Origin of the sequence: Mesorhizobium sp. B2-4-7 (assembly GCF_006442685.1) — a bacterium.
Lineage (GTDB): Bacteria > Pseudomonadota > Alphaproteobacteria > Rhizobiales > Rhizobiaceae > Mesorhizobium.
Genome location: NZ_VFVH01000010.1, coordinates 110,366 through 164,382, shown reverse-complemented (window position 1 = coordinate 164,382; position 54,017 = coordinate 110,366). Strand labels below are relative to the sequence as shown.

At 61.9% G+C, this 54,017-nt stretch carries 61 protein-coding genes, 1 tRNA gene and 1 pseudogene (1 of these 63 cut by a window edge); 31 read left to right on the top strand and 32 right to left on the bottom strand.

What is annotated here, in order from left to right; all coding sequences use genetic code 11:
* Positions 1-86 precede the first annotated feature (86 nt).
* The 7 genes from FJ946_RS24095 (at position 87) to FJ946_RS24065 (ending at position 6,166) form a co-directional block, all read left to right on the top strand.
* Positions 87-1,043, top strand: coding sequence for an alpha/beta hydrolase (locus tag FJ946_RS24095; protein ID WP_140564660.1), 957 nt, complete (start codon positions 87-89; stop codon positions 1,041-1,043).
* A 148-nt stretch (positions 1,044-1,191) separates the two neighbouring features.
* Positions 1,192-1,587, top strand: coding sequence for a GFA family protein (locus tag FJ946_RS24090; protein ID WP_140564659.1), 396 nt, complete (start codon positions 1,192-1,194; stop codon positions 1,585-1,587).
* 244 nt (positions 1,588-1,831) lie between these two features.
* Positions 1,832-2,029 carry a hypothetical protein gene (locus FJ946_RS24085; protein WP_140493757.1) on the top strand — a complete coding sequence of 66 codons (198 nt, stop codon included), beginning with the start codon at positions 1,832-1,834 and terminating at the stop codon, positions 2,027-2,029.
* A gap of 257 nt (positions 2,030-2,286) precedes the next feature.
* The gene (locus tag FJ946_RS24080; RefSeq protein WP_140564657.1) at positions 2,287-3,159 is read left to right on the top strand and encodes an undecaprenyl-diphosphate phosphatase; all 873 of its coding nucleotides are present in this window, start codon (positions 2,287-2,289) and stop codon (positions 3,157-3,159) included.
* A gap of 208 nt (positions 3,160-3,367) precedes the next feature.
* Positions 3,368-3,994, top strand: coding sequence for a transglutaminase-like cysteine peptidase (locus FJ946_RS24075; RefSeq protein WP_140547555.1), 627 nt, complete (start codon positions 3,368-3,370; stop codon positions 3,992-3,994).
* Positions 3,995-4,126: 132 nt separating this feature from the next.
* A complete protein-coding gene (locus FJ946_RS24070) occupies positions 4,127-4,912 on the top strand; it encodes a phosphodiester glycosidase family protein (protein ID WP_140564655.1) in 786 nt (261 codons plus the stop codon).
* A gap of 171 nt (positions 4,913-5,083) precedes the next feature.
* Positions 5,084-6,166: a GH25 family lysozyme gene (locus FJ946_RS24065; RefSeq protein ID WP_140564653.1), complete on the top strand. Its 1,083-nt coding sequence runs from the start codon at positions 5,084-5,086 to the stop codon at positions 6,164-6,166.
* A gap of 271 nt (positions 6,167-6,437) precedes the next feature.
* Here FJ946_RS24065 and FJ946_RS24060 read toward each other — a convergent pair whose 3' ends face one another.
* The 8 genes from FJ946_RS24060 to FJ946_RS24025 form a co-directional block, all read right to left on the bottom strand.
* Entirely contained in the window at positions 6,438-6,644 is a 207-nt protein-coding gene (locus tag FJ946_RS24060) for a type II toxin-antitoxin system HicB family antitoxin (protein WP_140493747.1), read from the bottom strand.
* A gap of 77 nt (positions 6,645-6,721) precedes the next feature.
* Positions 6,722-8,074, bottom strand: coding sequence for a DUF5677 domain-containing protein (locus FJ946_RS24055; RefSeq protein ID WP_140564652.1), 1,353 nt, complete (start codon positions 8,072-8,074; stop codon positions 6,722-6,724).
* A gap of 212 nt (positions 8,075-8,286) precedes the next feature.
* A complete protein-coding gene (locus tag FJ946_RS24050) occupies positions 8,287-12,054 on the bottom strand; it encodes a vitamin B12-dependent ribonucleotide reductase (RefSeq protein WP_140564650.1) in 3,768 nt (1,255 codons plus the stop codon).
* Between the two features lie 664 nt (positions 12,055-12,718).
* Complete coding sequence (locus tag FJ946_RS24045) at positions 12,719-13,030, bottom strand: PilZ domain-containing protein (RefSeq protein ID WP_140564649.1); 312 nt, start codon at positions 13,028-13,030, stop codon at positions 12,719-12,721.
* 107 nt (positions 13,031-13,137) lie between these two features.
* On the bottom strand, positions 13,138-13,626 hold the full coding sequence (locus FJ946_RS24040; RefSeq protein WP_140493739.1) for an NUDIX hydrolase: 489 nt from the start codon (positions 13,624-13,626) through the stop codon (positions 13,138-13,140).
* A 209-nt stretch (positions 13,627-13,835) separates the two neighbouring features.
* Complete coding sequence (gene gpt, locus FJ946_RS24035) at positions 13,836-14,336, bottom strand: xanthine phosphoribosyltransferase (protein WP_140493737.1); 501 nt, start codon at positions 14,334-14,336, stop codon at positions 13,836-13,838.
* Positions 14,337-14,449: 113 nt separating this feature from the next.
* A complete protein-coding gene (locus FJ946_RS24030) occupies positions 14,450-15,283 on the bottom strand; it encodes a universal stress protein (protein WP_140493736.1) in 834 nt (277 codons plus the stop codon).
* An 81-nt stretch (positions 15,284-15,364) separates the two neighbouring features.
* Positions 15,365-16,108: a competence/damage-inducible protein A gene (locus FJ946_RS24025; RefSeq protein WP_140564647.1), complete on the bottom strand. Its 744-nt coding sequence runs from the start codon at positions 16,106-16,108 to the stop codon at positions 15,365-15,367.
* Between the two features lie 153 nt (positions 16,109-16,261).
* Between FJ946_RS24025 and wrbA the strand changes: the two genes are divergently transcribed.
* Both wrbA and FJ946_RS24015 read left to right on the top strand, forming a co-directional pair.
* Entirely contained in the window at positions 16,262-16,861 is a 600-nt protein-coding gene (wrbA, locus tag FJ946_RS24020; RefSeq protein WP_140517663.1) for an NAD(P)H:quinone oxidoreductase type IV, read from the top strand.
* Between the two features lie 171 nt (positions 16,862-17,032).
* Positions 17,033-17,329, top strand: coding sequence for a hypothetical protein (locus FJ946_RS24015; RefSeq protein WP_140494988.1), 297 nt, complete (start codon positions 17,033-17,035; stop codon positions 17,327-17,329).
* A 108-nt stretch (positions 17,330-17,437) separates the two neighbouring features.
* Here the strand turns inward: FJ946_RS24015 and FJ946_RS24010 are convergent, their stop codons facing one another.
* The 3 genes from FJ946_RS24010 to FJ946_RS24000 all read right to left on the bottom strand — a co-directional run bounded on the left by FJ946_RS24010 (position 17,438) and on the right by FJ946_RS24000 (position 19,221).
* Positions 17,438-17,677: a DUF2188 domain-containing protein gene (locus FJ946_RS24010; RefSeq protein ID WP_140493732.1), complete on the bottom strand. Its 240-nt coding sequence runs from the start codon at positions 17,675-17,677 to the stop codon at positions 17,438-17,440.
* Between the two features lie 30 nt (positions 17,678-17,707).
* Complete coding sequence (locus FJ946_RS24005) at positions 17,708-17,986, bottom strand: DUF982 domain-containing protein (RefSeq protein ID WP_140517662.1); 279 nt, start codon at positions 17,984-17,986, stop codon at positions 17,708-17,710.
* 131 nt (positions 17,987-18,117) lie between these two features.
* The gene (locus FJ946_RS24000; protein ID WP_140517661.1) at positions 18,118-19,221 is read right to left on the bottom strand and encodes an NADH:flavin oxidoreductase/NADH oxidase; all 1,104 of its coding nucleotides are present in this window, start codon (positions 19,219-19,221) and stop codon (positions 18,118-18,120) included.
* 153 nt (positions 19,222-19,374) lie between these two features.
* On the opposite strand from FJ946_RS24000, the gene FJ946_RS23995 reads away from it, so the two are divergent.
* A complete protein-coding gene (locus FJ946_RS23995; RefSeq protein ID WP_140517660.1) occupies positions 19,375-19,953 on the top strand; it encodes an NUDIX domain-containing protein in 579 nt (192 codons plus the stop codon).
* Between the two features lie 134 nt (positions 19,954-20,087).
* Positions 20,088-20,173, top strand: a tRNA-Leu gene (locus FJ946_RS23990).
* Positions 20,174-20,346: 173 nt separating this feature from the next.
* On the opposite strand, the gene FJ946_RS23985 is transcribed toward FJ946_RS23990, so the two are convergent.
* On the bottom strand, positions 20,347-20,646 hold the full coding sequence (locus FJ946_RS23985) for a DUF1236 domain-containing protein (protein WP_140493726.1): 300 nt from the start codon (positions 20,644-20,646) through the stop codon (positions 20,347-20,349).
* A 346-nt stretch (positions 20,647-20,992) separates the two neighbouring features.
* On the opposite strand from FJ946_RS23985, the gene FJ946_RS23980 reads away from it, so the two are divergent.
* Positions 20,993-21,361 carry a hypothetical protein gene (locus tag FJ946_RS23980; protein WP_140564645.1) on the top strand — a complete coding sequence of 123 codons (369 nt, stop codon included), beginning with the start codon at positions 20,993-20,995 and terminating at the stop codon, positions 21,359-21,361.
* A 177-nt stretch (positions 21,362-21,538) separates the two neighbouring features.
* On the opposite strand, the gene FJ946_RS23975 is transcribed toward FJ946_RS23980, so the two are convergent.
* On the bottom strand, positions 21,539-21,829 hold the full coding sequence (locus FJ946_RS23975) for a hypothetical protein (RefSeq protein WP_140493723.1): 291 nt from the start codon (positions 21,827-21,829) through the stop codon (positions 21,539-21,541).
* A 659-nt stretch (positions 21,830-22,488) separates the two neighbouring features.
* A complete protein-coding gene (locus tag FJ946_RS23970) occupies positions 22,489-23,154 on the bottom strand; it encodes an outer membrane protein (protein ID WP_140564643.1) in 666 nt (221 codons plus the stop codon).
* Between the two features lie 185 nt (positions 23,155-23,339).
* Here FJ946_RS23970 and ade point away from each other — a divergent pair, with 185 nt between their 5' ends.
* On the top strand, positions 23,340-25,151 hold the full coding sequence (gene ade / locus FJ946_RS23965; RefSeq protein ID WP_140564641.1) for an adenine deaminase: 1,812 nt from the start codon (positions 23,340-23,342) through the stop codon (positions 25,149-25,151).
* A gap of 21 nt (positions 25,152-25,172) precedes the next feature.
* Here the strand turns inward: ade and FJ946_RS23960 are convergent, their stop codons facing one another.
* On the bottom strand, positions 25,173-26,333 hold the full coding sequence (locus FJ946_RS23960) for an alpha/beta hydrolase (protein WP_140564639.1): 1,161 nt from the start codon (positions 26,331-26,333) through the stop codon (positions 25,173-25,175).
* 142 nt (positions 26,334-26,475) lie between these two features.
* Positions 26,476-27,549, bottom strand: a complete 1,074-nt coding sequence (locus tag FJ946_RS23955) for an alpha/beta hydrolase (RefSeq protein WP_140493715.1) — start codon at positions 27,547-27,549, stop codon at positions 26,476-26,478.
* Positions 27,550-27,955: 406 nt separating this feature from the next.
* Between FJ946_RS23955 and ilvA the strand changes: the two genes are divergently transcribed.
* Both ilvA and FJ946_RS23945 read left to right on the top strand, forming a co-directional pair.
* Positions 27,956-29,212 carry a threonine ammonia-lyase IlvA gene (ilvA, locus tag FJ946_RS23950; protein ID WP_140493713.1) on the top strand — a complete coding sequence of 419 codons (1,257 nt, stop codon included), beginning with the start codon at positions 27,956-27,958 and terminating at the stop codon, positions 29,210-29,212.
* Complete coding sequence (locus FJ946_RS23945; RefSeq protein ID WP_140522097.1) at positions 29,209-29,763, top strand: DUF1697 domain-containing protein; 555 nt, start codon at positions 29,209-29,211, stop codon at positions 29,761-29,763. The genes ilvA and FJ946_RS23945 overlap by 4 nt, the downstream gene beginning before the upstream one ends.
* 31 nt (positions 29,764-29,794) lie before the next feature.
* On the opposite strand, the gene FJ946_RS23940 is transcribed toward FJ946_RS23945, so the two are convergent.
* Together FJ946_RS23940 and gloA are read right to left on the bottom strand one after the other, a co-directional pair.
* On the bottom strand, positions 29,795-30,088 hold the full coding sequence (locus tag FJ946_RS23940; protein ID WP_140522099.1) for a DUF2218 domain-containing protein: 294 nt from the start codon (positions 30,086-30,088) through the stop codon (positions 29,795-29,797).
* 129 nt (positions 30,089-30,217) lie between these two features.
* Positions 30,218-30,658, bottom strand: coding sequence for a lactoylglutathione lyase (gene gloA / locus FJ946_RS23935; protein ID WP_140558496.1), 441 nt, complete (start codon positions 30,656-30,658; stop codon positions 30,218-30,220).
* 268 nt (positions 30,659-30,926) lie between these two features.
* On the opposite strand from gloA, the gene FJ946_RS23930 reads away from it, so the two are divergent.
* From FJ946_RS23930 to FJ946_RS23920, 3 genes are read left to right on the top strand one after another with little or no spacing between them, the layout of a single operon-like run.
* Entirely contained in the window at positions 30,927-31,472 is a 546-nt protein-coding gene (locus FJ946_RS23930) for a cold-shock protein (protein WP_181165163.1), read from the top strand.
* Positions 31,473-31,494: 22 nt separating this feature from the next.
* Entirely contained in the window at positions 31,495-32,058 is a 564-nt protein-coding gene (locus tag FJ946_RS23925; protein WP_140522103.1) for a DUF192 domain-containing protein, read from the top strand.
* 20 nt (positions 32,059-32,078) lie between these two features.
* On the top strand, positions 32,079-32,846 hold the full coding sequence (locus FJ946_RS23920; RefSeq protein WP_140558495.1) for an alpha/beta hydrolase: 768 nt from the start codon (positions 32,079-32,081) through the stop codon (positions 32,844-32,846).
* A 43-nt stretch (positions 32,847-32,889) separates the two neighbouring features.
* On the opposite strand, the gene FJ946_RS23915 is transcribed toward FJ946_RS23920, so the two are convergent.
* The gene (locus FJ946_RS23915) at positions 32,890-33,495 is read right to left on the bottom strand and encodes a hypothetical protein (protein WP_140547372.1); all 606 of its coding nucleotides are present in this window, start codon (positions 33,493-33,495) and stop codon (positions 32,890-32,892) included.
* Between the two features lie 124 nt (positions 33,496-33,619).
* Between FJ946_RS23915 and cysE the strand changes: the two genes are divergently transcribed.
* Together cysE and FJ946_RS23905 are read left to right on the top strand one after the other, a co-directional pair.
* Complete coding sequence (gene cysE / locus FJ946_RS23910; protein ID WP_140564637.1) at positions 33,620-34,468, top strand: serine O-acetyltransferase; 849 nt, start codon at positions 33,620-33,622, stop codon at positions 34,466-34,468.
* Positions 34,469-34,616: 148 nt separating this feature from the next.
* Positions 34,617-34,820 carry a DUF3126 family protein gene (locus tag FJ946_RS23905; RefSeq protein ID WP_019857879.1) on the top strand — a complete coding sequence of 68 codons (204 nt, stop codon included), beginning with the start codon at positions 34,617-34,619 and terminating at the stop codon, positions 34,818-34,820.
* Between the two features lie 46 nt (positions 34,821-34,866).
* Here FJ946_RS23905 and FJ946_RS23900 read toward each other — a convergent pair whose 3' ends face one another.
* On the bottom strand, positions 34,867-35,598 hold the full coding sequence (locus FJ946_RS23900; RefSeq protein ID WP_140564635.1) for a hypothetical protein: 732 nt from the start codon (positions 35,596-35,598) through the stop codon (positions 34,867-34,869).
* 102 nt (positions 35,599-35,700) lie between these two features.
* Between FJ946_RS23900 and FJ946_RS23895 the strand changes: the two genes are divergently transcribed.
* Together FJ946_RS23895 and FJ946_RS23890 are read left to right on the top strand one after the other, a co-directional pair.
* Positions 35,701-36,021, top strand: a complete 321-nt coding sequence (locus FJ946_RS23895; RefSeq protein ID WP_140564634.1) for a hypothetical protein — start codon at positions 35,701-35,703, stop codon at positions 36,019-36,021.
* A gap of 43 nt (positions 36,022-36,064) precedes the next feature.
* On the top strand, positions 36,065-36,592 hold the full coding sequence (locus FJ946_RS23890; protein ID WP_140517648.1) for a gamma carbonic anhydrase family protein: 528 nt from the start codon (positions 36,065-36,067) through the stop codon (positions 36,590-36,592).
* A gap of 185 nt (positions 36,593-36,777) precedes the next feature.
* Here FJ946_RS23890 and FJ946_RS23885 read toward each other — a convergent pair whose 3' ends face one another.
* The 3 genes from FJ946_RS23885 to FJ946_RS23875 all read right to left on the bottom strand — a co-directional run bounded on the left by FJ946_RS23885 (position 36,778) and on the right by FJ946_RS23875 (position 38,949).
* Positions 36,778-37,386 (bottom strand): transglutaminase-like cysteine peptidase, encoded by a 609-nt coding sequence (locus tag FJ946_RS23885; protein ID WP_140517647.1) that lies wholly within the window; start codon positions 37,384-37,386, stop codon positions 36,778-36,780.
* A 193-nt stretch (positions 37,387-37,579) separates the two neighbouring features.
* Positions 37,580-38,197 carry a PilZ domain-containing protein gene (locus FJ946_RS23880; RefSeq protein WP_140493689.1) on the bottom strand — a complete coding sequence of 206 codons (618 nt, stop codon included), beginning with the start codon at positions 38,195-38,197 and terminating at the stop codon, positions 37,580-37,582.
* A gap of 119 nt (positions 38,198-38,316) precedes the next feature.
* The gene (locus FJ946_RS23875) at positions 38,317-38,949 is read right to left on the bottom strand and encodes a PAS domain-containing protein (protein ID WP_140493687.1); all 633 of its coding nucleotides are present in this window, start codon (positions 38,947-38,949) and stop codon (positions 38,317-38,319) included.
* 401 nt (positions 38,950-39,350) lie between these two features.
* On the opposite strand from FJ946_RS23875, the gene FJ946_RS23870 reads away from it, so the two are divergent.
* Together FJ946_RS23870 and FJ946_RS23865 are read left to right on the top strand one after the other, a co-directional pair.
* The gene (locus tag FJ946_RS23870; RefSeq protein WP_140522115.1) at positions 39,351-40,109 is read left to right on the top strand and encodes a rhomboid family intramembrane serine protease; all 759 of its coding nucleotides are present in this window, start codon (positions 39,351-39,353) and stop codon (positions 40,107-40,109) included.
* Positions 40,110-40,196: 87 nt separating this feature from the next.
* Positions 40,197-40,628, top strand: coding sequence for a CBS domain-containing protein (locus FJ946_RS23865; protein WP_140493682.1), 432 nt, complete (start codon positions 40,197-40,199; stop codon positions 40,626-40,628).
* Positions 40,629-40,673: 45 nt separating this feature from the next.
* Here FJ946_RS23865 and FJ946_RS23860 read toward each other — a convergent pair whose 3' ends face one another.
* Positions 40,674-40,931: a YjhX family toxin gene (locus FJ946_RS23860; protein WP_140564632.1), complete on the bottom strand. Its 258-nt coding sequence runs from the start codon at positions 40,929-40,931 to the stop codon at positions 40,674-40,676.
* 279 nt (positions 40,932-41,210) lie between these two features.
* Here FJ946_RS23860 and gatB point away from each other — a divergent pair, with 279 nt between their 5' ends.
* Together gatB and FJ946_RS23845 are read left to right on the top strand one after the other, a co-directional pair.
* Positions 41,211-42,710, top strand: a complete 1,500-nt coding sequence (gene gatB, locus FJ946_RS23850) for an Asp-tRNA(Asn)/Glu-tRNA(Gln) amidotransferase subunit GatB (protein ID WP_140493678.1) — start codon at positions 41,211-41,213, stop codon at positions 42,708-42,710.
* A 4-nt stretch (positions 42,711-42,714) separates the two neighbouring features.
* Complete coding sequence (locus tag FJ946_RS23845) at positions 42,715-43,209, top strand: GNAT family N-acetyltransferase (protein WP_140564630.1); 495 nt, start codon at positions 42,715-42,717, stop codon at positions 43,207-43,209.
* Between the two features lie 57 nt (positions 43,210-43,266).
* On the opposite strand, the gene panC is transcribed toward FJ946_RS23845, so the two are convergent.
* Entirely contained in the window at positions 43,267-44,118 is an 852-nt protein-coding gene (gene panC / locus FJ946_RS23840; RefSeq protein WP_140558685.1) for a pantoate--beta-alanine ligase, read from the bottom strand.
* On the bottom strand, positions 44,115-44,957 hold the full coding sequence (gene panB, locus FJ946_RS23835) for a 3-methyl-2-oxobutanoate hydroxymethyltransferase (RefSeq protein ID WP_140564629.1): 843 nt from the start codon (positions 44,955-44,957) through the stop codon (positions 44,115-44,117). The genes panC and panB overlap by 4 nt, the downstream gene beginning before the upstream one ends.
* Before the next feature lie 232 nt (positions 44,958-45,189).
* On the opposite strand from panB, the gene FJ946_RS23830 reads away from it, so the two are divergent.
* The 3 genes and pseudogenes from FJ946_RS23830 to FJ946_RS23820 all read left to right on the top strand — a co-directional run bounded on the left by FJ946_RS23830 (position 45,190) and on the right by FJ946_RS23820 (position 46,718).
* Entirely contained in the window at positions 45,190-45,588 is a 399-nt protein-coding gene (locus tag FJ946_RS23830; RefSeq protein ID WP_140493670.1) for an NADH:ubiquinone oxidoreductase subunit NDUFA12, read from the top strand.
* Between the two features lie 116 nt (positions 45,589-45,704).
* Entirely contained in the window at positions 45,705-46,262 is a 558-nt protein-coding gene (locus tag FJ946_RS23825) for a DUF2155 domain-containing protein (RefSeq protein WP_140564627.1), read from the top strand.
* Between the two features lie 73 nt (positions 46,263-46,335).
* Positions 46,336-46,718, top strand: a pseudogene (locus FJ946_RS23820) (hypothetical protein).
* 12 nt (positions 46,719-46,730) lie between these two features.
* Here FJ946_RS23820 and aat read toward each other — a convergent pair.
* From aat to FJ946_RS23790, 6 genes are all read right to left on the bottom strand, one after another.
* Positions 46,731-47,348: a leucyl/phenylalanyl-tRNA--protein transferase gene (gene aat / locus FJ946_RS23815; RefSeq protein WP_140517639.1), complete on the bottom strand. Its 618-nt coding sequence runs from the start codon at positions 47,346-47,348 to the stop codon at positions 46,731-46,733.
* Positions 47,349-47,375: 27 nt separating this feature from the next.
* Positions 47,376-48,719: an acetyl-CoA carboxylase biotin carboxylase subunit gene (gene accC / locus FJ946_RS23810; RefSeq protein WP_140564625.1), complete on the bottom strand. Its 1,344-nt coding sequence runs from the start codon at positions 48,717-48,719 to the stop codon at positions 47,376-47,378.
* A 10-nt stretch (positions 48,720-48,729) separates the two neighbouring features.
* Positions 48,730-49,191: an acetyl-CoA carboxylase biotin carboxyl carrier protein gene (accB, locus tag FJ946_RS23805; protein ID WP_140493661.1), complete on the bottom strand. Its 462-nt coding sequence runs from the start codon at positions 49,189-49,191 to the stop codon at positions 48,730-48,732.
* A gap of 26 nt (positions 49,192-49,217) precedes the next feature.
* A complete protein-coding gene (gene aroQ / locus FJ946_RS23800; protein WP_140493659.1) occupies positions 49,218-49,652 on the bottom strand; it encodes a type II 3-dehydroquinate dehydratase in 435 nt (144 codons plus the stop codon).
* A 145-nt stretch (positions 49,653-49,797) separates the two neighbouring features.
* Positions 49,798-50,601, bottom strand: a complete 804-nt coding sequence (locus FJ946_RS23795) for a DsbA family protein (RefSeq protein WP_140558690.1) — start codon at positions 50,599-50,601, stop codon at positions 49,798-49,800.
* Between the two features lie 62 nt (positions 50,602-50,663).
* Positions 50,664-52,055: a M48 family metalloprotease gene (locus FJ946_RS23790; RefSeq protein WP_140564624.1), complete on the bottom strand. Its 1,392-nt coding sequence runs from the start codon at positions 52,053-52,055 to the stop codon at positions 50,664-50,666.
* A 146-nt stretch (positions 52,056-52,201) separates the two neighbouring features.
* Between FJ946_RS23790 and FJ946_RS23785 the strand changes: the two genes are divergently transcribed.
* Positions 52,202-53,350 (top strand): aminotransferase class I/II-fold pyridoxal phosphate-dependent enzyme, encoded by a 1,149-nt coding sequence (locus FJ946_RS23785; protein ID WP_140517636.1) that lies wholly within the window; start codon positions 52,202-52,204, stop codon positions 53,348-53,350.
* 4 nt (positions 53,351-53,354) lie between these two features.
* A protein-coding gene (locus FJ946_RS23780) for a glutaminase (protein ID WP_140517635.1) crosses the window boundary here: on the top strand, positions 53,355-54,017 show its 5' portion. It continues 267 nt past the right edge of the window; only the first 663 of its 930 coding nucleotides appear in the window; the start codon lies at positions 53,355-53,357; its stop codon lies off the right edge, out of view.

The window sequence follows — 54,017 nt, the reverse complement described above, 5'->3', positions numbered from 1 at the left end:
CTCGATCGGTTTTCGCCCAGGTTGGGGCCGATGCACCAGCCAGCTCAAGAACGCACCGACACACGGACAGACTGGAGGAGATCGATATGTCCAAAGCCCTGCTTTTCGCCATTCTTGCTTCGGCCACGGCGCTTCTCGCCTGTCCGGGCATCGCCAACGCAAACGAGGTAAAATCTGCCATGATGACCGAAGCGAAGACACCGCCGAAGCCTGAAAAATCCGGCCTGCTGCCGATCAACGGCCTGAATTACTATTATGCCGTCTACGGCAAGGGTGAGCCGCTGCTTCTGCTGCATGGCGGTCTCGGCACAGCGGACATGTTCGCCCCCATCCTGCCGAAGCTTGCCGAGCATCGCACTGTCATCACCGTCGACCTGCAAGGCCATGGCCGCACCGCGCTTGGCGACCGGCCGTTCACGCTGGAGGCGATGGGCGACGACATGGCTGATATCGTCAAACGGCTTGGTTACGGCGAGGTCGACGTCATGGGTTATTCGCTGGGCGGCGGTGTCGCCTTCCGGATGGCCGTCCAGCACCCCGAAACGGTGCGCCGGCTTGTGCTGGTCTCGACCGGCTATGCCGCCGACGGTTTCTATGACGAGATGCGCCCGCAGCAGGCGCAAGTGAGCGCGGCAGCGGCCGATTTCATGAAGGACACGCCGATGTACAAATCCTACGTCGCCGTGGCGCCGCATCCCGAGGAGTTCCCGAAGCTGCTCGATACGCTCGGCAACTTCATGCGCCAGAACTACGACTACTCGGCCGATGTTCCCAAGCTGAAGATGCCGGTCATGCTGGCCTACGGCGACAGCGACATGTACAAGCCCGAGCACGAGATCAAGTTCTACCAGATGCTCGGCGGCGGTTTGAAGGACGCCGGCTGGATGCGTGAAAACCTGTCACGGAACCGCTTGGCGATCCTGCCCAACCGCACCCACTACGACGTCTTCTTCGCTCCAGAGCTGACGGCCGCCGCGCTGCCGTTCCTCAACGGCGAGACCAAGGTGAAGAGCTGGGACGAGGTGGTCGGCGAAACCGAATAGCTTGCCGGCATTGGCTGCCGGCGGTCTCCCTTGAGGCGGCCGGCAGTTTTATCGCTGCAGTCGATGGGATCGTATCAATGCTTTTGAATTGACCCGATATCCGGCCTCGATAGTCTCGCATCAAATCTTCTCGGGAATGGATACGGCAATGGCTAACTATCAGGGCGGATGCCTGTGCGGGGCGGTGCGTTATCGCGCCGACGTCGAGCCCGTCAACGAACGCATCTGCCATTGTCGGCTTTGTCAAAAGGCGATCGGCGCCGCCTTCAATGCGCGTGTGCTGTTTCGCATCGACGATGTGACGGTCGAAGGGCCGTTGGCGACCGCGAACAGCTCGCCGGATATTAAACGCGGGTTTTGCCCAAGCTGCGGTACGACGATGTTTTCGCGGCGCGATGCCGCCGGCATTATAGGCGTCACCACCGGGTCACTCGACGATCCGTCCGTCTTCAAGCCGCAGATGCACATCTGGACCGCCTCCAAGCAGCCCTGGGTGGTGCTCGATGACGGCTTGCCGCAGCACGAAGGCGCGCCGCCTGCCTGAGGCCTCCGGCCTCCCTTCCCGCCTTATGAAAGAAGGTGGATCGGCGCTTGAGCGCCGAAACCGATGAGCTGTGCCGGATGAAGCGGGCCAACAGAAGGGTGAAATTACGTGACCGTGACAAAAATTAATCGAAACAGTCACGAAATAACCGAAACAGTCACGCGAAAGCCGGCAAAGCGTCATTGGCGAGCCATCATTGTCTCCCTATTTAACCGGTGCGGGCCGGCATTCGAGGAGACGACGGATGAACGACAGCATCAGTACCCTGGACGAGCTTTTGAGCGATCCGATGGTCCTGCTTGTGATGGAGCGCGATCGTGTGCGCCCGGAACAGGTGCGCATGCTGCTCGAACGGGCGCGTCGGCCTTCCGTCGAGGAGCCGGTTGTGCCGCCGGCGCACGTGATCGCCAGGGCGTGCCAGAAACTCTGGCTGTGCCCCTGATCGCATCGTGATTTCCTCCAGTTTTTGCAGGCCGACCCGCCGGGCCGGTCTGGCCACTGCCTGGTGCTGCCAACGCGCCGAGGCGGCGCGGTGTTGATATTCGAACGCGCCTTCCGCACTCGCTGACGCCCATTCCCGGGTGCCAGTTCACAAATCCGTAAATTGATTTTCCGTCCCATGGCGGTATGGCTTGCCCAGGGGCCGATCGCCCCAGTCGTTCCCCGCGCAACTCCGATCTCTCTGACATGGAATTCGACATGGCCGACAGCTGCATGCAAGGCATGGACATGGGCTTTGTCGGCCTGGGCTACGCCAAGGTCGCATTTCTCGGCTTGGTGCAAGGCATCACCGAACTGCTGCCGATTTCCTCGACCGCCCACATGCGCGTCGTCCCGGCGATGCTGGGCTGGCAGGATCCCGGCTCCGCTTTCTCCGCCGCCATGCAGCTTGCGGCCCTCGCCGCGGTGATCAGCTACTTCTGGAACGATGTCAGGGACATCCTGTCCGGTTCGGTCAGTGCCTTGAAACGGCGCGATTTCGCCGACCGACATTTCCGGCTGGCGCTCTGGATCGTGCTGGCGACGATCCCGATCGCCATCGCCGGCGTGGCTCTGTCTGGCCTTCTCAACGCCTGCAATTCGCCGCTGCGCGGCCTCGGGGTCATCGGCTGGGCCTGCATCGTCATGGCACTCCTGCTGGCGCTGGCCGAACTCCGTGCCCGCCATGCGCGCACCATGGGCCAGGCATCCATGGCCGATGCGCTGCTCGTCGGCATCGCCCAAATCGGCGCATTGATCCCGGGCGTCTCGCGGTCCGGTTCGACCTTGACGGCAGCACTGGGGCTCGGCTTTAAGCGGGAAGAAGCGGCGCGCTTTTCATTCCTGCTGGGGCTGCCGGCCATCGCACTCGCCGGTCTCAAGGAGCTCTGGGAACTGCACAAGGCCCATCTCGATGCCCATGGCTGGTCGATCCTCGCGGTCGGCCTGGTCGTCGCCTCGCTATCCGCCTTCTTCGCCATATGGGGCCTGATGCGCGTGCTGGAACGCTTCTCAGCCTGGCCTTTCGTCATTTATCGCGGAGGGCTCGGCATCGCCTTGCTGCTAGGCCTGGCGATGGGATGGCTTGCCTGAAGCAATCCCGGAAAGCGCGCAGCGGTTTTCCGCCGGCGTCAAACAAGGGACTAAAAGGCAACTCCAGGAATGTGCGAGCCGGTGTTGCTTCGGCGCAACCCCGGTCGGGCATGCGTCGATCGCCAAAGATGTGATCGGCCGCCTTCATTGACTCCAGGCAAAATCCATCTTTAACGTTCTGTTAACAAAAATAGATGGGTGGGGCCGTATGGCATCCTCGGTGGGTTGGCGCCGCAAGGCGAGGGGTTTGGGGTTTGCGTTGGCGCTGACGGCTTTTTGTTCGGCCGCGGGTTTGGCGAATGCGGGACCGCTTTCCATGACCATCGGCGGGCAAACCTCCCAGCCGATCGGGCACTATGATTTTTGCAAGGTCCATTCTGCCGAATGCTCCATCCGCTCGCCCGCCAACGCTCCGGAGAGCATGACCGGCCAGCTGTTGCGGGAAATTTCCGCCGTAAATCTCTCGGTCAACACCCGCGTCAAGCCGATGAGCGACATGGACAACTACGGCAAGGATGAGTGGTGGGCCTACCCCGATAACGGGTTTGGCGACTGCGAAGACTACGCGCTTGAAAAGCAGCGCGAACTCCAGGCCGCCGGCATTGCCATTGCCAATCTGCTGATGACGGTGGTGCGCAAGCCCGACGGCGAAGGCCACGCCGTGCTTACGGTGCGCACCGACAAGGGCGATTTCATCCTCGACAATCTCAGCGACAAGGTTCGCCTCTGGAACCAGACAGGCTATCGCTACCTGAAGAGACAGGCGAGCGACAACAGCGGTCGCTGGGTTTCCATCCTTGGCGGCGACGAGCGGCTCGTCAGCTCTGTTCAATGATGTCGCCGATGTCTTGCGTCGGCAGCCGCATGTCGACCTTGGCCGTTTGATCCATTCCCGCTTGGGACCGTTCTTGCGTCGTGCCGGCGAATGCTGGCGGCGGCTCGTTGGAACCGGCAATCCGGTGCGCGCATGGATCTTTTGACTGTCCTCCAATCCGCGCCATTACTGCTCGCGCTGATCAAGACCGCGCTGCCGTCGGCGGCGGCGATCGGCATGGGGGTCGGCCAATGGTTCGCCTCGTTGCCGCCGTGCCGCGACCTCGTCTTCGAGGCCACCAGCTACCTGGTCTGCGAGGTCGATCCCAGGCAATATCGGATCGAATTGTTCTGGAAGGATCCGGCCGGCAAGCCCTATCAATCGCTGCACAATCTCGACGATGCCCAGCGGCGGGCCGGGCGCACGATGCTGTTCGCCATCAATGCCGGAATGTACCATCCAAACCTCGCGCCGGTCGGCCTGTATGTCGAGCGCGGGCAGGAACTGGCCTCGGCGAAGGTCGGGTCGGGAAGAGGCAATTTTTCGCTCCAGCCCAATGGTATTTTCTACATCAGCGACGGCAAGGCCGCGGTCCGCGCGACAAGGGATTTCCTAAAGAAGCGTCCGCCCACCGATTATGCCACGCAGTCCGGGCCGATGCTGGTGATCAACGGCAAATTGCACCAGAAATTCCGGGCCGACAGCACCTCGCGCAAAACGCGCGACGGTGTCGGGGTGCGAAAGGACGGTGTCGCCGTGTTCGCCATTTCGAATGGCACGGTGACATTCCATACATTCGCACGCCTGTTTCGCGACGGGCTCGGCTGCGACAATGCGCTGTTCCTCGACGGGTCGATATCGAGCCTGCTCGCGCCGGCCATCGGCCGCAATGACGACTACTGGAACCTGGGGCCGATGATCGGCGTCTTCAGGCGATAGGATGGGCAGGCGTAGATTGCGCTTGTCACCGCGCACGGCCGACACTCGGAACCGTGCCCAACATGCTTAAAAACTTGATTCAATCTTTATTGGTAATTTCTCGTTCATAACTAGACCTGGTTTGTCCGTCGGCCGTTGCCTTCGGTCTGTTGTGTTTGAGTACAGGTCCAGATGCGGTTACCAGGCGCCGTCAGTTTCGTGATCGCAACGCTGTGCCTTGCCGGCTGCTCGTCGACATCCGGCATGGACGCGCTGGACATCCAGAAGCCGTCGAACGAGATCACCAACTCGGTGGTGCGACCAAGCGCGCCGATCGCATCCGCCCCAGTGACCAAGGCCGAACGGAGAATGGCAGCCGAACGCAGGATGGCGGAAGCCATGCCGGTGGACGAGAATGTCCGACCTTACGGCCTGGCGGAGGAAGAGACGGTGGCGTTTCCGGCGCCCGACCTGCCGGACAGCGTCGAGCCGCCGGTCGTCGAGCCGGCGGCGCTTGTATCACCGCCGAAGCTCTTGTCACGGGCGGCACCGCCGATGCTGGCCGGGCCTGTCACGCGCTACGGCTTTCGCGATGCCAAGCCGATCAATTTCGGCCGCTCTTCGCCGCGACACCTTGCCGTGCATGGCGTCGACGTGTCGCGCTGGCAAGGCAACGTCAACTGGGAGAAGCTGCGCGCCCAGGGCGCCAATTTCGCCTATATTAAAGCGACCGACGGCGGCGACCATCTCGATCCGATGTTCACCAGGAATTGGCGCAACGCCGACGCCGCAGGGCTGAAGCGCGGCGCCTATCACTTCTTCTACTGGTGCCGCACCGCCGGCGAGCAGGCCGACTGGTTCATCCGCAACGTGCCCAGGGTCGAGGGCGCCTTGCCGCCGGTGATCGATGTCGAATGGAATGGCGAATCCAGCTGCAAGCGGCGGCCGTCGCGCGAAAAGGTGCTGGAGAAGATGCGGGTGTTCATGGACAAGCTTGAACGCCATTACGGCCAGCGGCCCATCATCTACACCGCGCCCGATTTCTACCGCGACAATCTTCGCGGCGAATTCCTCGATTATTCGTTCTGGCTGCGCGCCGTGGCGCAGCACCCCTCAAAGGTCTATCCCGGCCGCAAATGGCTGTTCTGGCAATATTCCGGCTCCGGCCTATCGCATGGCGTCACCGGCCGCATCGACCTCAACGTTTTTCACGGCGACGAACGGCAATGGCGCGCCTGGGCCGGCGGCCGGCAGATGGTGGCCGACGCGGATTAAACCGTCGGCTCCGTTTCAGTCGCTTTTGCGCCGCCTGATCGGCTGTCAGAGGCTATTTCAGGATTTCGCTAACCACCCGCTCACCCTTTCCCTTAGCGAAGAGGCTCGCCCCGCGCCTTCGTCCTCCTCGGGCTTGACCCGAGGATCCATTCCGTGCCCTCGACGAAGAGTGCAGTCGCTCACTTCGATGGTTATATGATCAATCATTCCGCACCACAGCGGGACTCCGGCACTTGCAGCGGCGCCCCGCTGCGAACCCATTTGCCGGGCTCTATGCCTCTACATATTCCGCCAGGCTCACACTTTCGGGCACATCCAGCCCATCGGCTCGCAAGCCCTCGATATGAAAGCGGATTGCGTCGCGAATCTCGGGTTCCACCTCAGGTACAGTGGCACCGGTCGCGATGCAGCCGGGCAAATCCGGAACGTAAGCAGAGAAATTGTTGCCTGCTTTTTCAATCACCACGGCGTAGCGCATGCCCTCACTCCGTGAAACCGAACCGTTTGAGGACGGCAACTTCATCTACGTTCCGGCTCACACGCCAGCCGATCTGGTCAGCCTGCGGTTTTTGATTTCGGCTTCTTAGATACTTTGTCGGTCGGCTTATTGGTTTTATGCCACTTAATTCTTGGTTTGAAGCTTGGATACAAATGATTAAGATCGTCCAATATTAAGTTTATTAGCTTGCTTACGTCTGGCAGGACCGACGGCTTCACGTGGCCAAAAATAGGAATTCTATGCAATCTGTGCATCGGATTTAGGCAGATCGTAAATGAGGTATCTCGAACTGCGCCCCAGTGCCCGTGAGAAAACCCTGACAACCAGTCGTAGTATTTGTCGTAAAGATCCTTTCTATCGCATTCAATTGCCATCTCCCTAAGCGATTTTTTGTCCCACGCTCCAATTAAAATATCCTGGGTTTCAAACCAAGCGTCTTCGTTAGCTAGCATTTCCAATGCTTCAAGATCAACGTACGAGGGCGCATCGTCTAGATCAATTGTCTTGAGAAAAGCTAACGCTGTTTGCCCACTTCCATAGTTTCTATATTGTTTCCATAGGCTTGCGTCGTCCTTCGCCGTCAAATATCGAAGTGTGATACAGGCCTCAACAATCGAGCGAAGCAAAATGCGCCCGCTTGATAAAAAATTAGATGGAAGCGCCGCAAGTTCGATAGCCAAGTGCAAATTGTAGAGACATAATCCAAAAGCACCATCTAATCGTGGATCTATACCGGTATTTTTGGAACATTGATAAAAATGACTCATTACGTCATTAGCAATTGAACTAAGTTCTTTCGTGAGGATAATATCTTCTGTAGTTGATTTCTTTGGAGAGGCTACGAAGCATTTAGTGCTTGTATATAGCTCGGACCAGAATGCTTCCACAGGAAAGAGTGGGGCTTCAGAAGGTCTTTCTGCCTCCATCTCCATCATTCTGATCGACATCTCCGTGGCTCGGATCATCGGTCGGACTTTTGTCATCTCGCCTTTGTCAGGATAAAGGCGTATCTCCTTAATAAGCTCTTCGTTTGGAAGCACCAATCGGCCGCATATGGCCAAATAAGCGACCTTAAGCCATCTCACGTCGGTGGATTGTTGAGATTGATGGTCTATACAGGCCATAATTCCGTGGGCAAGCGCTTCCCACGCTTTCTCGGTATCTGGTTCTATCGCATGAAACTTCTGCCAATGATCGCGGTCTGGCATCGATCCTATCGATGCGATGGCGTTAGAAATCTGCGACCCGCCCTTGATATTCCGCAGAGGGTCAAAAGCATATTCAAAATCGGCATAATCAGTCGACGACAGACCGGTATGAGTCAGAGAGACATATTTCGTATCTTTCCATCGGCTGCGGGCACGCACTCCGATTCTACGGAATAGATCGAGATAGACATCGCGGTCCATTACCCCGGTCGCAACGCACGCCCAGAGTACATTTGGTAGAAAGTCATCCTTCCACGACGACCAACTTACTTTGTTGCCGAGCGCGTGGAAAGGCGACCTAACCGTTTGACCGTGTTTGGAACGCTTTCCAAGCGCCGTGTGCCGTCTGCTTTTCTTCATGACGGCACTATTAGATCCCGATTTCCGGCGTTTTTACAGTAATCTCACAGGCCTCAGCTGCACCCACTCGTGCTTCCACACGTATCGCACTTCTCGCAGGTGCCGTTCCGCACCATGGTGAAGTTGTGGCATTCCGAGCATTCGTTGCCGGTATAGCCCTGCATCAGCGATTGCTGGCGCCGGGTGGCGGCAAGTGCCTTGGCCTCGGCGGCCTCGTGCGCGGCGGCGTCGGAGAATAGCCCCTCGACGCCGGAGGCTTCGGCTTCCTCCTCGGCGATGTCCTCGACCAGTTCCCTGGCGCGTTCCTCATAGTCGCGCTTGTAGGCGATGGCCTCGTCGCTCGCCGGCTTCAGCGCCAGTACGTTGGAGCCGGAGAAGGCCGTCGGCGCCACGCGGGCAGGGGCCGTGGCCGGGGCGGAACCGCCGAATCCCTTGGGTTCGGCGCCCGACACCAGCTTGACCGGCGAGGCACCGCGGTAGAGGCCCTTGGAGAAGGGCGTGGCCTTGCCTTCGGTGATGCCGCGCCCAAGTGCCGTCTTGTCGAAATCCGACTGGTCGACATGGGCGAGATCGTGGCGGTTGAGATAGGACACGGCAAGTTCGCGGAACACGTAATCGAGGATCGACGTCGCGTTCTTGATCGCGTCATTGCCCTGCACCATGCCGGCCGGCTCGAACTTGGTGAAGGTGAAGGCTTCGACAAATTCCTCGAGCGGCACGCCATATTGCAGGCCGAGCGAGATGGCGATGGCAAAATTGTTCATCATCGCCCGGAAGGCAGCGCCTTCCTTGTGCATGTCGATGAAGATCTCGCCGAGACGCCCGTCGTCGAACTCGCCGGTGCGCAGGTAGACCTTGTGGCCGCCGACGACCGCCTTCTGCGTATACCCCTTGCGGCGGTTCGGGAGTTTTTCGCGGTCGCGGTAGAGACGCTCGACGACGCGCTCGACGATCTTTTCGGTGACCTGCACCGCACGCTGCGCGGCAGGCGCGGCGACCAGCTGTTCGATCGCCTCGTCCTCGTCCTCCTCGCCATCGGCGAGCAGCGAGGCATTGAGCGGCTGCGAGAGCTTCGAGCCGTCGCGGTAGAGCGCGTTGGCCTTCAGCGCCAGCTTCCACGACAGCATGTAGGCGTTCTTGGCGTCCTCCACCGTGGCGTCATTCGGCATGTTGATGGTCTTGGAAATGGCGCCGGAAATGAAGGGCTGTGCCGCCGCCATCATCTGGATGTGGCTGTTGATCGACAGCGAGCGCTTGCCGATCTTGCCGCAGGGGCTGGCGCAATCGAACACGGGGAGGTGTTCGGCCTTGAGGAAGGGCGCTCCCTCGAGCGTCATCGCACCGCAGACATGGATGTTGGCGGCTTCGATGTCCTTCCTGGAGAAGCCCAGTGCCGGCAGCATCTCGAACGAGAAGTCGTTGAGCTGCTCGTCGGTGAAGCCAAAGGTCTCCTTCACCCAGTCGGCGCCGAGCGTCCACTGGTTGAAGACGAACTTGATGTCGAAGGCCGACTTCAGCGCCGCGTTGAGCGCCGCGATCTTGTCGTCGGTGAAGCCCTTGGCCTTGAGCGAGCCGGGGTTGATGCCGGGCGCCTGGTTGAGATTGCCATGGCCGACGGCGTAAGCCTCGATCTCGGCGATCTGGCTTTCCGAATAGCCCAGCGTGCGCAGCGCTTCCGGCACGGCGCGGTTGATGATCTTGAAATAGCCGCCGCCGGCGAGCTTCTTGAACTTCACCAGCGCGAAGTCGGGTTCGATGCCTGTTGTGTCGCAATCCATGACCAGCCCGATCGTGCCGGTCGGCGCGATGACGGTCGCCTGCGCGTTGCGATAGCCGTGCTCCTCGCCGAGTTCGATGGCGCGGTCCCAAGCAGCCTTGGCGTGCGTCGCCAACTCCTGCTGCTTGAGGTCGGAAGCGACCAGCGGCACCGGGTTGACGGCCAGCTTCTCGTAGCCGTCCTTGTCGCCATAGGCGGCGCGGCGATGATTGCGCATGACGCGCAGCATGTTCTGCGCATTGCGGTCGTAATCGGGGAAGGCGCCGAGCTCGGACGCCATCTCCGCCGAGGTGGCGTAGGCGGTGCCGGTCATGACGGCGGTGAGCGCGGCGCAGATGGCGCGGCCCTCATCGGAATCGTAGGGAATGCCCGAGGTCATCAACAGGCCGCCAATATTGGCATAGCCGAGGCCCAGCGTGCGGTAGTCGTAGGAGAGCTTGGCGATCTCCTTTGACGGGAACTGCGCCATCATGACCGAGATTTCCAGCACGATGGTCCACAGCCTGACCGTATGCTCATAGGCAGCGATGTCGATCGTGCCGTCGGCATTGCGGTAGGGGAGCAGATTGATCGAGGCGAGATTGCAGGCCGTGTCGTCGAGGAACATGTATTCCGAGCATGGGTTGGAGGCCCGGATCGCACCGGCGGAGGCGCAGGTGTGCCAGTCGTTCATCGTCGTGTTGAAGTGCAGGCCCGGATCGGCGGATGCCCAGGCGGCGTAGCCGATCTTTTCCCAGAGATCCCTGGCCTTCAGCGTCTTCAGCACCTTGCCGTCCTTGCGGGCGGTGAGATGCCAGTCGGCATCATCCTCGACGGCGCGCAGGAAATTGTCCTTCAGCGACACCGAATTGTTGGAGTTCTGGCCGGAGACGGTGAGGTAGGCGTCGGAATCCCAGTCGGTGTCGTAGGTCTTGAACGACATCGAGGTGTAGCCCTGCTTGGCGAACTGGATGACGCGGTAGATGTAGTTCTCCGGCACCGCGTCCTTCTTGGCCGCCTTGATCTCGCGCTTCAGTGCGGTGTTGACGGCGGGGTCGAAGCAGTCGTCGTCATGGCCTTCGCAGTTGACGCAGGCCTTCATGATCGCTTCGAGATGCTTCTTGACGATCTTGGAGCCGGTCACCAGCGAGGCGACCTTCTGCTCTTCATTGACCTTCCAGTCGATGAATTCCTCGATGTCGGGGTGATCGGCGTCGACGATGACCATCTTGGCGGCGCGGCGCGTCGTGCCGCCCGACTTGATGGCGCCCGCGGCGCGGTCGCCGATCTTGAGGAAGCTCATCAGGCCGGACGAACGGCCGCCGCCGGACAGCTTTTCGCCCTCGCCGCGCAGCAGCGAGAAATTGGAGCCGGTGCCCGAGCCGTATTTGAACAGGCGCGCCTCGCGCACCCACAGATCCATGATGCCGCCCTCATTGACGAGGTCGTCCTGCACGCCCTGGATGAAGCAGGCATGCGGCTGCGGGTGCTCGTAGGAGGATTTCGACTTGGTCAGCTTGCCGGTGAACGGGTCGACATAGAAGTGGCCCTGGCTCGGGCCGTCTATGCCATAGGCCCAGTGCAGGCCGGTGTTGAACCATTGCGGCGAGTTCGGCGCCACGCGCTGGGTGGCAAGCATGTAGGCAAGCTCGTCGCGGAAGGCGCGCGCGTCTTCCTCCGACTTGAAATAGCCGCCCTTCCAGCCCCAATAGGTCCAGGTGCCGGCCAACCGGTCGAAGACCTGGCGGGCGTCGATCTCGGACCCGTAGCGCTCGGCTTCCGGCAGCTTGGCAAGTTCGGCCTCGTCGGCGACGGAGCGCCACAGGAAGGAGGGAACATCGTTCTCCTCGACCTTCTTCAGCCGCGCGGGGACGCCGGCCTTGCGGAAATATTTCTGCGCCAGGATGTCGGCGGCGACCTGGGAGAATTGCGCCGGCACGTCGATATTGTCCAAGCGGAACACCACCGAGCCATCCGGATTCTTGATCTCGGAGAGCGCCTTGCGGAATTCGATCTCCGCGTAAGCCGATTGTCCCTGTCTGGTGAAACGACGCTCGATGCGCATTGTCCGGTCCCTTTTGTCTATATATAGCGCTTTCGTCAGGAGATTTCTGCTCCCAATGCGAAACGCGCATGTCCGCCGTCTGCCGGCGTTCGAAAACGGCCGGCTCTCCATTTTCGCGGTCTTCGTCCGCCTTGCTGGTCAAACTTCTTGCGAAGCGCCTGTCCAACTCACCGACGAACCCGCGGGTCCTCAAAACTGATTTTTTCCGATTCCCTCACTCGAGGGAAATTCACATTATCTAGCGTCGAACCTGCCTGCAAACACTAAATATAGTGTTAACAGACAATTTATTCCAGTCCGACAATTCTCCCTTTATCGCCCACGCCCCCACAATCCCAACGCTTCCGCCAGCCTCGTAAACAGGCGGAAATGTGGGGAAAAACGCACATAATCCGGGAAAAAGACCGGGCTCAGAACTTTCCGGTCGCGCTCTCAACAGGAGCGCATGGCCTATAAAAGGCGACTCGTTTTGCGCCGTCAAGGATTCGTTTGCGTAGCTTTTGTGACCTCAACATCTTGTGTGTCACACATGTGGATAACGGGGATAGAATGGAGCTGCCGCGGTAGCCCCCGGCCGAGGGGACAAAGACGCGCTTGTCAGGCTTCGCGACGGCTCCGGGGCGTGATCCAGGCACAGACCATCTGGCGCATCCGACGTCGCGGATCAGCCGTAATGCGTCCTGGGCTTCGGCTCGGTTCCGGTGAAGTGCACCCCGATCCGGCCGTTGCGGCGCCAGCGGACCTCGCATCGATAGCCGATGCCGTCGACGGGCACATAGAGAAGGAAATGATCCGGAATCGTTGCTTCGGGCGGAAGCTTGAGTTCGGCGCCACCTTCATTTTGATTGCGCAGCGTGCAGCCAACTTCCGAATTCGAGATGCCCGTGATGATCGTGCCGCCCTTGAGCACGCGCTGGCGATGCTCGCGCTTGTGCTCGTCGGATCTCTCTGGATTGGGATTTGCGGGATTTGTCATCGGTAAAACGCCAGGATCGGATCAGATCCTATTACGTCTTCATTAGAAAAGCATTCACGCCGCAGGCGCCCCCGTCCGAGCTGCTTGGTGGCGCGGCCGGTCCCGGTTCAGGCAAACCGACGCGGGTCGGCGCAGAAATAGGCGATGATCTGGCAAAGATCCGGTTCGTTGACCATGCGCACCGCTTCGCTCGAACTGACCCATTTGCGGGTGCGGGAGCGTTTTTCCTTCCAATGGTCGGCGACCTTGTCGACATGCAGCGGGAACACCAATACCTCGCACGGCACTTCCTCGCCGGAGGCCAGGGCCTTGGCGTAGAAGTAGCGGCCGGCCTCGAGATGCGAGATCGTCCCGCGCAGTCCGGCTTCCTCGACAGCCTCGCGCGCCGCGGCTTCGCAAAGCGGCTCCCTGGCTTCAGGCCAGCCCTTCGGAAGCACCCAGCGGCCGGTATCGCGGCTGGTAATCAGCATGATCTCGACGCTGTTTCCGGTTTCGCGCCAGGGCAGGGCGGCTACCTGCAGACGGCACGGCGCGGTGCCGAAGAGTCGCCGGACCCTTTCGGCCAGATGGTTGTGCGTCGTTGGCCTCGTCAGCATCGGAGAAGCTAGCCCCAGCCTCCAGAATCGTTTGCCGTCTCACGAATCTTACGGCTAATTATCGGCAATAAAAGTAAAAACTTTCATCAGGATGGCCGATTTTCGCCAATAGACGCCGATTTCCGCGCGCCAGCCAGCCTCGCGAGACCCTTTGCCTAGTGGATGAGACTTCCCTGCGGCTCGATTTGCAGCAGGTTGCTTGCCGCGAATCAGCCGGCGTGATCGTCGGCGATCGGCTTCTGGTAGGTGAAGCCCATGTCCCAGGGAAAATAGATCCAGGTATCCTGACTGACCTCGGTGACGAAAGTATCGACCAGCGGCCGCCCCTTCGGTTTGGCGTAGACGGTGGCGAAATGCGCCTTCGGCATCATGGCGCGCACGATGCCAGCCGTCTTGCCGGTGTCGGTCAGGTCGTCGATAATCAGCACGCCCGCGCCGTCGTCGGCAAGCAGGGCCGGCGTGACCTCCTTCAGCACCTGCAGCTGACCCTGGCTGCTGTAGTCATGATAGGAGGCGACGCAGACCGTCTCGATAACGCGTATGCCAAGCTCCCGCGAGATGATCGCCGCCGGCACGAGGCCGCCGCGCGTGATGCAGACGATCGCTTTCCATTGCGCCTTGTTGGTGCCGGCAAGCCGCCAGGCGAGCGCGCGCGCATCGCGGTGGAACTGGTCCCAGGAGACCGGAAAGGCTTTTTCGGGAAGGGACATCTTTCGCGCACTCCGCAGCACGCGCGGTCGCGCGCAGAAAACAGGGGAATGCGCGCGGAAGTAACTGGAAAACCTCGCGCTTGGCAAGAGCGGCCGCAAACGACACTGTGAACTTACCGCGACAGGAAAGCCGCCACCGGCGCGGTGCGCAGCACGGAGCGCGTCACTCCGCCGAACAGGAGCTGGCGCAGCCACGAGTGGCTGTAGGCGCCAAGCACCAGCAAATCGGCGCCGGTCTCCGCGATCCTGGTCTGGATCACCTCGTCGACCGAGGTGCCGCCCGATCTCTGCACCGAGACACTCACGCTGGCGCCATGACGCGACAAGGCGGAAGCGATTTCCGCTCCGGCGGCCTCGGGGCGTTCATCGAGCGTGTCCGGCGGATCGATGACCAGAATGTCGGTTTTGTCGGCCTCGATGATGAAGGGCAGCGCATCGAAGGCGGCGCGTGCGGCCTCCTTGCTGCCGTTCCAGGCAAGCAGCACACGCTTGAAGGTGGTGATCAGCGGACCCAGGTGCGGCACTACCAGCACCGGCCGTCCGGCGTCGTAGACCAGTGTGTCGACGTCGGCGCTCGCATCGCCGCCCGTCTCGCGCTGCGCGGCGATGATCAGGTCGGCGGCACGCACGCTTGAAATGCCGGTCAGGGCGCTGTCGCCGGAAAAACTCTCCAGGCTGTGCCATTCGAAGGACAGGCCGGAATTCTCGATATGCCTGAGAAACGCGGCCCGCAGCTTTTCGGCCCGTTCACGGTTCATGTCGGCCGAAACCTGCAGGAACTCGGTGTCGGGGAAGCCGGTGGCCGAGGTGTAGGGCACCGGAAGCGCTTCGGCGTGGATGCCGATCAGATGGCTCTGGAAGCGGCCGGCAAGCGGAATGGCGAAGTCGAGCACGCGCTCCGCGTCCTGCTCGTTCTGCAGAATGGCGACGATCGTCTTGAAGCGCATGGTGATCCCCTCATTTTGCGAGCGATCCGCCCGCGGCAAGGAAACGTCGCGGCGTTGTGCTTGGTTCCGGCCTGGACCGGATCAGCTCGCGCTGCTGGCAAAGCCGGCCACCATCGCCTCAACATCGGCGCGCGCAGCGTCCAGGGCCTGCTGGCTGCGGGCACGGACCACCAGTTCGGTCCAGAACTTGCCGTCGCCGTATTTCGGATAGGAGCCGATGATCGTGTCCGGATGCGCTTTCTGGATCTCGCCCAGCGGCCCGCCGACGAGACCTTCGCCGAACGGGCAATGCACCGCCGCCGACAGCATTTTCGTGCCGGCCTTCAGCGTCGGCACGACATTGTCGAGCATGGCCTGGAAGATCGAGGGCACGCCTGCCATCACGTGGACATTGCCGATGCGGAATCCGGGCGCGACCGACACCGGATTGTCGATGTGGTCGGCGCCGCGCGGCATTCGGGCCATGCGCTTGCGGGCCTCGGTGTATTCGATGCCGCGAGCGGCATAGCTTGCTTCCAGCAGGGCATAGGCCTTGGCATCGTATTCGCACGGCACGCCGAAGGCCCTGGCAATCGAATCGGCTGTGATGTCGTCATGGGTCGGCCCGATGCCGCCGGTTGTGAACACATAGGTATAGCGGGCCCGCACCGCATCTACCGCGGCGACAATCTCGTCTTCCTCATCGGGAACGATGCGCACCTCCTTCAGGTCGATGCCGATGGCCGTCATGATGTCAGCCAGATGGCCGATATTCCTGTCCTTGGTGCGGCCGGACAGGATCTCATCGCCGATGACGAGCATGGCGGCGGTAACGATTTCGGACATCGATGGCTCCGGCAAAAACGGGTCGCCTGAAATAGCGCGGCACGCGGCCAGCGGCAATGCCATCCGACCGGTGAACAATTCCCCGAATATTGGCGCCCTAAGTACCCTGGCGTGGCTGGGGCGGGCGAGGATCATCACGTCAAGGAGACGCAAATGGCGAAAGTACTTGTTCTCTACTATTCGAGCTGGGGTCACATGGAGCAGATGGCCAAGGCCGCAGCCGAAGGCGCGCGCGAAGCCGGTGCCGAGGTGACCATCAAGCGCGTCGCCGAACTCGTGCCCGAAGCGGTCGCCAAGGCCGCCCACTACAAGCTCGACCAGGAAGCGGCGATCGCCAGCCCGCTGGAACTGAGCGACTATGACGCGATCATCGTCGGCGCCTCGACGCGTTACGGAATGATGTGCGCGCAACTGAAGAACTTCTTCGACCAGACCGGCCCGCTATGGGTCAAGGGCGCGCTGATCAACAAGATCGGCTCGGTGATGTCTTCGACCGCGACCCAGCACGGCGGCGCGGAACTGGCGCTGATCAGCACCCAGGCCATGCTTCAGCACCACGGCATGATCATCGTTCCCCTGTCCTATGCCTATCAGGCTCAGATGGGCAACGATGTCGTGCGTGGGGGGGCGCCCTACGGCATGACCACCACAAGCGACAGCGACGGTTCGCGCCAGCCTTCGGCGCAGGAACTCGAAGGCGCGAAGTTCCAGGGCGGGCGCGTCGCCGAAATCGCCGCGAAGCTGCACGGCTGATCGTTGTGCCGCCGGTGCCTGCCGGCGTTGCTCCTGCTGGCGATGCTTGTGGTCCACGCCGTGGATCGTCGCTTCACCGACGCTTCACAAGGAATTCAAGGAACCATTCGGCTGATGACTGGTTTGCCCCGTGTCGCACCCAAGGCGACGAAGACAAAACGGAGTGATCCAATGTACAAAAAACTTTTCGCGGCATTCGTTCTGACGGCCGGTCTTGCCACATCGGCGATGGCGCAGTCGACGGACGGCAGGTATTACAACCATGATAGTTGGTGGAACAATTGGTCGCTGTTCGGCAATGAGGATTCATCAGCCATCGACCAGAGCACCACCGGGAGCATCAACGCATACGGCTCCGGGTTGAGCACCCAAGGCAATACCGGTGGGATGGGCCCATGTGCTCACAATACTCCAGGTCCGGACGCCAATGCTCAAGGCAACGTCAATGACCAGTACTGCGGCAAATAATCAGCCGTAAGTTTCCCTGCTGACCGTAGGGCGTTTTCTCTCCCGACGTCCGCGGTCGGCGCTCCGGGGCGGCCGGCCTTTGGGGCGATCGGGCTTTGGGCTGAAAGATCAGTCGGAAACCTCGGTCTGCGGCCGGTCGCGTCCATCAGCCAGTTCCTCATGCCATTTGCCGTCGGCATCCTCGTACTGGATGCCGTCCGTCGACCCCGCGACCTGCTGCTCGGCTGAAGCGATCTCGGCGGCCCGCAACGCGTCCTGATGCGTGGGAAACGTCTCCGAGAAGGTCGCTCCGACCTTGTAGGCCCAGCCGCCGTCATGCTCGACGATCTTGTAAGTCAGCTTCGCCATCAATAACCTCCGGTTTAAAGGTCCGTCCGCTCAATGCAGGCGGTCGTCGGACAGCTTGTCGTCTGGCACCAGCACTTCCGATTCCTTGGCGGCTTCGATAAGGGCCCGGCGCGCATCCGCTGTCGAACGATAACCTTCCAGCACTTTGAGGCAAGTGTCGAGAGCATCACGATGACGGGGGCCGCGATTGAGCGGCCAAACCGTCATCAGGCACTCCGCCGCCTCCTGGGTACTGCGGATGTGGCGATATTTGCCGACATGGCCGAGTTCGACCACGACCGGTGTTTCAAAAGGCTTGTTGTCCATCATGGCCGCAACGCAAAGCAGTCAATTTGGTTGCAACCGTGTCCTCAGCCTGCGCCCAAACGTCCCAAACCTCCTTGGAAGCTCTATTGCGGCGGTCGTCCGACGACGCGTTCCGCCCTTCTCGGAAGGGTCGCTCAGTCCGCCGCCTTCATCCAGTGCTGCATCGTCGTCACCGAGCGCGCGAGCTGCGGCGCGGGATGGATCGTCTCGCTGAACGTGGCGGCCGCTCGCCACCCCCAGCGCGGGTCGGCGAGGAAGGCGCGCGCCAGCGCAACCATGTCGGCGCGGCCTTCGGCGATGATCGCCTCTGCCTGCTTGGGATCGTCGATCAGACCGACCGCGCGGGTAGGGATGCCGGCGCCCCTGCGCACGGCTTCCGCCAGATGTACCTGATAGCCGGGGCCGGAGGGCAGTTTCTGCAAGGGCGAATTGCCGCCGCTCGAGCAACAGAGATAAGCGACGCCTTCGGCCTTCAGCGCTTTCGCCACTTCGATCGCATCCTCGACGTCGAAACCGCCATCGACCCAATCCTTGACCGACAGCCGGGCGCCCAGCATCAGTTTTGGCGCTGCCTTTTTCACCGCCTTGGCGATCTCGACGACAAGACGCATGCGGTTTTCCAGCGAGCCGCCCCAGCTGTCCGTGCGTTGGTTGGAGAGCGGCGACAGGAACTGGAAGATCAGGTAGCCGTGCGCCGCGTGCAGCTCGATGAAGTCGAAGCCCGCGCGTTCGGCCCGCCTCGCCGCCTCGGCGAACCGCTCGATGAGCTGGAGGATCTCCTCTTCCTCCAGCGCTCGCGGCACGTTCCAGCCGGTATCGTAGGCGATTGCCGAAGCCGAGACGGTCTGCCAGGGATCCTCGTTCGGCTGCAGCGGTCCGCCGCCCTCCCAAGGCTTGCGGTTCGAGGCCTTGCGGCCGGCATGGGCAAGCTGAGTGCCGAATTTGGTGCCGGGTGCGGCCACGCGCCTTGCTGCGTCCAGGGCGCGGCGCGCAGCGGCTTCATTGTCTTCGGAATAGAGGCCGAGGCAGCCATGGCTGATGCGGCCACGCCGCTCGACATCGGTCATCTCGACCGTCACCATGCCGGCGCCGGACATTGCCAGGTTCATCCAGTGGTGGAGATGCCAGTCGCTCGCCGAGCCGTCCTCGGCCGAATACTGGCACATCGGCGCGACGGCGATGCGGTTGGGAAAGCTCAAGCCATCGAGCGTGATCGGCTGGAAAAGCGATGTGGTCATGAACGAAACTCCGGGAATAGGATGCGCTATTTAGGCGATCGATCGCCGCCATGCCACACACGAGAGAGTGAAATGCTTGCTGGACCAACCGCTGCCCCGATTGCGTGAACGCTGGTTCGCGGCTACGCCTCCCGGGTAACGTGGAGGCAGCCGATGGAAGATCGTATCCGCATCCGTTCTGAAGAAATCCTATCCGACGACTGGGCGGTTCTGAAGAAGACCGTCCTCGACTACCGTCGCCGCGACGGACAATGGGAGACACAAATCCGCCAGACTTACGATCGCGGCGATGGCGCGGTGATCCTGCCCTATGATCCCCATCGTTCGACCGTGCTCCTAGTGCGCCAGTTCCGCTATCCCGCCTATGTCACCGGCCACCGCGAGCCGCTGGTCGAGGCCTGCGCGGGACTGCTCGACGAAAACGATCCGGAGACCTGCATCCGCAAGGAGGCGGAGGAAGAGCTCGGCTATCGGCTGAACCATGTGGAGCGGCTGTTTTCGCCCTACATGAGCCCAGGCAGCGTCACCGAGCGGCTCTGGTTCTTCACCGCCCTCTATTCGCCCGCCGACCGCATTTCGGCCGGTGGCGGCGCAGCGGACGAAGGCGAGGACATCGAGGTGCTGGAAATGCCGCTCGACGAGGCTCTGGCCGGCATTGCCGATGGCCGCATCATCGACGCCAAGACCATCATCCTGATCCAGCATCTGAAGCTCCATCCGATCGCTGTTTGACCGATACCGGTCGCCCCTGCGGGACGAAGAATCGGTGCGGGGCGAATGAAAACGAACGTGTTTTGCACAACGCTTTTTTGGGACTGCATGGCCCTAATTGACGAGATCGCCTAGGTAGTTGAAACGAAAGGCGCGCGGACGTGGCGGAATTGGTAGACGCAAGGGACTTAAAATCCCTCGATCTCTGATCGTACGGGTTCGATTCCCGTCGTCCGCACCACCTTAACTCTACTTCAATGCTCTGCAGAGCCTAGCCGCCACCAACGGGTGCCACCCGGGTCTTCTAGCGGCGGCTCGGCGACCGTGCGCCGAGGCGCGCCGTCGGCTATGGGCCCTCGGCGAACGTTGCCACGATCCGCCGACCTGAAACGGCGGATCGTGGCGTTCAAGCGCTCACTGGATAATCTTTACGATCTTGCGTGTGCCGGGATCCACGACGACGGTGTGATTGTCCACGACGACATAGCGATATTTGACGTTGGGAATTTCATGAAGCTCGACTGTATCGGGCAGGGCGGTCCCGACATTGAGCTCAACGCCGGGAATCTTGACTGAGGCCAGAGGCTGTTTCTTTACGTATTCTTGTATGACGGTTTCGTCCTGCGGCTGAATGACCACATCCTGTGCGGCGGCGGCACCGATGCCGGCAAGCAGCAGGAATCCCGCTACGACGGTTGTAAGATCGGTTCTCATTGTTGCTTCCTTTCTCTCTCGTTGGGCTTGACGCGAAGCGCGGTGGCGCCCGAAGGATTGCCAGGGTTGGCAAGGGCTCCCAATGCTGGCCATCGATCAGGGGAACCATCGTTCAATGGCCTGTCAGGCAATCGCTCTTAGACGCGTGGGTTCCAAACAACCGTGGGTTTGGGCCTTTTGCGCGCCACGATCTGACTTTGGTCGCATGTTCAATAGGACCCAAGCCCCAGCAGTGGAACCGCCGGTAGGAAGCGTGCGTTGCGTTTGCTAATGATCTTCAACTGGAGGCCGATCATGGCAGCCGGCCCCGCTGTGGTAAATTCTGGCGGCAGCGCTGCCGTGGCCATTGTTCTGGCAGGCGGAAAAAATATTTGGCGTCAAGATTGACGCTCCCAAAGCCAAAGCCGTCCGCATCGGCGAATCCGGCAGCTCCGTCGAACGGTGGCTGATGTCAATCCGACGCTTCGTGAGGCAAAGCATGACCCCTGGTTCCATCAAAACTGATGGCCGTGACCGTGTCACAATCCCCGACAACGACAATCACATGGCTGGCGTCGACAACAAGCCGCTCTTGAAAAGTATCCAGAGCGACGATTTTGCTGACGCGCTTTGCGCGAGAGCCGAGCGGTTCGCGACCAAGGTGGTCGTGGCAATGGCGATTTGTTTGACATCGACACTGATCGCCGGCGTTTATTTTTTACTGGCGCCCTCTTGAGGGACCAGAAGCTCAAGCTGGAGAGCACGACCGGCCTCTCATACCCGGGCTGCGATTAAGCACTCATTTTCAACAGGGAAGACCCGCCTGGCTTCCTCCACTTCCCTTGTTGTCAGTCCGCCGCTCGCGGGCACGGCCCGGCAGGGTTGGCGATCAGCCGGGCCGGATTGCACAATATTAGTCGTTGCTGTCGTAGATCACCACTGGGTGATGCCGGTGGTGACGGCGTTCAGTTGAGCCCGTTATGACGACGGTGTCGCGGCGATGATGCCGGCGACCTTGGTCATAGAAGGCCACCGTGCCATGGCGCCGATGATGGAGGCGCTGGCCCTGATCGTTGATCACTGCCAGGTGACGGTGATGATGGCGATGGGTTTTGATGACGACGTCGGCTTCTGCCGCCGAAGCGACAACCGGCATTGCAACGAAAACGAGCGCCATGGCACTTGTCAGAAAAATCGCTTTCATAAGTGTTTCTCCATTCCAGATCCCTCGGGGGTAGTTTCACGACAGCTCAAGCCGCACGAGATCTCGATTTGAGCTTTCTGCCTGCGAACTGAGCAGGGGGTTGAGGGTGCAAATGATTGTAACCCTGCTCTCGTGGGCACATGAAGGACCATTGCTGCACCCGTTCAACAAATGGAAGGAATGCGAGTACGTTCCTTGCAGGAGAGCTGATCGGACCTCTGCTGTAGGTATTCGGACCAAGGTCTTGCTGATGTTCTTGGACCTTCGTCCGCACTTGCGGTTCGATGGCTCTTTTCTCGATGCAATTCTTTGAGTGTTCACTGCGCGATCGGGCGCGGGTACTGCGATGGCGGACGCGCGCCTGCGTGCGAGGGCAGGATCATAAACGGCACGCGGCATCAAGTGCTGCGCCGGTGACGTTCAGACAAGCGGGCATGGTGATACTGGTGCGATCACGCAATTCCGCGCGCCGCAGGCAATGATACGGTGTCTGCGCGGCGGATCTGATCCGTCGAGGCCGGCGTCTACCAGGCCCAACCCATCCCCCCGCCCACTGGGGACGCCGGCCCCTCAGTCCTTGGAATTGCCTTAGAATTGCCGTCACGGACCATGCGAGATCGAGCATGATCCTGCCCGGTGACCGGGCGCGGTGATGGGGCTCAGAACTTGTAGCTCAGATTGATGCCGACCGTATTCAGCTTCACATTCTGGTCGCGATCGAGAAAATCGTCCGGCGCATCAAAATGCTCCTTGCTGAAATCATAGTAGCGATACTGCGCCCCGACGACGAACCTGTCGGTCAGCGCATAGTCGACGCCGGCCCCAACCGTCCAGCCTATGCTGGTTCGCGTGTTGTCGAACGAGGTACCGGCATCTTGGGAGGTTTCGATGCCGGCAAAGGCGACGCCGCCGATGCCGTAGATCAGGAACCGATCCATCGCATAGCCGGCCTTGGCATTGATGGAACCGAACCACTTGACATCCGTGCCGAGCAGATTTCCCGCACCCAGTTCTTCGGCGCCCTTTGCCGAGGAATAGTTAAGCTCTGCTTCGGCGCCGAGCACAGCCTGGTCGAATTGCCACAGACCGGCGACATGGCCACCGACGAAACCGCCGTCGAGGTCTGGCGAGGCGGCAAACGGCTCGCCCTCGGTTCCCGAGATATCGGAACTGCCCCAGCCATAACCGCCTTGCAGGCCGGCATAGTAGCCGGTCCAGTCGAAACCGGGCGCGGTCATCGGCACATCGGCCACAGGTTCGGCTGCGAAAGCCGGTGCGGCCAGAGCGGCAAGAAAACCGACAGTTGCAAGCATTAGGCGACGCATCGAACTGCCCGAACGAAGAGCTGGAAGATCCTGGCAGGCACGGTAACCCGATTTGCGGCAAAACGGAATCGCATTTCTGTGCGGCCGATTTACGCTCTCCGTCGGTCTTGGAACAATCGGGAGAAAGTGTGAGGCTGGTCAAAACCGTGGCGGCTTGGCACAGTCGGGCAAACAGGAGTCGCTTCATGGCGAACACGCCGTCGGGCAGCAAACCCAGACCATGGACTGAAATGGCAACGCATCTGGTCGATGTCGCCATGGGCAGGAAACCCGCCGATCTCGTCATCCGCAACGGGCGCTGGGTCAATGTTCACTCCGGCGAGATCGTAGCCGGCACCGACATCGCTATTGCCGGCGGCCGCTTCGCCTATTGCGGTCCGAACGCCGGCCATGCCATCGGGCAGGGCACCAAGGTGGTCGATGCCGGCGGGCGCTATCTGGTGCCCGGCCTTTGCGACGCGCACATGCATGTCGAGAGCGGCATGGTGACGGTGACCGAATTCTGCCGCGCGGTGATCCCGCATGGCACGACTTCGATGTTCATCGATCCGCACGAGATCGCCAATGTGCTCGGCCTGCCCGGCGTGCGGCTGATGCATGACGAGGCCGTCGCCATGCCGATCAACGTGCATGTCCAAATGCCGTCCTGCGTGCCGTCGGCCCCCGGGCTCGAACATGCCGGCGCCGAACTGACGGTCGCCGACGTCGCCGAGGCGATGGGCTGGGAAAATATCATCGGGCTGGGCGAGGTGATGAATTTCCCTGGCGTCGCCGCCAACGATCCTGTGATGTCGGGCGAGATCGCCGCGACCGTGAAAGCCGGCAAGACCGTCGGCGGGCACTATGCCTCGCGCGATCTCGGCTTGCCGTTCCATGGCTATGTCGCCGGCGGCCCGGAGGACGACCATGAGGGCACGCGCGCCGAAGATGCCATCGCCCGCGTGCGCCAGGGTATGAAGGCGATGCTTCGGCTGGGCTCGGCCTGGTACGACGTCGCCTCGCAGATCAAGGCGGTTACCGAGGGCGGCATCGATCCGCGCAATTTCATCCTGTGCACCGACGACAGCCATTCCGGCACCTTGGTTCACCAGGGGCATATGGACCGCGTGGTCCGCCACGCCATCAGCCAGGGCTTGAAACCGGTGACCGCGATCCAGATGGCGACGCTCAACACCGCTCAGCATTTCCGGCTGGAGCGCGAGATCGGATCGATCGCGCCGGGGCGGCTGGCTGACCTTTTAATCGTCTCGGATCTCGCCGAAATGACCATCGACGAGGTCTATGCGCGTGGCGTCAGGCTGGCCAAGGCCGGCAAGCTCGACATCGACATTCCGGTCTACGACTATCCCAAGGCGGCGAAGAACACCGTCAAGCTCGGCAAGAAGCTGAAGGCCCACGATTTCGACATCACGGCACCCAAGGGCGCGAACGAAGTCCGGGTCCGGGTCATCGGGGTCATCGAAAATCAGGCACCGACGCGGGCGCTGGAAGCGGATCTCGCCGTCGAGGACGGGCTGGTCGCCATGGATCGCCGCAACGACGTCTGCCAGATCGCGCTGGTCGAGCGTCACAAGGGTACCGGCGGCGTCACCAATGCCTTTGTCTCCGGCTTCGGCTACATCGGCGATTGCGCGATGGCGTCGAGCGTGGCGCATGATGCCCACCACATCATCGTCGTTGGCACCAACAAGCGGGATATGGCGCTTGCGGTCAACCGACTGGGCGAGGTCGGTGGCGGCGTCGTGCTGTTTTCCAAGGGTAAGGAACTGGCACTGGTCGAAATGCCGATCGCCGGGCTGATGTCGGACGAGCGGGCCGAAATCGTCGCGGCCAAGGCCGACAAACTGACCGAGGCCATGCGCCAGATGGGCTGCTCGCTGAACAACGCCTACATGCAGCACTCGCTGCTGGCGCTGGTCGTCATTCCGGAGCTCAGGATTTCCGATGTCGGCCTGATCGACGTGACGACCTTCCAGAAGGTCGACCTCTTCGTATAAGAGCAGTTGCGGTCGCTTCGCTCATCCGCCGGTGGCGATCGTCAGCACCTTGAACGGCGTGGTGATGACGATCTCGGCAACCGAGCCGACGGCCTTGCCGAGGCCTTGGCCGAGATTGTTGAGCTGCACTGGAGGTTCGTCCGACGCCAGGCCGGCCGGGGCCCGCAGCCGGTCGCCGAGCAACTGAACCAGGATCGGATTGTCGGCGAATTTGGCGTGGTTCAGCCGGTCGCCACCCTTGGTCTGGCTGAGATCGACCACAGACACGCCATAGCTGGCGAGATCGGCCGCGTCGTCATAGTCGCCGACGCGGGGCTTGTCGCCCGAGATCAGGGAAGACAGTTTGAGCGCCCGGTCGTCCGCTGAAAGCAGGATGGCGAACGGTTTGTCCGGCTTGCCGTAGCGGATCATCTGTTTCTTGAACACGTCGACGTCGATGTCGGGCGAGGCCAGGACGACATAACCGAGCTTGCCGTCGAGATCGCGGTCGCCGGTGATGGCAAGCTGGCGCAGCGCCTCCATGGTCACCCATGTTCCCATCGAATGGGCAACGATGTCGATACTCTTGGCCCGCGTCTTGGCCAGCATCCTGAGCGTTGCCTCGAGGTCGTCACGCGCCGCGTTGGCGCTCTCCTTGTCATAGATGTAGCCCGTCGTCTTGCCGCTCGAGGCCCAGGAGAACAGCACCGGCGTGCCCGGATATTTCGTGTCGTGCGCGATCTGCGTCAGCCGGTAGATGCCGTCGTCGAAACCATTGTTGAACCCGTGCACGAAAACCAGCGCACGGTCGCCGCGCATGGCGATGTCGGCACCGACCGCCTTGGCGAATTGCGGCGCATCCGCGTAGAACGCGACATCCCTGGCGGTGAAATCCTTGGCTGGATTGCTGTTGGCAGACCCCCGGACACGCTCGATCATGCCGACCTTGTGACTTTTCGGCACGGTGACGTCGACCCGGGCGAAGCTGGTGGTCAAGGAGCGATCGCCGTCGAACACCTGCCGCGGGTCCTTGGTCGCCTTCTGGCGGGTGGTGGCGACGAATATCTCGTGGGTGGCCGCGATGTCGGACGCGGGTACGGCAACCGTCGTCCTGTTCAGCAGATCGTGCGTGTTTCGGCCGGCGCAGCCTGCGACCAGCAGCGTGAACGCAATGACGACGAAACTCTTCGAATGCACCGTCACACGCCGGCTCCCGCAAAGGAGGACGTCAAACGCGTGACGTCGCTGGATATTTCGATAAGGCCAGAGGCCGGCGCGGTCCAGTTCAAAGTTGGTCGACTCTGTCGCAAGGCCGAGCGGGCCACGCGAACCCGCGGCGATGCATCTATTGGCCGAGCAGGCTGATGCGGTCGGTCACGTCGCGGTCGCTGGCAAATCCATCGTCTTCGCGCAGCCGTTGGCCGATCATCTTCACCAGCGCGGGATTGTCGGCGAATTTCGTATGGTTGAAACTGTCCGCTCCCTTGATCTTGGAGAGGTCGACGACCGTTACGCCGTAGGATGCAAGGTCGGCGGCGTCCTTGTAGTCGCCGACGCGCGGCCGCGCGCCGGCAATCAGACCGGAGAGCCGGAGCGCGCGGTCATCATCGGACAACAACAGGATGAACGGCTTGTTGGGTTTGCCATAGCGGCGCATCTGGCTCTTGAACACGTCGACATCGATGTCGGGCGATGCGAGCACGACGTCGCCGAGCTTGCCGCCGAGATCACGGTCGCCGGTGATGGCGAGCTGGCGCAGCGTCTCCATGGTCACCCAGGTTCCCATTGAATGGGCGACGATGTCGATGCGCCGCGCGCCGGTCTGCGCCAGCATACGCAACGTCACTTCGAGCTGGTCGCGCGCGGCGCTGGCGCTTTCCTTGTCGTAGACATAGTCGGTGGTCTTGGCGCCGGATGCCCAGGAAAACAGCACGGGTGTGCCGGGATAGCCGGAATCGTGGACGATCTGGGTCAGGCGGTAAACGGCGTCGTCGAAGCCGGTGTTGTAGCCATGGACGAAGACCATGACGCGGTCGCCGCGCGCCGCGATGTCAGCACTCAGCGCATTGGCGAATTTCGGCTGGGTGTCGTAGCCGACGACCTCCGAGGCCATGAAATACTTGGCCGGATCGTTCGACTTGCCGCGCGAGCGGCGTTCGATCTGCCCGGTCTGGTGGATGCCGGGCACGGTGACGTTGACGCGGGCGTAGTTCAGCGTGGCCGATCGCTCGCCGTCGAAGACCTTGTTCGGATCGTCGGATTTCTTGCGCGTGGTGGCGATGAAGATGCTGTGATTGCCGGCGATCTCGGTCACCGGCGCTGCCACGATGGCGCTGCCGAGCAGTTCCTGGGTCTGCTGTCCCGCGCAGCCCGCGACAAGCAAGGCTAGGCCAATGGCAAAAATCGTCTTCAACGGCACGTCTGAAATTCCACTCCGGCCCGAAAAGGCCAATCGCCTCCGCAAGTCTCCCCCGACAGCGCAAGTGCGGCGGAAGTAAGTCGTGCCCAGCCGAAAAGCGGTCGGCGTCTCGCGACCGCCGCCGCAGTGTTGCACGAAAGCCAGACTGCATCAGGGCGAGCCCCGACGGGCCTTGGCACCCGCATGGATTTCAAGAATTACATGAACAATCACCTCCAACTAACGGCAAATATGTCACTAAACGCCGACCGCTTGGGAACATGAGTGACGGGCAATGGTTTCACGGGGTCGCCTGTGCAATAGACGGAATCGGGTTGCTTGGCGGCAAGGCTCGCGACAAAAGGGCGTTCCGCAGCCAATCGATGATAGACGTTCCCAAACGACATGCGTTCAAGGTGGCTTTCCGATGACCAGCTTCTCTTCCCGTGTTGCCACCGCTGCTTCCGCGATCCGCCGGATCTTTCCGGAAACGCCGCTGCAGGAGAACGACTATCTGTCGAAGAAGACCGGCGCGCGGGTGCTTTTGAAGCGCGAGGACCTGAGCCCGGTGCGCTCCTATAAGATCCGCGGCGCCTTCAACTTCTTCCGCAAGGCACTTGGCGAAGGCAATCAGGCCGAACTGTTCGTCTGCGCTTCCGCCGGCAATCATGCGCAGGGTTTCGCCTTCGTCTGCCGTCATTTCGGTAAAAAGGGCGTTGTATTCATGCCGGTGACGACGCCGCAGCAGAAGATCGACAAGACGCGGCTGTTCGGCGGCGACTTCGTCGAGATCAGGCTCGTCGGCGATTTCTTCGACGATTGCTATCGCGCCGCCATCGAATTCACCGAAAGCGCCGGCGCTCATATGGTGCCGCCCTTCGACCACAAGGACATCATCGAGGGACAGGCGACGGTCGCCTATGAGATCGCCCACCAGATGCCCGGCGCGGGCATGCCCGACATCGTCATGCTGCCGGTCGGCGGCGGAGGTCTGGCCGCAGGGGTGACGCACTACTTCGCCGATCAGGGGCGTGAGGCGCGCTTCGTCTTTTGCGAACCGGCAGGGGCGCCAAGCCTGCGCGAGAGCCTTGCGGCGGGAAAACGGCTCAAACTCGCCAAGGTCGATAATTTCGTCGACGGCGCGGCGGTCGCCGAGATCGGCCGTGAGCCCCTGCGTCACCTCAAGGACTTCGCCGCCGACACGGTGCGGTTGATCCCGGAAAACCGGCTCTGCGCGACCATGATCGAGATGCTCAATGTCGAGGGCGTGGTGCTGGAGCCGGCCGGCGCGCTGGCTATCGATGCGCTGAAGGATTTTTCCAGGAAGGAAATCCGCGGCAAGACCATCGTGGCGGTGGTTTCGGGCGGCAATTTCGATTTCGAACGGCTGCCGGACGTCAAGGAACGGGCACTGCGCTTCGAGGGCCTGAAGAAATACTTCATCATCCGCTTTCCGCAGCGGCCGGGCGCGCTGCGCGACTTCCTTGAAATGCTGGGGCCGGACGACGACATCGCCCGGTTCGAATATCTGAAGAAGTCGGCACGCAATTTCGGCTCGGTTCTGATCGGCATCGAAACCAAGGATCGCCGCAATTTCGACCTGCTGAAAGCGAATTTCGAGGCCGAAGGCGTCCAGTATCAGGATATCACCGACAACGAGACATTGGCCGGGTTCATCATATGAGCGGAAACGTCTTCATCGCCCTGTTTTCAGGCATCAATGTCGGCGGCAACCGCATCGTCAGGATGGCCGAGTTGCGGGCGTTCTTGGAGGATCTCGGGTTTTGCGATGTCGCTACCTACGTGCAGAGCGGCAACGCGGTGTTCCGGGCGAAGGAGGGAGACGCCGCCACGCTGACCAAACAGATCGAAGCGGCTTTCGAGGAGAAATGGGGTTTTCATTCGCGCATCATGGTGCGCGATCTCGGCTGGGTCGAACGGCTGGTCAGGGAAAATCCCTATCCGGAGATTGCCGAGGAGCCGACAAAGCTGCACGCGTATGCGCTGGAGCGCGCGCCTACCGCCGAGGAGGCGGCACGGCTGGCCGAAAGATGTACGGGTCCGGAGCGGTTCGAGATCAAGGGCGACGTGCTTTACCTGCATGCACCCGACGGACTGGGCAAATCGGTGTTTGCCAATCTCATTCCACGCGTACTGAAGGTACCGGGCACTGCGCGCAACTGGCGCTCGGTGCTGGCGCTGCTGGAGATGGCCGGCAAGCCCGGCGGCGGCTGATTAATGCCTGCCGTAATGCGTAGACAAGAGCCTACGCCGCCTCGGCGCGTTTCCAGTCGAACGTCAGCTCCTCGCGAAACGCAAAGCGTTTGATGTGGTCGGCGACGACGCTTTCGAGGCGTTCGATAGAGCCGGGGTCGTCGCTCGATACGGTGATGTGCAGCGCAGCTCCATCGGCATCCATGATGGTGCGGCCGAGCGAAAGGTCGATGGCGCCATGATTGGGATCGAATTCCACGGGGAATTTGTGCGCCCAATGTTTGCACAATTGCTGCAGATAACGGCTTGCATGTGCGGTGGTGACATCGGCATGGCTGATCGTCATGAAGGGATCTCCGAGGGTGAAACGCACGAAACGGTGCCCGCTTTCGAGGCGGGCGCTATCGCCGCATAGATAGGCGCAAGCTCGCCCGCCGCCATAGGCCGGCTGCCGATCGCTCGAAAAGGTGATCGATCACCAGCTTCCGGTGTTCGGCATCGACGCCCACGGTTCGGCCTTTGCCTTCGCCGGACCTTTCTGCAGAAGTTCGATCGAGATTCCGTCCGGCGACTTGACGAAAGCCATGTTGCCGTCGCGCGGCGGCCGGTGGATGGTGACACCGCTGTCCATCAGCCGCTGGCAGGTGGCGTATATGTCGTCGACTTCATAGGCGAGGTGGCCGAAATTGCGGCCGCCCTTGTAGTCTTCCGGGTCCCAATTGTAGGTGAGCTCGACCAGCGGTGCTTTCTCGTCGATGCCGCTTTGCTCGTCTTCCGGCGCGGCCAGGAAGATCAGCGTATAGCGGCCCTGCTCGTTCTCGTAGCGGCGCACTTCCTTCAGGCCGAGCTTGTTGCAGTAGAAATCGAGCGAAGCATCGATGTCGGCGACGCGAACCATGGTGTGCAGATAGCGCATGTGATTTCCTCGACTTGTTGGGTTGCGGCGCAACATAGGGGTGGGCCGTCCAAAGGGCAAATCCCAGGCGGCTGCCGGCGCCGCCAAAGAACAAATCCGGTATTCGCATAATGAACCGTGAAAAAAGGCACGTCAGGTCTTGCACTCACCGGAAGCCGCAGTGTTAATCTGGTGTCAAGAATCAGTTGCGGTGTTCTTGAAAAAAGGGGGCATTCTTATGGGGGAAAAAGCCTCTTTGACGGGGCGGTCCGAAACCCTTGGCGACGCCATGAAGCGCGACGAAGGCGGCGATGCCGTCGATCTGACCGAAATATCCGGCGCCATCAAGTGGTTCGATGTAGCCAAGGGCTATGGCTTCATCCTCCCGGATGACGGCGTTTCAGGCGACATCCTCCTCCATGTGACATGCCTTAGACGGGATGGTTTCCAGACTGCTCTGGAGGGAGCGCGCGTTGTCTGCCTCGTCAAGCAGGGCGAGCGCGGATTGCAGGCTTTCCGGGTTCTCTCGATGGATGTCACCACAGCGGTCCATCCCGCGGAAATGCAGGAACAGCGCACCCATGTCTCGGTGACACCCGAAAGCGGGCTGGAACGTGCCTTGGTGAAGTGGTTCAACCGCACCAAGGGGTTTGGTTTCCTGACCCGGGGCGAGGGCACCGAGGACATCTTCGTCCATATGGAAACCTTGCGTCGCTACGGCATCACCGAGCTTCGGCCGGGGCAGGTCGTGCTTGTCCGCTTCGGGCGCGGCGACAAAGGCCTTATGGCTGCCGAAATCCACCCCGATATGGGAACCTTGCCGGTCGCGCATTAGGGCGGTTGCCGAGGATTTTCGCATGACACATAGGAACTGGCTGACGGCGGGCGCAATGTGCGTCCTGGCTGCCGTCATCGTCGCCGCGGGCGCCTATTTCTATTTGCCTGCACCGACGGCGGCCGACAGCCGGGTGATGACCCTGCCGGTGGACCCAACGCCGCTGGTCGTGGCGACGAAAGGCGGAGATCGCTCCTTTTCCATCGAAATCGCCGACACCGATGCTGAACGCGAGGCCGGCTTGATGTATCGCCAGGACATGGCGGACGATCACGGCATGTTGTTCGTCTTCGACATGCAGCAGCAGGTCAACTTCTGGATGCAGAACACGCCGATGCCGCTTGACCTGGTTTTTATCGGCCAGGATGGCAAGATCCGGGCGGTCAAGCACGGCGAGCCGCAATCCCAGGCGCTCATTTCGCCCGGCGTGCCGGTGCGCTTCGTGCTTGAGCTCAAGGCGGGCACCGCCGCCAGGAACGGTATCGATTATGGCGACCTGGTGCGGCATCCGGCCGTTGGCACCATATCAGGCCCCGAGGTGCCGCCATCGGACAATGGCGATGCGCCGAACGGCGGTGGCGGTTGAGGACGCGGGCAGTATAGCCGATGCAGTTTTTTTCCCATGACGGGTTCGATATCGCCTTCCTCGACCGCCAGCCGGAATCGGGCCGGGGCGATCCTGTGTTGATGATCCATGGCTTTGCCTCCAGCCATTACGTCAACTGGGTTTCGCCCGGCTGGTTCAAGACGCTGAACGATGACGGCTACCGCGCCATTGCGCTGGACAATCGCGGCCACGGCTCGTCATCGAAAAGCTACGAAGAGGCAGATTACACCCCGGCCCGGATGGCCTCGGACGCGGCTGCTTTGCTCGATCATCTCGGCATCGGGCGCGCCCATGTCATGGGCTATTCGATGGGCGCGAGGATAGCGGCATTCCTGGCGCTGTCGGATCCCGACAAGGTGGCGACGCTGGTCTTCGGCGGTCTCGGCATCGGCATGATCGACGGCGTCGGCGATTGGGATCCGATCGCGGCAGCCCTTCTTGCCGACGATCCGGCCAAGACCACTCATCCCCGCGGCCGTTCGTTTCGCGCCTTCGCCGACCAGACTCGCAGCGACCGCCGGGCGCTCGCGGCCTGCATTGCCACCTCCCGCGAGTTGCTGAGCGAGGATGAAATTGCCCGGATCGCCCAGCCGACGCTGATCGCCGTCGGCACCACCGATGACATTGGCGGCTCGCCCGACGAACTTGCCGCACTGATGCCCAACGCCAAGGCTTTCCACATCGAAGGCCGTGACCATATGCTGGCCGTCGGCGACAAGACCTTCAAGCGGCGTGTGCTGGAATTCTACGCCGAAAATCCGCTTTGACCCGGCGTAAGAGCCCGATAAACCGAAAGGCACAAGCCCGATATCACCCCGGTTTTTGCAGCGCTTCGAGCGACCGGGTGAGATTCAGCCTAGCCTGCTGCTCGAAGCGCCGGCGGAATTCCTCGCTGTGGAAGATGTGCGGGCGTGTCAGGAAGCTGTTCAGCACCGCGCCACGTCCGGCCCGCCATATCGGCTCCTCCACCCATTGATATTCGGCGCGGATCGCGCGCTCATAGGCATCGAATGCATCCGGCGCTGCGCCGAGGATCGACAGGTCCATGTCCAGGAAAAGAGCGGCGTCACGCACCGCGGCCGTGTCTTCGAAGCCCGGCAACTGGTGTGTTGCGGTGGCAAGGATCATGGCGCAGATGCGGCCGAGGCGCTGGGCGTCGATGCGGCCCGCGAGCTTCTTTTCCGCGAGCGCTGCGCTTTGCGCCTCGTTGTCCTTGGCCCGGCTGTCATAGACGGCGTCGTGGAACCAGATCGCCGCCTCGACGGCCTCGGGATCGCCGAGCAGCTTCCGGTACTCGCCGGCGAGCGCCAGCATCGCCTCGATATGGGCAAGGTTGTGGTAGTGGCGATCCCGTCCCTCATAGAGGGCGGAAAGCTCGCGTTTGAGGGCATTGTCGAGCAAGAGTTCATTTTCCATGCCGGCTTGAATTCCCGCGAACCAAATCCATTTGACAGAGCACTAAGGAAAATTGAGTTCAATCGTGCTATGATCTGGCTTATATGTGCGGCTCGACATTAGGCAAGGCGGCAGGACGACGTCGATGAACAGCATCAGCATTTCCCGACACAGCGCGTTGCAGCCGGTCGATCCGATCTGGCGCTCGATCCGTGACGAAGCGATGGACGCGGTCAATCGCGACCCGCTGCTCGCCGCCTTCCTCTATTCGACCATCCTCAACCAGGAGAGCCTGGAGGAGGCGGTCATCCACCGGCTGGCCGAGCGGTTGGCGCACCAGGACATAGGTTCCGATCTCATCCGCCAGACCTTCAAGTCGATGCTGGCCGACGACAAGGATTGGCCGACCATCGTGCGTGTCGATATCCAGGCCTATTACGACCGCGATCCGGCCTGCGACCGCTTCATCATGCCGGTGCTCTACTTCAAGGGATTTCACGCCATCCAGACCCACAGGCTGGCGCATTGGCTGTGGAACCAGGGGCGCAAGGATTTCGCGCTCTATCTGCAAAGCCGTTCGTCCTCGGTTTTCCAGACCGATATCAATCCGGCGGCCCGCATCGGCAAGGGCATCTTCATCGACCACGCCACCGGCCTGGTCGTCGGCGAGACAGCGGTCATCGAGGACGACGTGTCGATCCTGCACGGTGTCACGCTCGGCGGCACCGGCAAGGCCGGCGGAGACCGTCACCCCAAGATTCGTCGTGGCGTCTTGATCGGTGCCGGCGCCAAGATTCTCGGCAACATCGAAATCGGCCATTGCTCCAAGATCGCCGCCGGTTCGGTGGTGCTGTCGCCGGTGCCGCATAACAAGACGGTCGCAGGCGTGCCGGCTCGCGTCGTCGGCGAGACCGGCTGCGACCAGCCGTCGCGCCAGATGGACCAGCTTCTACCGTCGCAGACGATGGACCAGGTCGTCAGCTTCGACATCTAATTTTACTGAGGGGCGTCGGGGAGTTTCGCACTGCTCGCGTCGACGAGTCCGATTGCCGTGCAATACGGCGAGCTTGCCTTTACATGGCCATCGTCAACGTGTCAGAAGCGCCGTTCAAACGAGCAAGCCCGATGATCGGAGAAGACTGTTGAAGCCTGACGAAATCAGAAAGCTGGACGCCTATTTCAAGCGCGTCTTCCAGAACCCCAAGCTCGAGGTCAAGGCACGGCCGCGCAAGGAGGATTCGGCCGAAGTCTACGTCGGCGACGAATTCCTCGGCATCGTCTTCAAAGACGAGGATGACGGCGACTACAATTTCTCGATGGCGATCCTCGACATCGATCTGGGCTGATCCCACGCCCATGGCGATGCCGGACGCAAACGCGGCCGGCCTTCCGTCACTGTCCCGCCTTCAGGACACGCCCGGCCTCGGCGGTGATTGCCGCGTCAAGCGCCTGCCAATCCCCCAGAAATTCCTTCGGGAAGCGATAGGTGAGGCTGAGATCCTCGCCGACATGGATGTCGCGCTCGCAAGGCGCCAGCGATTGTTCGGCTGCCGGCCCACTCAGGCAGCGGGCCACGAACGGGTCCTTGCCGGGCCGGTTGCCGACAACGAGCACCTCGTTGAGGTAACCTGATTTCGCGTTGAAACCGTAAATCGTCGTGCCGCCCGGACCTGCCGTGCCGGGCTGCACGATCAACGCGCTGTAGATCGGCCCGAAACGTCCGCTCATGTCGCGAGACATCATTTGCGGTTCGAAGGACAGGAAGACGATGCTTTTGGCTGGCCCCGTGTGGTTGAAATCGCCGCGGGCGGCCTCGCTGTAGCCATCCATCTGGGGATAGCGCAGATAGAGGTCGAGCCGCGAGGCGATGCCGTCGCGCCGCGCCTGTTCGAAACGGATAAAATTGGCAGGCACGGCGATGACATTGTTGCCGACCACCACCTTGCGCATCGTCGCATCATCCGTGTAGCCGGCCATGGCGATCGAATGGCCGAACCATTTGCCGCCCAGGCTGATTGCGACCGACAGCAGGGCGAGTGCTGCGAAGGCGTAGAACACCCGCTTCATCAGCGTGGAATCGACCACGGTGAATTGGGGGTCGTCGGCGATCGCTGCCTGCTTCATCTCTGTCCCCGGATTCCTGTCCCGTGACGGCACGCATCGCACGGCACGGCTCTTGCAGTCCTTCCAGCGACTGTGCGATTTCATGGTAAACGGAAGGTAAAGATGGGCCCGGTTGAGCTAACTGCGTTCGCTTTTCCTGTCGGGTTGACGGCTTGCGGGCTGGTCGGATCGGCGATGGAGTTGGTTGCCGGGCGCAAGGTCGCGTTCACCGAGCCTTATGTGTCCTCCGCGCACGTACTGCGTTCGCTCGCCGCCACCGCGTGCGCCGGGCCGTTCATGCTGCTCAACGATGCCTTGGACGCCCGCCGCGACGGTCGCATTTCGTCGGTGGCGCTGATTTCCTGTGGCTGCACGGCGGTCGCCTGGACGCTGGCGCTCGGCATCGTTCTTGTGGCCGTTGCGTGTTGGGAGGTGCCAACCTAGGGTCGTTCGACTTTCAGGCTTGAGACGAATCGGAGACCAGAAAATGCCGCTTTATGCGATCGATGGCACCGAACCGAACTTCGCGGATGCGGGCTCAAACTGGATCGCGCCCGATGCGACGCTGATCGGCGACATCAGCATCGGCCGCAATGCCGGCTTCTGGTTCGGCGTCGTCATCCGCGGCGACAATGAACCTGTCGTGATCGGCGCCGACACCAACGTGCAGGAGCACACGGTCATGCACACCGATCCCGGCTTCCCGCTGACCATTGGCGAAGGCTGCACGATTGGACACCGGGCCATGCTGCATGGCTGCACCATTGGCGACAACAGCCTGATCGGCATGGGCGCAATCGTGCTCAACGGCGCCAGGATCGGCAAGAATTCGCTGGTCGGCGCCGGCGCGCTGGTCACCGAAGGCAAGGAATTCCCGGACAATTCGCTGATCGTCGGCTCGCCGGCCAAGGCGATCAGGGTGCTGGACGAGACGGCGATCGCGAGGCTGCGAGCCTCGGCCGCGCACTATGTCGCCAACGGCAAGCGCTTCAAGGCGGGGTTGAAGAAGGTCTAGGCCAGAAATGGCGGAGCCGGCCCGGGGACGGGGCCGGCTCCTTAGACCCGGTCGTTGGGACGGGGAGGGTGGGGACTCGACCGGGTTTCTCCTTAGGCGCATCGCCTTGATGCGTAGCGCCTGGTCTCTGGTTCACGCGTGCCGGTCCCCTAACGCTGCGCGTTGATCGCCATGGATCGACGCCGTCAGCGGACGCTGGCGACCGCGTCGGCGCGGCCGTCGTTGATCGTCACCCAGACGCCGGAATTGGTATCCGACTGTCGCTTGAGGTAGGTGTAGTCGGTGTCCGTCCAGGACAGGACCTTGGTTTCCAGATTGTCGAGGATGAATTCGCCGAGGCTGGTGCGCACGGTCAGCACCGCGTGGCCGTCACCGTTCGGCTGGCGCGCGACCGTCATCAACAGGTTGCCGGCCGGAACGCCGGCGTCCATCAGCTCGCGGCGCTTTTCCAGCGCGTAGTCCTCGCAATCGCCATAGCCGTTGTCGGGATAGGCCCAATATTCCTCGACGCCGTTGTTTTCCATGTCGGTGCGCGGCTTGACGCGGGTATTGACCGAGTTGTTGATGCTGAGGATCGTCGCCCACAGCTTGCGGGTCAGTTCGACCGGCGCCCCCTTGGGTGTCCGCTCGCTGCATTCGCCCGGTATGCGCTGGCAGAATTCATAGTGTCCGACAGGCTGTGTGGTGCGGCCGCCGGTGTGCATATAGGCCGGTCCCGCGGCATATGCTGATCCCCAAGCGGAAAGCTGCATCGCCATTGCCATCAGCAACAGCTTGCCTCTCGTTTTCTTCATTGTTTTTGTCTCCCCGTTCGAGGGAGACATTGCCACAGGTGGATTTATTCGACGCAAAAGCGCGCAGTAGATATTGAGTAAAACGTCCCTAGAATAGGTATCAAATTTGAAACTTTTGAGTGGTCAATCGTTGTCGTGAAATACAAAAAAACCGGCCGCGAAGGCCGGTTTTGATCTTAACGCTGTTCGGCCTTCAGGCGCGCGGCGTGTTGAATTCCGAATCGAGCGTCTCAGGCCGCTGGATGACGGCGAATTCGATGGCGACGCCATCCTCGAAATGACGCACGATCTGTCCGCGCATGGTGCCGAGCATGACCTGGACGCCGATCGCCGGCTTGACGTCGATCTCGATCGCGGCGCCGGAGAGCGACAGGTCGATGATGCGGCACTGGTACTGACGGCCGTCGGTGAGCTGCAGGATGCTGGTCGGGTTGCGGGGGGCGACGCGCTCGTGGCGGCGGTCTTCCGGCAGATCGAGCTCGTGCTTGTTGGCGAGCCACGTCAATTGCGCGGCGAGCTTGTCCTTCTTGCGGTCCGACGCAATCACCGTCATTGCGAAACCGTCCTGCAAGGTGCGGGTGACGACGCCTTCTATGCGGCCGATATGGTCGACATAGGCGATGACCTTTTCACCGGGCATGCCGATGCGGTCCGTGCGAAACGCGACGTTACCCGGCGACATATCGACGACCTGGCAAGGATGTTCGGTGCGGTCTTCCAGCATGAAGCGCCCGTATATCTTGACCCGGACGCGCTGAAAGTTACGTCTCTCAGCTTGGGACGGCGCGTAGTCGACCGCCGCTGACCTCATGACTGCCTACACCCCGTTTGGCATCCCCGCGCGCCGATGCCAGGGACTTCATCCCAGAACTACAGCAAAGCGGGTTAACAAAGGGGAAAAACGGGCAGGCGGGGCTGTAGGATCGTCAACTATTCCTCGCGCCCGCCATCGAAGACGACGAGGTGGCGGATGCGGCGCGCTCGGCCGAGCGCGGAGATGGTTTCGGGCGCCTCCAGTTCGGCGGGAACAAGCGAGGGAACGTCGATCGCCGGCCGGCTCGCCAGCAACTCTTTTTCGGGATCGATGACACGGATCGAATCGATCAACGCGTCCGTGAGCGGGTCGGCGCCCAGCCAGAACGGCTTCTCCACAGCGCTGATCACGCCAAGGCAACGCGGGTTTTCGACGCCGCCATCCAGCGGTAAGGCAAGCAGTTCGAACTTGTTGGAACGGCCGTTGCGGCTGAAGCCCTCGAACATGATCAGCACGACGGATTTCTGGTCGAACACGCCATGGATCAGCTTCGAGACCAGCCGCTGGTCCTTCTCGCGCCATAGCGAGGGAAAGGAGAACCCCTTGAGTTCGCGGCCATAGGAGGCGCAGAGCCTTGTGCCGGCCAGCCGGAACACCGCTTGCCCACGCGTGTCCCTTTCCAGGATGAAGGTGTCGGCCAGCAGCGACTTGATATCGGCCGGCTCCACTTCCGAGCGCTTCGGGGCAGGGCGTCCATCACGCAAGCGGTTCCAATACTGGAACAGCGTGATCGATCCGTTCTGGTTCATGCTAAGCAGCTCCGCGCATTCTGTCGTCTGATGTCCCATCGGTGAACAGAAGGGCGCCCTCCGATGACCTACATGCGTTGCGGAGCAGGAAGCGTGCCAGCGTCGTTAACACTTGTTCACGGGTCGGGGCCGTTAAGGTTAACAAGTGGTTTACGTTGCGCCCGGTCGAGCCGCGTGGCACACAAAAACCACTCCAGAAGCGGTCGTTTCGCGACGATCGGCAGCACTTCAGTCAAGAGTTCGGGGGAACAGGGGACTCGACAGCCGTTCAAGGGAAACCTTGGACGGCTTTCTTTTGATTCGGCACTTTTGATTCGCGCTCGGCGATTCGCCCTTTGTGGTCCGGCGGGCAGTGGTCTAGATGCTCGCAACGACGAATCCTGGACCGAGTGCTAGTGCGCATGAGTGAACCTGTAAGCCCACCGGAAATAGAACAGGCGGATCGCGAGCCCGAGCCGCGTCGCGAGCCGATCTTCAACCTGCCGCCGATCGTGCTGGCGGTGATCGCCATTTGCGTGGCCATCTACCTGTTGCAGCAATACGTGCTGAGTGATGCTCAGCAAATGACACTGCTTTACGATGGGGCCTTCATCCCTGTCCTCTACACCGGCCAATACGGCTTCGACTGGTTCCTGTTCACGCGGCCCTTCACCTATGCCTTCATGCATGGTGGATTTGCGCATATCGCCATCAATATGGTCTGGCTCGCTGCCTTTGGCTCGCCGTTGGCCAATCGGCTCGGAGCGTTCTGGTTCGCGTTGTTCTTCGCCGCGACGGGACTGGCTTCAGTGGCGCTTTTCTGGGCCATGCATCCATATGGCGAAGCGCCGCTGGTCGGGGCTTCCGGTGCGATATCGGGCATGATGGGAGCGGCGGCACGCTTTGGCTTCCGTACGGATCGTTCGGCGGGCAAAGCCGCTTTCGCCGGCCCCGTGCTGCCGATCGCAATGGTGCTGCGCTCGCGTGGCGTGATGATCTTCCTTGCCGTTTGGATGATGATCAATCTTGTCACCGGCCTTGTCGGCTTCGCCCCCGGCGTCGACAGCCAGATCGCCTGGGAGGCTCATATTGGCGGCTTTGTCGCCGGCTTCTTCGGCTTGCGCTGGTTCGACAGGCGTTGGCAGCCGCTCGATTGGGAGACGACCGACCACCGCACTTGAAATGCAACCGATCGCGGCGCACGATGTTCACTCTTACGTGAAAGCCGGTCAGGGCAGGAACCGGTTGGCAAAGTAGAGGAGGACGCCATGACGGTTAAGGCCATTCTCGAGCAAAAAGGCCACGACGTGTTGACGCTCGGGCCGAACGAAAAACTGAGCGAAGCCATCCGCATCCTTGCCGAACACAGGATCGGGGCGTTGGTCATCACCAATGGAGACCGCAAGATCGTCGGCATCCTGTCCGAGCGCGACATCGTGCGCGTCGTCGCCAGGGAAGGCGCTGCCGCGCTCGACATAGCCGTTCGTTCCGCGATGACGCCGAAAGTAAAGATCTGCAACGAGAATCACACCGTCAACGAGGTGATGGAGATCATGACCCGGGGCCGCTTCCGCCATCTTCCGGTGGAAAAGGACGGCATGCTCGACGGCATCGTTTCGATCGGCGACGTGGTCAAGCGTCGTATCGAGGATGTCGAGCGCGAGGCTGAGGAAATCCGCGCCTATATTGCTACCGCCTGAGCGGCAAGCAACCGCCGGCCGCGCAAACGGCCGGCGGGCGATAGGCTACCTGTTGTCGAGTTCGGAGCGGACGAGTTGGAGCCCGCGCCGCGTGATGCGGTAGGGGCCGCCGACCGACGACGAAACCGCCTTCTTGCGCTTCAGCTTCCGAAACAGGTCGAGATCGACGCCGGGGTAGTGCCAGCCGTCGCGGGTCAGGCATTTGACGGACGCGATCCGCTTCTTCTCACTTTTTTCGATCTCGATGCGTCCGCCCTGCGCGAGCAGGTGCAGAACGCGTTGTTCAATACGCGAAATATCCATGGGAGAGTTTCCGGGAAAACAACAAAAGCCGCCGCCGCGAAGCTTCGCGGCACGGGGTTTCAGGTTTTCTGCCCTGCCTCGCTGCGAGGTCAGGGCCTTACCGGGACTGAGCGTAAGTGGACATCCACTCTCCATTGGGATGGATGGCCTATAGGCGAAAGCGGCGGAAAAGGCCAGCGAGCGGCTTTACGCTTGTCTCGCGAGGCGGTTTGCACTAGCGAAGTTGCAAATCAGGATGTGCAAAACGCACGTTTCCATCGTTCTACTACGCAGGCCACCATGAGCATCATCGATACCCGCACGCCCGACGCGAAACGCCTGATCCCCGGCGCCACCGGCGACTGGGAAATCATCATCGGGCTCGAGGTCCATGCGCAGGTGACATCGGAAGCAAAGCTGTTTTCCGGCGCTTCGACGTCGTTCGGTGCCGCCCCTAACGCCAATGTCAGCCTGGTCGATGCCGCAATGCCCGGCATGCTGCCCGTCATCAACGAGGAATGCGTCAAGCAGGCGATCCGGACCGGCCTCGGGCTGAAGGCGCAGATCAACCACAAGTCCGTCTTCGACCGGAAGAACTACTTCTACCCGGACCTGCCGCAGGGCTACCAGATCTCGCAGTTCAAGCAGCCGATCGTCGGCGAGGGCACGGTGATCGTCTCCGTAGGGCCCGACCGCCAGGGCGAGTTCGAGGACATCGAGGTCGGCATCGAGCGCCTGCATCTGGAGCAGGATGCCGGCAAATCGATGCACGACCAGCATCCGACCATGTCCTATGTCGATCTCAACCGCTCCGGCGTGGCGCTGATGGAAATCGTGTCGAAACCGGACATGCGTTCGGCCGACGAAGCCAAGGCCTATGTTACCAAGCTGCGCACCATCGTTCGCTATCTCGGCACCTGCGACGGCAACATGGACGAAGGCTCCATGCGCGCCGACGTCAATGTTTCGGTGCGCCGGCCGGGCGGCGAATTCGGCACGCGCTGCGAGATCAAGAACGTCAATTCGATCCGCTTCATCGGCCAGGCGATCGATTTCGAGGCGCGCCGGCAGATCGCCATCATCGAGGATGGCGGCACGATCGACCAGGAAACGCGGCTGTTCGACGCCGTCAAGGGCGAAACCCGTTCGATGCGCACCAAGGAAGAGGCGCACGACTACCGCTATTTTCCCGATCCCGATCTGTTGCCGCTGGAGTTCGACCAGGCCTATGTCGAAGCGCTGGCCAAGGAGTTGCCGGAACTGCCCGACGACAAGAAGGCGCGATTGATCTCCTCGCTCGGCCTCTCGACTTACGATGCTTCGATCCTGGTGTCGGAAAAGCCGATCGCCGACTATTTCGAGAAGGTGGCCGCCGGCCGCGACGGCAAGCTCGCGGCCAATTGGGTCATCAACGACCTGCTCGGACAATTGAACAAAGCTGGCAAGGACATTGAAAACGCTCCGGTTTCGCCAGACCAGCTCGGCGCTATCATCGACCTGATCAAGGATGGCACCATCTCCGGCAAGATTGCCAAGGACCTGTTCGAGATCGTCTGGAACGAGGGCGGCGACCCGCGCCAACTGGTCGAGAGCCGCGGCATGAAACAGGTTACCGACACCGGCGCTATCGAAAAAGCGGTGGACGAGGTGATCGCCGCCAACCCGGACAAGGTCGAGCAGGCGCGCGCCAAGCCGACCATGGCCGGCTGGTTCGTCGGCCAGGTGATGAAGGCGACCGGCGGCAAGGCCAACCCGCAGGCCGTCAATGACCTGGTCAAGGCCAAGCTGGGCATCGAGTAACGCCATGTTCGTGCGCACCGCCGGGGATCGCGACCTCGCCGCCATCCGGGCGCTGCTGGTCGAGACCTGGCATGCGACTTACGACGCCATCTACGGCGCCGAACGGGTGACAGAGATCACCGATGCGTGGCATTCGATCGCCTCGCTCGCGGCGCGGCTGGCAAAGCCGAACAGCGAGTTCCTCGTCGCCGACGATGGCCAGCGCATTGGCGGCATGGCATTTGCCGAAGCGGTCGATGGCGGCGGCGTGATCATGCTGAAGCAGCTTTACGTGCAGCCCCGCCTGCAGGGCCGGGGCATCGGCGGCATGCTTCTCGACGAGATCATCGAAAGCTTCCCTGAGGCCCGCGCCATCCGGCTGGAAGTGGAAGAGAAGAACACGCGCGCAATTGCCTTCTACCAGGCGAACGGCTTCGTCCAGACCGGCCGCACCGACAATTGCGGTTCGGCCCAATCCGCTATCCCGGCCCTCGTCTATGAAAGGCCGCTTGCCGCATAGCGGCGGACCTTTTCGGGTGCGCAATCCGGCGGTCGAATTCAGCGGTCGAGCCGCAGCCTAAGTGGTGGAGACGTCCACATTGTCGATCAGCCTGGTCTTGCCCAGCCAGGCGGCGGCGAGCAGGCGGCCCTCGTGCCTGCGGCGCCACGGCGTCAGCGTCCGGCTCTCGCGAGCTTCGACATAATCGATCTTGTGGAAGCCGGCCGCGAGTAGGGCGCGGCTGGCTTCGCCTGTCGCGCCGTTCTGGTCGGCGCCGGCCGCCAGCGCCGCGGCTGCCTTGCGCAGGATCACGTTGAGCCGGCGGGCGATCTGGAGTTCGGCCTCGCCGAGATAGGCGTTACGCGATGACATGGCGAGGCCATGCGCGTCGCGGATCGTCGGCGCGCCGATGATTTCAACGGGCAGGTCGAGGTCGCGGCAGAGCTGCCTGACGACGCACAATTGCTGATAATCCTTTTCGCCAAAGACCGCGACGTCGGGCGACGCCTGCAGGAACAGCTTCGCCACGACGGTGGCGACGCCTTCGAAAAAAGTCGGTCGAAAATCCGATTCGAGCCCGGCGGAGGGACCGCCGACCGAGATTTTGGTGGCAAAGTCGGCAGGATACATCTCACCAACCCCAGGCGTGTAGGCAAGATCGGCTCCGGCCAAAGCCAGATGGTCGAGATCGCGGGCGAGCTGACGTGGATATTTGTCGAGATCCTCGCTCGGCGCGAACTGCGTCGGGTTGACGAAGATCGAGACGATGCAGCGATCGGCTCTTTCAAGCGCGATCCGGATCAGCGACAGGTGCCCTTCGTGCAAGGCGCCCATTGTCGGCACCATGGCGACGCGAAGGCCGTCGCGCCGCCAGTCGCGGATCCGCGCGCGGAGGCCCGCGACCGTGTCGACGACGAGGGGCCGGCTCATCTGTTGTCCTTGCCCAAGGTGGCCGAAAACACATTTTCGGGACCGGGGAATGTCCGGTGTCGTACCTCGCTGGCGTAACGTGCGGCCGCCTGCGAGACCGCGCTGCGCAAATCGGCGTACTCCTTGACGAATTTCGGCACGCGGTCGACGGTGAGCCCGACCATGTCGTCTATGACCAGGATCTGGCCGTCGCAAACGCCGCTGGCGCCGATGCCGATGGTCGGAATGGCGATGCTGTGGGTGATTTCGGCCGCGACCGCTTCGACCGTGCCCTCGATGACCATCGAAAAGGCGCCGGCTTCTTCGACGGCGCGCGCATCGGCAAACAGCGCTGCCGCATTCTCGTCGGTCCGGCCCTTGATCCTGTAGCCGCCATCCTTCTCGACGGATTGCGGCAGCAGGCCGATATGGCCCATGACCGCGATGCCGGCATCGACGACCGCGGCGATCTGCCGGGCCATACCGACGCCGCCCTCGAGTTTCACAGCCTGGCAGCCGGTTTCGCCAACGATACGCCGCGCCGAGGCAACCGCTTGGGCAGCCGAATCCTCATAGCTGCCGGCTGGCATGTCGACGACGACGCAAGCCCTGGCCGAGCCGCGCATCACCGCTTGCCCATGCGCGATCATCATCTCCAGCGAGGCGCCCAGCGTCGTTTTGTGGCCATGCAGGACCATTGCGACGCTGTCGCCGACGAGGAGCAGATCGACATGCTCGTCGAGCAGGCGGGCGATGGGGTAGGTATAGGCGGTGAGACAGACGATCGGCACGTCACGCTTTCGGCGGCGAATGGCGTCGGCACCGATGCGAATGTCGGCGGTCGGCGATTTCCTGGCCAATCGTCACCTCCCTCGGCCAACGGTCGGCCGGATACCCGCACGGGGCGCGCGCGCAGAGCTTTAGAAAGGCTGAGGGTGGTTGGCAAGCACCATACGGCGCCGGCAATGCATCACCGGCTTGTGTCGCCTTACCGGCGCGCCATTTGCGCCCTCTTGGCGGCAAGCCCCTTGCCTTCACGAAGGGCTGACGCCATAAGCAGGAAACGGACGCCATCGGCGCGAGGGTTTGAAGATGAAGACTTTCCTTACGCAGTTTTTCACCTGGTGGAACGGCCAGACGCTTGGCACGCGCCTGCACACCTGGCGGCACGGCAGGAAGGTCGGGCAGGACGAGGTGGGCAACGTCTACTACGAAGGCGGTGTCGATTCCGAAGGACGCACGCGCCGCTGGGTCATCTATCGCGATTATTCCGAGGCTTCTTCTATCCCGCCCGGCTGGCACGGCTGGATTCATCACCGCGTCGACGTCGCGCCGCCGAGCGACGATTACAAGCCGCGCGACTGGCAGAAGCCACATCAACCGAACCTGACCGGCTCGCCCTCAGCCTATCGTCCGAAGGGCTCGGTGCTGACCAACCAGCACCGCCCGCAGGTCACCGGCGACTACGACGCCTGGACGCCCGGATCATAAGCGGGCGTCGGTCCTTTATCGCCACAATTGGTGTCTAGCAGCTTGCTCATCAGAAAACGGCGACTAGCCTTTGTGATAGAGAGAATCACCCGGGCGCTAACCACCGGTATCCCTGCATGAGCATTTTCAGCCTGACATCGATGGGCGCACTGATAGTAGCCGCCGGGCTCACCGTTAGCACCGCGGCACTTGCCGCTTCGCCAACGCCGGCCGCACCCGCGCCGGCGCCGGGATCGGACCGAATCACCAACCCGGTCGCCGAATTCGCCGGCATCGACAAGATCACCGGCCGCATCATCACCTTTGACGTCTATATCGACGAGACGGTGCAGTTCGGTGCTTTGCAGGTGACGCCGCGCGTCTGCTACTCCCGGCCGCAGAACGAGGAGCCGAAGACCGATTCTTTTGTCGAAGTCGACGAGATCACGCTCGACCGCAAGATCCGCCGCATCTTCACTGGCTGGATGTTTGCCGAAAGCCCTGGTCTCAATGCCGTCGAGCATGCCGTCTATGACGTCTGGCTGAAGGCCTGCAAGCAGAAGTCGGATGTGCCAGCGCCCGATTCGGCCAAGACCGATGCGGCCAAGCCCGATACGGCCCAGCCGAATGCCACGGCCGCTCCGGCTGCGGCCGAACCGGAAGCCACGGAACCGCCTACGACCAGCACCAACTGATCCTTCGGAACCGCCCTGAGGGCAACGCGTTGGGCCCTGACGGCCACACGATGCGCGCCGGGAGGATTTTCCGATGTCTGCCAGAAAGCGGATCACCGCCAGCATCAAGGAACTGCTTGAGCTCGAAAAGGGCTTCTGGACAGGCGATTCGGCATTTTTCGCGGCCAATGCCGACACCGAGTGCCTCGTGGCATTTCCGCGGATGGCCCAGACCATGAGCAATGCCGATCTCGCCGAAACCGCCGCCGATCCCAAGCAATGGCGTGATCTCGAGATCGATCTCAAGGGCGTGGTCGACCAGGCAGCGACATCGTCATCCTGGCCTATGAGGCGCATGCCGTGAAGGGCAATGGCGAAGCCTACGCGGCGCTGGTCAGTACCGGCTATGTCCATCGCGTCAACGGCTGGAAGATGATGTTCCATTCGCAGGCTCCGCTGGAAACGAAGGTCCGCTGACGGGCTGGATCATCAGGGGAAAAACACCGCTTCACCCTTCAGCGCGTCGGCCAGCATCTTCTCGTATTTGCCGCGCGGCACGTCGATTGCGCCGAAGCGCTTGAGGTGTTCGGTGGTGAACTGCGTGTCGAGCAGTGCGAAACCGCGCGCCTGCAGGCGTTCGACGAGATGCACAAGGCAGATCTTCGAAGCATCCGTTTCCCGGGAAAACATGCTTTCGCCGAAGAACACCCTCCCCAGGGAGACACCGTAGAGGCCGCCGACCAGCCGCTCCTCGCGCCAGGCCTCGACAGAATGGCAATGGCCGATGCGATGCAACTGCACATAGGCCTCCCGGATCGGCGCGTTGATCCAGGTGGAACGGCGCTCCTCGCGCCTTTCGGCGCAGCCATCGATCGTCGCCTCGAAATCGAAGTCGAAACGGATGTCGAAGAGGTTTCGCCGAAGCGCCTTCTTCAGACTTTTCGGCGTGTGGAAGCGGTCGAGCGGAATGATGCCGCGCGTCTCCGGCCGCACCCAGAACACTTCCGGATCGGCGGCGCTTTCGGCCATCGGGAAGACGCCCGAGGCGTAGGCCTTGAGCAGAAGGTCGGTCGGGATACGATAGCCTGGCGCGTAGGGGCGAGTCATCGCTTCATTATAGCGGCAAGTCCGGGGCTATTCGCCTTTGGCCAGATATTTTTCCAGCCAGTGGATGTCATAGTCGCCATTGGCGATGTCGGCGTTGCCGACGAGGTCGCGAAACAGCGGCAACGTCGTTTTGATTCCGTCGACGACGAATTCGTCCAGTGCCCGGCGCAGCCGCATCATGCATTCGACGCGGTTGCGCCCGTGCACGATCAGCTTGCCGATCAGGCTGTCGTAGTAAGGCGGGATCTTGTACCCTGAATAGACGCCGGAATCGACACGGATGCCAAGGCCGCCTGGCGTGTGGAAATGGGTGATCGTGCCGGGCGAGGGCGTGAAGGTGCGCGGATCCTCTGCATTGATGCGGCACTCGATGGCATGGCCCTGGAAGCGGATGTCTTCCTGCTTGACCGAAAGACCGCCGCCCGAGGCGACACGGATCTGCTCATGCACCAGATCGATGCCAGTGATAGCCTCCGTCACCGGATGCTCTACCTGCAGGCGCGTGTTCATCTCGATGAAATAGAACTCGCCATTCTCGTAGAGGAACTCGATCGTGCCGGCGCCGGAATAGCCGAGGTCGGCGATGGCGTTGGCGCAGATATCGCCGATGCGCGAGCGTTCCTCGGCGTTTAGCGCGGGTGAATTGGCCTCTTCCCAGACTTTCTGGTGGCGGCGCTGCAAGGAGCAGTCGCGCTCGCCGAAATGCACGCCCCGGCCAAAGCCGTCGCCGAACACCTGAACCTCGATATGGCGCGGCTTTTGCAGGTACTTTTCAATATAGACGGCGTCATCGCCGAAGGCCGCGCCCGCTTCCGAGCGGGCCGTCTGCAAGGCGACTTCGAGGTCGGCCTCGGTATGCGCCACTTTCATGCCGCGTCCGCCGCCGCCGGCCGACGCCTTGATGATCACGGGATAGCCGATCTCTGCGGCGATGCGCTTGGCGTCCTTTTCCTCGGTCACCGCACCGTCGGAGCCGGGAACCACCGGAATGCCGAGGCGCTTGGCGGTGCGCTTGGCTTCGATCTTGTCGCCCATGATACGGATATGGTCGCCGGTCGGACCGATAAAGGTAATGTTGTGCGCGGCCAATATGTCGGAAAACTTGGCGTTCTCCGACAGGAAACCGTAGCCGGGATGCACGGCGTCGGCGCCGGTGATCTCGCAGGCGGCGACGATCTGGTGGATATTGAGATAGCTGTCGCGCGATGGCGGTGGCCCGATGCATACGCTCTCGTCGGCGAGCCGAACATGCATGGCGTCGGCGTCGGCGGTCGAATGCACCACCACCGTCTGGATGCCAAGCTCCTTGCAGGCACGCAGCACCCGAAGCGCGATTTCGCCGCGATTGGCGATGAGAATCTTCTGGAACATTAGGGCCGCTCTACTCGATCACGACGAGCGGCATGCCGTATTCGACCGGCTGTGCGTCCTCGAACAGGATCGCCGTCACCGTGCCGGCGCGCGGCGACGGGATCTGGTTCATCGTCTTCATCGCTTCGATGATCAGCAGCGTCTGCCCTTCCTTGACGTTCTGGCCGATCTCGATGAACGGCTTGGCATCCGGCGAGGGCGCCAGGTAGGCGGTGCCGACCATGGGGGAGGCCACGGCGTTTTTCGACACGTCGGCCGCGGCCGGAACGGCTGCGGTGGCAGGTTGGGCCGCTGGCGCCGGCGCAAAGGCCGGCTGCGGCGCGGCTATCGCGTGAACCGCCGGCGCCTGCCGCGATACGCGCACCTTCAGGTCACCCAGCTCGACTTCGATCTCGGTGAGATTGGTGTCGTTCAGTATGCCCGCCAGGTCGCGGATCAGCTGCTGGTCAACACCGGTCTTCTTTATCGACATTTTCGAGCCTTCTGTTTGTTGGCCGGTCATAGGCGTGCGGCCAGCGCCTGAAGCGCCAGCGTGTAGCCGAGCGGCCCAAAGCCACAGATCATGCCGACAGCGACCGGCGCGACCATGGAGACGTGGCGGAATGATTCCCGCGCATGGATATTGGAAAGATGGACCTCGGCGACCGGCAGCGGCGCCACGGAACGAATGGCGTCGTGAATCGCGATCGAGGTGTGGCTATAGGCGCCGGGATTGATGACGATGCCGGCGGCCTTGTCGCCGGCTTCCTGGATCCAGTCGACGAGGTCGCCCTCGTGGTTCGACTGGCGGAAATCGATTTCGAGCCCGAGCGCCGCGCCGGCCTCTCTGCAGTCGTCCGCGATGGTGGCAAGCGTCTTGCCGCCATAGATGCCAGGCTCGCGCTTGCCGAGCGCGTTGAGATTGGGACCGTTCAGGACGAAAACCGTTTTCAAAAAATGCCGACCTTTTCCGGCACCGGCGTCAAACCGGCGCTGGGCCCTCTATAATGGGCATAGACGCCCGCGGAAAGAGCGCAAGTGCGTTCTTTCACTGTCCACAACAGGCGGAAATGCGCCCGTGAAGAAAACCCGCGGCCGATCAAAGCGCGGCTTTCGCCGCCTCGATCTTCTCCGCCAGGACTTCCTGTCCGAGCGCCCCGAACACGACCTCGTTGCCGACGACATAGGACGGCGTTCCGGTGATCGCCAGCTTGTTGGCGAGATCGTAGGTCTTGGAGAAGGCTTCGGTGATGGACGGGTCCTTCATCTTTTCACGCAGCGTCGCTTCGTCGGCGCCGAGCGAAAGCGCGACCTTGATCGCCGCCGCCTCGGTGGCGCGTCCCTGGCCGCCGAGCAGCGCATTGTGGAACTCACCGTACTTCTGCGGCATCATCAGGTGGAAGGCCATCGAGACGACGCTGGCCTTCTGCGAATCCGGGCCGAGGATCGGGAACTCCTTGAGCACGAAACGCAGGTCCGGATCGGCCTTGGTCAGCGCCTGCATGTCTTCGATGGCGCGTTTGCAGAAGCCGCAATTGTAGTCGTAGAACTCGACGATCGTGACCTTGCCTTTCGGGTTTCCGACCACGCCGTCGAAGGAGGAGTTGAAGATCTGCTCCTTGGCGCCCTTGATGACGCCGAGATGGGCAATGCGCTGCTCTTCTTTCTGCTTGGCCTCGAGCGCATCCTGGACTTCCAGCAGCACTTCCGGATTCTTCAGGAGATAATCGCGGATGATGCCTTCGACCTCGGTGCGGTCGATCTTAGTATCGTCCGCTGCCGTCTGAAGCGGTTGCGCCGCACCGGCTTCCGCGATTTGCGGGCTGCCGGCCACGAAACCGAACGCCAGCATGGCAAGGGCTATCGCAACTCCCGTGGTGCCCAGCAGCAGTGCCTTTTTCATCGTTCCGTTCCTTTGCCTGTTTTCCGGCCTGGCTGCGTCGCAGCGCACGGCCGGAAGGTTCACTATACCTTGCCCGACGGCTTGTAGTTTATGATGTCCTGGGCGCGAATCCATCGCGGCTCGCCGCGTTTGAGTTGCTGCTGCGCTCGCATGGCGAAGATCTTCGCATCCTTGTAGTTACCGGAATAGAAATGACCCTCGGCCGTGGCAAGCTCGGCGCCTGGTATGTCTCCCAGTTCGCCATAGGCCTGCGCCAGATAGCGGTATCCCACGGAATTTTCCTTGTCGCGTCGCAAGCCGTTGTTGATCTGCACCACGGCCTTTTTCAGAGCGTCTGGGGTGCCCGTCGCCATCAACGCCTGGCCGAGCGAAACCGGCAGCAATCCGGATCGCGCCTTGTCGAGGCTGACCGCCTTGGCGTAGGCATCGGCAGCTTCCTTGGGCTTGTTCGCCTTCATCAATATATCGCCGCGCAATTCCTGGAAATAGGCGTTGCCGGGCTGGGCCTTGATCAAGGCGTTGGTCTTGGCGAGTGCGGTGGCGATGTTGCCGAAAAGATAGGCCGATTGGGCCTCGCCATACTGCGCGGCAAGGCTGCCCTGCATCTTTCGCATCAGCCGCGACGCGGCGGCCTGGCCTTCCATGTAGACAGCGATCTTCACCCGCATCATGTCGTGGCGCAATTGCAGTGCCGGCGCATCGACCTTGTCGAGATAGGGGCTCTGCTTGACCAGCACTTCGAGGTTGGAGATTCGATCGCGCGGCATTGGATGGCTGATCCGGTAGGGATCGACCTGCGCGCCCGACAGCGACAAGGCCGTCTGGAAACGCTGAAACGTCTTCAGCATGCCCATGCCGGACTGGCCGGTGGCGTTGAGATAGGTGATCGCCGAGCGGTCGGCCGTCATCTCCTCGGTGCGCTGATAGGCGAGAATGCTGCGCTGCGCCATCTCGCCGCCGCCAGCCGCCACGCCCACGCCGGCGCCGGCAAGTCCGCGGCTGTTGGTGGTCGCCCCGGCGACCATGGCGCCAGCGCCCAGCAAGGTTGCGATGATGGCCATCGTCTTGGCGCGCTCGAGCTGGTCACGCAGTTTCTGCTGGTGGCCGCCGGCGATGTGGCCGGCCTCGTGGGCGATGACGCCGATGATCTCGTTGGGCGTTTCGGCTTCCATCAAGGCGCCCGTGTTGATGAACAGCCGGCGTCCGGTGACGAAGGCATTGAAGCTCTGGTCGTTGACCAGGACGATGTCGATGCCGTCATTCGCCAGACCGGCGGCCTTGAAGATCGGGCGGGCGTAGTCGCGCACCAGCGCCTCGATCTCGGCATCGCGCACCACCGGCACGTTCTGGGCGAAGGCGCTGATGGAACCAGACACCGCGACGGCGACGCCAAGCGAAAGCGTCGCAACGACGCGCGCTGCCCGGGCAACTATCGATTTGGGTCGGCTCAACATGACGTGTCCACTGGTAGACGAGCGGGCGAAAGATGAAAAGTCGGCACCGGAAAAACTTCCTCAACTTGTGATCCTCACACCAATCGGGCATTTGTGCGGCGCATGCGCCAGGATGTGGCGCGCTCAATCGTCGGATCGAGGTCAAAATGGTCGTTTCGCTCTCACGCCGTGGCAATGTCGAACCCTTCCACGCCATGGATGTGCTGGCCGAGGCGAACCGGCTGAGAGCGACGGGCGCGCCGGTCATTTCCATGGCCGTCGGCCAGCCGTCCGATCCGGCTCCGGCCCGCGTTCGTGCCGCGGCGGCCAGGGCTTTGCAGGACGGGCGCATTGGCTATACCGATGCGCTGGGCCTGGCTGGATTGCGCAAGGCGATCGCCGAACACTATGGGGATCACTACGGGCTTGATGTCGCGCCCGACCGGATCGCGGTAACCACGGGATCCTCGGCCGCCTTCAATCTCGCCTTCCTGGCAATGTTCGATCCCGGCGACCGCGTCGCCATCGCAGCGCCGGGCTACCCCGCCTATCGCAACATCATGGCGGCGCTCGGCATCGAAGTGATCGAGATAGAGCTCGGCGACGCGGCCTATCTTCATGCCGCTCACCTGGAGACCGCGCATCGCGAAAAACCGCTGAAGGGCGTGCTGTTCGCAAGTCCCGCCAACCCGACCGGCGCGGTCATTCCGGCCGATGATCTCGCGGACCTGGTCCGGACGGCGGAGGCGCTCGGCATTGCCGTCATCTCCGACGAGATCTACCACCGGCTGGCCTATGCGGCGCCCGACACCACGGCACTCGCCTTTGGCACCGGTGTCACGGCGATCAACTCCTTCTCGAAATACTATTGCATGACCGGCTGGCGCATCGGCTGGATGGTGCTGCCGGAAGCGCTGGTGCGGCCCATCGAGCGCATTGCGCAGAGCCTCTACATCTCGCCGCCGGAACTGTCGCAGGTCGCCGCAATCGAGGCCTTTGCCGCTACCGAGGAGCTGGAAGCGGTCAAGGGTCGCTATGCCTGGAACCGCGAGCTCCTGATGACGCGTCTGCCGGAGCTCGGCTTTCCGCTGGCCGCACCGATGGATGGCGCCTTCTATGCCTTTTGCGACGTCACCCGGCACAGCAATGACAGCATGGCTTTCGCCCGCAAGATGCTGGCCGAGGCGCATGTCGCGGCCACGCCCGGCCGTGATTTCGACACCCAGGCCGGGCACCGCACTATGCGTTTCTCCTATGCCGGCAGCCATGACGACATGGTCGAGGCATTGGCGCGCATCGAACGCTGGCTGAGGTAGATCCATGCCGGAACTCGAGCAGGCCCTGGCCGAAGTCGCGGTCGAAATGGCCGAACGCACCGATCGCGGCGAGGTCGCCACCTATATCCCGCAACTCGGCAAGGTTGATCCCAAGAAATTCGGCATCGCAGCCGTCACCAATGACGGCCGTGTGCTGATGGCGGGCGACGCCGACCAGCCCTTTTCGATCCAGAGCATCTCGAAAGTGTTCACCTTGACGCTGGCGCTGGGCAATGTCGGCGACGCGCTGTGGAAGCGGGTAGGGCGCGAGCCTTCGGGCAATCCGTTCAACTCGATCGTGCAGCTCGAGCATGAGAACGGCATTCCGCGCAATCCCTTCATCAATGCCGGCGCCATTGTCATCTCCGACATCCTGCTTGCCGGCCACCAGCCGCGCGAGGCGATCGGCGAGATCCTGCGCTTCATCCAGTTCCTCGCCGACGACGAGACCATCATCATCGACCGCGAGGTGGCAGCGTCGGAGCGCGCCACCGGCTATCGCAACTTCGCGCTCGCCAACTACATGAAATCCTTCGGGAATCTTCATCATGCGCCGGAGCTGGCGCTCGGCGTCTATTTCCACCATTGCGCCATCGCCATGAGCTGCCGGCAGCTGGCGATGGCCGGCCGGTTCCTCGCCAATGGCGGCAAAAATCCGGCGACCGGA

Coding starts and splice junctions, on each gene's coding strand:
- FJ946_RS24095 (WP_140564660.1), top strand. CDS start 87: ATGTCCAAAGCCCTGCTTTTCGCCATTCTTGCTTCGGCCACGGCGCTT.
- FJ946_RS24090 (WP_140564659.1), top strand. CDS start 1,192: ATGGCTAACTATCAGGGCGGATGCCTGTGCGGGGCGGTGCGTTATCGC.
- FJ946_RS24085 (WP_140493757.1), top strand. CDS start 1,832: ATGAACGACAGCATCAGTACCCTGGACGAGCTTTTGAGCGATCCGATG.
- FJ946_RS24080 (WP_140564657.1), top strand. CDS start 2,287: ATGGCCGACAGCTGCATGCAAGGCATGGACATGGGCTTTGTCGGCCTG.
- FJ946_RS24075 (WP_140547555.1), top strand. CDS start 3,368: ATGGCATCCTCGGTGGGTTGGCGCCGCAAGGCGAGGGGTTTGGGGTTT.
- FJ946_RS24070 (WP_140564655.1), top strand. CDS start 4,127: ATGGATCTTTTGACTGTCCTCCAATCCGCGCCATTACTGCTCGCGCTG.
- FJ946_RS24065 (WP_140564653.1), top strand. CDS start 5,084: ATGCGGTTACCAGGCGCCGTCAGTTTCGTGATCGCAACGCTGTGCCTT.
- FJ946_RS24060 (WP_140493747.1), bottom strand. CDS start 6,644: ATGCGCTACGCCGTGGTGATTGAAAAAGCAGGCAACAATTTCTCTGCT.
- FJ946_RS24055 (WP_140564652.1), bottom strand. CDS start 8,074: ATGGACCGCGATGTCTATCTCGATCTATTCCGTAGAATCGGAGTGCGT.
- FJ946_RS24050 (WP_140564650.1), bottom strand. CDS start 12,054: ATGCGCATCGAGCGTCGTTTCACCAGACAGGGACAATCGGCTTACGCG.
- FJ946_RS24045 (WP_140564649.1), bottom strand. CDS start 13,030: ATGACAAATCCCGCAAATCCCAATCCAGAGAGATCCGACGAGCACAAG.
- FJ946_RS24040 (WP_140493739.1), bottom strand. CDS start 13,626: ATGCTGACGAGGCCAACGACGCACAACCATCTGGCCGAAAGGGTCCGG.
- gpt (WP_140493737.1), bottom strand. CDS start 14,336: ATGTCCCTTCCCGAAAAAGCCTTTCCGGTCTCCTGGGACCAGTTCCAC.
- FJ946_RS24030 (WP_140493736.1), bottom strand. CDS start 15,283: ATGCGCTTCAAGACGATCGTCGCCATTCTGCAGAACGAGCAGGACGCG.
- FJ946_RS24025 (WP_140564647.1), bottom strand. CDS start 16,108: ATGTCCGAAATCGTTACCGCCGCCATGCTCGTCATCGGCGATGAGATC.
- wrbA (WP_140517663.1), top strand. CDS start 16,262: ATGGCGAAAGTACTTGTTCTCTACTATTCGAGCTGGGGTCACATGGAG.
- FJ946_RS24015 (WP_140494988.1), top strand. CDS start 17,033: ATGTACAAAAAACTTTTCGCGGCATTCGTTCTGACGGCCGGTCTTGCC.
- FJ946_RS24010 (WP_140493732.1), bottom strand. CDS start 17,677: ATGGCGAAGCTGACTTACAAGATCGTCGAGCATGACGGCGGCTGGGCC.
- FJ946_RS24005 (WP_140517662.1), bottom strand. CDS start 17,986: ATGATGGACAACAAGCCTTTTGAAACACCGGTCGTGGTCGAACTCGGC.
- FJ946_RS24000 (WP_140517661.1), bottom strand. CDS start 19,221: ATGACCACATCGCTTTTCCAGCCGATCACGCTCGATGGCTTGAGCTTT.
- FJ946_RS23995 (WP_140517660.1), top strand. CDS start 19,375: ATGGAAGATCGTATCCGCATCCGTTCTGAAGAAATCCTATCCGACGAC.
- FJ946_RS23985 (WP_140493726.1), bottom strand. CDS start 20,646: ATGAGAACCGATCTTACAACCGTCGTAGCGGGATTCCTGCTGCTTGCC.
- FJ946_RS23975 (WP_140493723.1), bottom strand. CDS start 21,829: ATGAAAGCGATTTTTCTGACAAGTGCCATGGCGCTCGTTTTCGTTGCA.
- FJ946_RS23970 (WP_140564643.1), bottom strand. CDS start 23,154: ATGCGTCGCCTAATGCTTGCAACTGTCGGTTTTCTTGCCGCTCTGGCC.
- ade (WP_140564641.1), top strand. CDS start 23,340: ATGGCGAACACGCCGTCGGGCAGCAAACCCAGACCATGGACTGAAATG.
- ilvA (WP_140493713.1), top strand. CDS start 27,956: ATGACCAGCTTCTCTTCCCGTGTTGCCACCGCTGCTTCCGCGATCCGC.
- FJ946_RS23945 (WP_140522097.1), top strand. CDS start 29,209: ATGAGCGGAAACGTCTTCATCGCCCTGTTTTCAGGCATCAATGTCGGC.
- FJ946_RS23940 (WP_140522099.1), bottom strand. CDS start 30,088: ATGACGATCAGCCATGCCGATGTCACCACCGCACATGCAAGCCGTTAT.
- gloA (WP_140558496.1), bottom strand. CDS start 30,658: ATGCGCTATCTGCACACCATGGTTCGCGTCGCCGACATCGATGCTTCG.
- FJ946_RS23930 (WP_181165163.1), top strand. CDS start 30,927: ATGAAGCGCGACGAAGGCGGCGATGCCGTCGATCTGACCGAAATATCC.
- FJ946_RS23925 (WP_140522103.1), top strand. CDS start 31,495: ATGACACATAGGAACTGGCTGACGGCGGGCGCAATGTGCGTCCTGGCT.
- FJ946_RS23920 (WP_140558495.1), top strand. CDS start 32,079: ATGCAGTTTTTTTCCCATGACGGGTTCGATATCGCCTTCCTCGACCGC.
- FJ946_RS23915 (WP_140547372.1), bottom strand. CDS start 33,495: ATGGAAAATGAACTCTTGCTCGACAATGCCCTCAAACGCGAGCTTTCC.
- cysE (WP_140564637.1), top strand. CDS start 33,620: ATGAACAGCATCAGCATTTCCCGACACAGCGCGTTGCAGCCGGTCGAT.
- FJ946_RS23900 (WP_140564635.1), bottom strand. CDS start 35,598: ATGAAGCAGGCAGCGATCGCCGACGACCCCCAATTCACCGTGGTCGAT.
- FJ946_RS23895 (WP_140564634.1), top strand. CDS start 35,701: ATGGGCCCGGTTGAGCTAACTGCGTTCGCTTTTCCTGTCGGGTTGACG.
- FJ946_RS23890 (WP_140517648.1), top strand. CDS start 36,065: ATGCCGCTTTATGCGATCGATGGCACCGAACCGAACTTCGCGGATGCG.
- FJ946_RS23885 (WP_140517647.1), bottom strand. CDS start 37,386: ATGAAGAAAACGAGAGGCAAGCTGTTGCTGATGGCAATGGCGATGCAG.
- FJ946_RS23880 (WP_140493689.1), bottom strand. CDS start 38,197: ATGAGGTCAGCGGCGGTCGACTACGCGCCGTCCCAAGCTGAGAGACGT.
- FJ946_RS23875 (WP_140493687.1), bottom strand. CDS start 38,949: ATGAACCAGAACGGATCGATCACGCTGTTCCAGTATTGGAACCGCTTG.
- FJ946_RS23870 (WP_140522115.1), top strand. CDS start 39,351: ATGAGTGAACCTGTAAGCCCACCGGAAATAGAACAGGCGGATCGCGAG.
- FJ946_RS23865 (WP_140493682.1), top strand. CDS start 40,197: ATGACGGTTAAGGCCATTCTCGAGCAAAAAGGCCACGACGTGTTGACG.
- FJ946_RS23860 (WP_140564632.1), bottom strand. CDS start 40,931: ATGGATATTTCGCGTATTGAACAACGCGTTCTGCACCTGCTCGCGCAG.
- gatB (WP_140493678.1), top strand. CDS start 41,211: ATGAGCATCATCGATACCCGCACGCCCGACGCGAAACGCCTGATCCCC.
- FJ946_RS23845 (WP_140564630.1), top strand. CDS start 42,715: ATGTTCGTGCGCACCGCCGGGGATCGCGACCTCGCCGCCATCCGGGCG.
- panC (WP_140558685.1), bottom strand. CDS start 44,118: ATGAGCCGGCCCCTCGTCGTCGACACGGTCGCGGGCCTCCGCGCGCGG.
- FJ946_RS23830 (WP_140493670.1), top strand. CDS start 45,190: ATGAAGACTTTCCTTACGCAGTTTTTCACCTGGTGGAACGGCCAGACG.
- FJ946_RS23825 (WP_140564627.1), top strand. CDS start 45,705: ATGAGCATTTTCAGCCTGACATCGATGGGCGCACTGATAGTAGCCGCC.
- aat (WP_140517639.1), bottom strand. CDS start 47,348: ATGACTCGCCCCTACGCGCCAGGCTATCGTATCCCGACCGACCTTCTG.
- accC (WP_140564625.1), bottom strand. CDS start 48,719: ATGTTCCAGAAGATTCTCATCGCCAATCGCGGCGAAATCGCGCTTCGG.
- accB (WP_140493661.1), bottom strand. CDS start 49,191: ATGTCGATAAAGAAGACCGGTGTTGACCAGCAGCTGATCCGCGACCTG.
- FJ946_RS23795 (WP_140558690.1), bottom strand. CDS start 50,601: ATGAAAAAGGCACTGCTGCTGGGCACCACGGGAGTTGCGATAGCCCTT.
- FJ946_RS23790 (WP_140564624.1), bottom strand. CDS start 52,055: ATGTTGAGCCGACCCAAATCGATAGTTGCCCGGGCAGCGCGCGTCGTT.
- FJ946_RS23785 (WP_140517636.1), top strand. CDS start 52,202: ATGGTCGTTTCGCTCTCACGCCGTGGCAATGTCGAACCCTTCCACGCC.